Source organism: Modestobacter sp. KNN46-3, from assembly GCF_011039295.1.
The window spans coordinates 1-45883 of the sequence record NZ_JAAKGN010000019.1 but is presented as its reverse complement, the minus strand read 5'-3'; the positions used below and the strand labels follow the sequence as shown (position 1 = coordinate 45883).

Annotated in this window: 41 protein-coding genes and 1 pseudogene; 23 read left to right on the top strand and 19 right to left on the bottom strand. The window is 75.3% G+C overall.

What is annotated here, in order from left to right; all coding sequences use genetic code 11:
- Together G5C62_RS06990 and G5C62_RS06985 are read left to right on the top strand one after the other, a co-directional pair.
- On the top strand, nt 1-1158 hold a 1158-nt coding region (locus G5C62_RS06990; RefSeq protein ID WP_277424760.1), incomplete at its 5' end, for a transglutaminase family protein.
- A 76-nt stretch (nt 1159-1234) separates the two neighbouring features.
- Nucleotides 1235-2191 carry a ribose-phosphate pyrophosphokinase gene (locus G5C62_RS06985; protein WP_164700439.1) on the top strand — a complete coding sequence of 319 codons (957 nt, stop codon included), beginning with the start codon at nt 1235-1237 and terminating at the stop codon, nt 2189-2191.
- A gap of 75 nt (nt 2192-2266) precedes the next feature.
- On the opposite strand, the gene G5C62_RS06980 is transcribed toward G5C62_RS06985, so the two are convergent.
- From G5C62_RS06980 to G5C62_RS06970, 3 genes are all read right to left on the bottom strand, one after another.
- Nucleotides 2267-2701, bottom strand: a complete 435-nt coding sequence (locus tag G5C62_RS06980; protein ID WP_241175752.1) for a DUF3040 domain-containing protein — start codon at nt 2699-2701, stop codon at nt 2267-2269.
- 140 nt (nt 2702-2841) lie between these two features.
- The gene (locus G5C62_RS06975) at nt 2842-4080 is read right to left on the bottom strand and encodes a DNA polymerase IV (protein ID WP_164700438.1); all 1239 of its coding nucleotides are present in this window, start codon (nt 4078-4080) and stop codon (nt 2842-2844) included.
- Between the two features lie 104 nt (nt 4081-4184).
- Nucleotides 4185-4901: a permease gene (locus tag G5C62_RS06970; protein WP_164700437.1), complete on the bottom strand. Its 717-nt coding sequence runs from the start codon at nt 4899-4901 to the stop codon at nt 4185-4187.
- 194 nt (nt 4902-5095) lie between these two features.
- On the opposite strand from G5C62_RS06970, the gene G5C62_RS06965 reads away from it, so the two are divergent.
- From G5C62_RS06965 to G5C62_RS06955, 3 genes are read left to right on the top strand one after another with little or no spacing between them, the layout of a single operon-like run.
- Nucleotides 5096-5410 carry a BatC protein gene (locus tag G5C62_RS06965; RefSeq protein WP_241175751.1) on the top strand — a complete coding sequence of 105 codons (315 nt, stop codon included), beginning with the start codon at nt 5096-5098 and terminating at the stop codon, nt 5408-5410.
- 2 nt (nt 5411-5412) lie between these two features.
- Complete coding sequence (locus G5C62_RS06960) at nt 5413-6777, top strand: cupin domain-containing protein (protein ID WP_164700436.1); 1365 nt, start codon at nt 5413-5415, stop codon at nt 6775-6777.
- Entirely contained in the window at nt 6755-7735 is a 981-nt protein-coding gene (locus tag G5C62_RS06955) for a sucrase ferredoxin (RefSeq protein ID WP_241175750.1), read from the top strand. The genes G5C62_RS06960 and G5C62_RS06955 overlap by 23 nt, the downstream gene beginning before the upstream one ends.
- A 31-nt stretch (nt 7736-7766) precedes the next feature.
- Here the strand turns inward: G5C62_RS06955 and G5C62_RS06950 are convergent, their stop codons facing one another.
- The 6 genes from G5C62_RS06950 to G5C62_RS06925 all read right to left on the bottom strand — a co-directional run bounded on the left by G5C62_RS06950 (nt 7767) and on the right by G5C62_RS06925 (nt 14915).
- Nucleotides 7767-8936 carry an alkaline phosphatase family protein gene (locus G5C62_RS06950; RefSeq protein WP_164700434.1) on the bottom strand — a complete coding sequence of 390 codons (1170 nt, stop codon included), beginning with the start codon at nt 8934-8936 and terminating at the stop codon, nt 7767-7769.
- Between the two features lie 8 nt (nt 8937-8944).
- Nucleotides 8945-9688, bottom strand: coding sequence for a bifunctional 2-polyprenyl-6-hydroxyphenol methylase/3-demethylubiquinol 3-O-methyltransferase UbiG (locus G5C62_RS06945; protein WP_164700433.1), 744 nt, complete (start codon nt 9686-9688; stop codon nt 8945-8947).
- A 169-nt stretch (nt 9689-9857) separates the two neighbouring features.
- Nucleotides 9858-10127 (bottom strand): hypothetical protein, encoded by a 270-nt coding sequence (locus G5C62_RS06940; RefSeq protein ID WP_164700432.1) that lies wholly within the window; start codon nt 10125-10127, stop codon nt 9858-9860.
- A gap of 155 nt (nt 10128-10282) precedes the next feature.
- The gene (locus G5C62_RS06935; RefSeq protein ID WP_164700431.1) at nt 10283-14053 is read right to left on the bottom strand and encodes a DNA polymerase III subunit alpha; all 3771 of its coding nucleotides are present in this window, start codon (nt 14051-14053) and stop codon (nt 10283-10285) included.
- Complete coding sequence (locus G5C62_RS06930; RefSeq protein ID WP_164700430.1) at nt 14050-14589, bottom strand: SAV_6107 family HEPN domain-containing protein; 540 nt, start codon at nt 14587-14589, stop codon at nt 14050-14052. Before G5C62_RS06930 ends, G5C62_RS06935 begins: the two co-directional genes overlap by 4 nt.
- Complete coding sequence (locus tag G5C62_RS06925) at nt 14589-14915, bottom strand: DUF6504 family protein (RefSeq protein WP_164700429.1); 327 nt, start codon at nt 14913-14915, stop codon at nt 14589-14591. Before G5C62_RS06925 ends, G5C62_RS06930 begins: the two co-directional genes overlap by 1 nt.
- A gap of 342 nt (nt 14916-15257) precedes the next feature.
- Here G5C62_RS06925 and G5C62_RS06920 point away from each other — a divergent pair, with 342 nt between their 5' ends.
- The 7 genes and pseudogenes from G5C62_RS06920 (at nt 15258) to G5C62_RS06890 (ending at nt 21406) form a co-directional block, all read left to right on the top strand.
- Nucleotides 15258-15782 carry a YbaK/EbsC family protein gene (locus tag G5C62_RS06920; RefSeq protein ID WP_036336937.1) on the top strand — a complete coding sequence of 175 codons (525 nt, stop codon included), beginning with the start codon at nt 15258-15260 and terminating at the stop codon, nt 15780-15782.
- Nucleotides 15782-16375, top strand: a complete 594-nt coding sequence (locus G5C62_RS06915) for a GNAT family N-acetyltransferase (RefSeq protein ID WP_206330506.1) — start codon at nt 15782-15784, stop codon at nt 16373-16375. The genes G5C62_RS06920 and G5C62_RS06915 overlap by 1 nt, the downstream gene beginning before the upstream one ends.
- Nucleotides 16372-18075, top strand: coding sequence for an NAD(P)/FAD-dependent oxidoreductase (locus G5C62_RS06910; protein ID WP_346774114.1), 1704 nt, complete (start codon nt 16372-16374; stop codon nt 18073-18075). Before G5C62_RS06915 ends, G5C62_RS06910 begins: the two co-directional genes overlap by 4 nt.
- Nucleotides 18072-18890: a carotenoid biosynthesis protein gene (locus G5C62_RS06905; protein WP_241175748.1), complete on the top strand. Its 819-nt coding sequence runs from the start codon at nt 18072-18074 to the stop codon at nt 18888-18890. Before G5C62_RS06910 ends, G5C62_RS06905 begins: the two co-directional genes overlap by 4 nt.
- The gene (locus tag G5C62_RS06900) at nt 18887-20050 is read left to right on the top strand and encodes a glycosyltransferase family 2 protein (RefSeq protein WP_164700428.1); all 1164 of its coding nucleotides are present in this window, start codon (nt 18887-18889) and stop codon (nt 20048-20050) included. The genes G5C62_RS06905 and G5C62_RS06900 overlap by 4 nt, the downstream gene beginning before the upstream one ends.
- A gap of 92 nt (nt 20051-20142) precedes the next feature.
- Nucleotides 20143-20718 (top strand): annotated as a pseudogene (locus tag G5C62_RS06895) (hypothetical protein); the annotation flags it as partial.
- Between the two features lie 31 nt (nt 20719-20749).
- A complete protein-coding gene (locus G5C62_RS06890) occupies nt 20750-21406 on the top strand; it encodes a flavin reductase family protein (protein ID WP_241175747.1) in 657 nt (218 codons plus the stop codon).
- 67 nt (nt 21407-21473) lie between these two features.
- On the opposite strand, the gene G5C62_RS06885 is transcribed toward G5C62_RS06890, so the two are convergent.
- Together G5C62_RS06885 and G5C62_RS06880 are read right to left on the bottom strand one after the other, a co-directional pair.
- Nucleotides 21474-22451: a carbohydrate kinase family protein gene (locus G5C62_RS06885; protein ID WP_036336934.1), complete on the bottom strand. Its 978-nt coding sequence runs from the start codon at nt 22449-22451 to the stop codon at nt 21474-21476.
- A 136-nt stretch (nt 22452-22587) separates the two neighbouring features.
- Nucleotides 22588-23265, bottom strand: a complete 678-nt coding sequence (locus G5C62_RS06880; protein ID WP_164700427.1) for a CDP-alcohol phosphatidyltransferase family protein — start codon at nt 23263-23265, stop codon at nt 22588-22590.
- Nucleotides 23266-23311: 46 nt separating this feature from the next.
- On the opposite strand from G5C62_RS06880, the gene G5C62_RS06875 reads away from it, so the two are divergent.
- Entirely contained in the window at nt 23312-24145 is an 834-nt protein-coding gene (locus G5C62_RS06875) for a lipase (RefSeq protein WP_241175746.1), read from the top strand.
- A gap of 9 nt (nt 24146-24154) precedes the next feature.
- On the opposite strand, the gene G5C62_RS06870 is transcribed toward G5C62_RS06875, so the two are convergent.
- Nucleotides 24155-25258 (bottom strand): LacI family DNA-binding transcriptional regulator, encoded by a 1104-nt coding sequence (locus G5C62_RS06870; RefSeq protein WP_036336932.1) that lies wholly within the window; start codon nt 25256-25258, stop codon nt 24155-24157.
- Between the two features lie 24 nt (nt 25259-25282).
- Between G5C62_RS06870 and G5C62_RS06865 the strand changes: the two genes are divergently transcribed.
- Together G5C62_RS06865 and G5C62_RS06860 are read left to right on the top strand one after the other, a co-directional pair.
- The gene (locus tag G5C62_RS06865; protein ID WP_164700426.1) at nt 25283-26686 is read left to right on the top strand and encodes an MFS transporter; all 1404 of its coding nucleotides are present in this window, start codon (nt 25283-25285) and stop codon (nt 26684-26686) included.
- A gap of 78 nt (nt 26687-26764) precedes the next feature.
- Nucleotides 26765-27379, top strand: a complete 615-nt coding sequence (locus G5C62_RS06860) for a hypothetical protein (RefSeq protein WP_164700425.1) — start codon at nt 26765-26767, stop codon at nt 27377-27379.
- Here the strand turns inward: G5C62_RS06860 and metF are convergent.
- The gene (gene metF / locus G5C62_RS06855) at nt 27372-28274 is read right to left on the bottom strand and encodes a methylenetetrahydrofolate reductase [NAD(P)H] (protein WP_036336927.1); all 903 of its coding nucleotides are present in this window, start codon (nt 28272-28274) and stop codon (nt 27372-27374) included. The two genes, G5C62_RS06860 and metF, sit on opposite strands and share 8 nt — an antisense overlap.
- A 238-nt stretch (nt 28275-28512) precedes the next feature.
- Here metF and G5C62_RS06850 point away from each other — a divergent pair, with 238 nt between their 5' ends.
- Genes G5C62_RS06850 through G5C62_RS06840 form a run of 3 tightly spaced genes read left to right on the top strand, consistent with a single transcriptional unit; the run spans nt 28513 to nt 32157 of the window.
- Complete coding sequence (locus G5C62_RS06850) at nt 28513-29643, top strand: polyprenyl synthetase family protein (RefSeq protein WP_206330505.1); 1131 nt, start codon at nt 28513-28515, stop codon at nt 29641-29643.
- 46 nt (nt 29644-29689) lie between these two features.
- Nucleotides 29690-31210, top strand: a complete 1521-nt coding sequence (gene crtI / locus G5C62_RS06845) for a phytoene desaturase family protein (RefSeq protein WP_164700423.1) — start codon at nt 29690-29692, stop codon at nt 31208-31210.
- Complete coding sequence (locus tag G5C62_RS06840; RefSeq protein WP_164700422.1) at nt 31207-32157, top strand: phytoene/squalene synthase family protein; 951 nt, start codon at nt 31207-31209, stop codon at nt 32155-32157. Before crtI ends, G5C62_RS06840 begins: the two co-directional genes overlap by 4 nt.
- 38 nt (nt 32158-32195) lie before the next feature.
- On the opposite strand, the gene G5C62_RS06835 is transcribed toward G5C62_RS06840, so the two are convergent.
- A complete protein-coding gene (locus G5C62_RS06835; RefSeq protein WP_036336920.1) occupies nt 32196-32519 on the bottom strand; it encodes an Rv2175c family DNA-binding protein in 324 nt (107 codons plus the stop codon).
- A 13-nt stretch (nt 32520-32532) separates the two neighbouring features.
- Here G5C62_RS06835 and G5C62_RS06830 point away from each other — a divergent pair, with 13 nt between their 5' ends.
- The 4 genes from G5C62_RS06830 (at nt 32533) to G5C62_RS06815 (ending at nt 38100) form a co-directional block, all read left to right on the top strand.
- On the top strand, nt 32533-33687 hold the full coding sequence (locus tag G5C62_RS06830; protein ID WP_164700421.1) for an alpha-hydroxy acid oxidase: 1155 nt from the start codon (nt 32533-32535) through the stop codon (nt 33685-33687).
- A 181-nt stretch (nt 33688-33868) separates the two neighbouring features.
- The gene (locus G5C62_RS06825) at nt 33869-35887 is read left to right on the top strand and encodes a Stk1 family PASTA domain-containing Ser/Thr kinase (RefSeq protein ID WP_164700420.1); all 2019 of its coding nucleotides are present in this window, start codon (nt 33869-33871) and stop codon (nt 35885-35887) included.
- A 25-nt stretch (nt 35888-35912) separates the two neighbouring features.
- Nucleotides 35913-36797 carry a deoxyribonuclease IV gene (locus G5C62_RS06820; RefSeq protein ID WP_241175745.1) on the top strand — a complete coding sequence of 295 codons (885 nt, stop codon included), beginning with the start codon at nt 35913-35915 and terminating at the stop codon, nt 36795-36797.
- A 142-nt stretch (nt 36798-36939) separates the two neighbouring features.
- The gene (locus tag G5C62_RS06815) at nt 36940-38100 is read left to right on the top strand and encodes a S8 family peptidase (protein ID WP_164700419.1); all 1161 of its coding nucleotides are present in this window, start codon (nt 36940-36942) and stop codon (nt 38098-38100) included.
- A gap of 70 nt (nt 38101-38170) precedes the next feature.
- Here the strand turns inward: G5C62_RS06815 and G5C62_RS06810 are convergent, their stop codons facing one another.
- The 3 genes from G5C62_RS06810 to G5C62_RS06800 form a co-directional block, all read right to left on the bottom strand.
- The gene (locus G5C62_RS06810) at nt 38171-39670 is read right to left on the bottom strand and encodes a GntP family permease (protein WP_164700418.1); all 1500 of its coding nucleotides are present in this window, start codon (nt 39668-39670) and stop codon (nt 38171-38173) included.
- A gap of 134 nt (nt 39671-39804) precedes the next feature.
- Nucleotides 39805-40860: a low specificity L-threonine aldolase gene (locus G5C62_RS06805; protein ID WP_164700417.1), complete on the bottom strand. Its 1056-nt coding sequence runs from the start codon at nt 40858-40860 to the stop codon at nt 39805-39807.
- Nucleotides 40860-42197 carry a class II 3-deoxy-7-phosphoheptulonate synthase gene (locus G5C62_RS06800; protein WP_164700416.1) on the bottom strand — a complete coding sequence of 446 codons (1338 nt, stop codon included), beginning with the start codon at nt 42195-42197 and terminating at the stop codon, nt 40860-40862. The genes G5C62_RS06805 and G5C62_RS06800 overlap by 1 nt, the downstream gene beginning before the upstream one ends.
- Before the next feature lie 183 nt (nt 42198-42380).
- Here G5C62_RS06800 and G5C62_RS06795 point away from each other — a divergent pair, with 183 nt between their 5' ends.
- Entirely contained in the window at nt 42381-44474 is a 2094-nt protein-coding gene (locus tag G5C62_RS06795) for a methyl-accepting chemotaxis protein (protein ID WP_241175744.1), read from the top strand.
- 39 nt (nt 44475-44513) lie between these two features.
- Here the strand turns inward: G5C62_RS06795 and G5C62_RS06790 are convergent, their stop codons facing one another.
- Both G5C62_RS06790 and G5C62_RS06785 read right to left on the bottom strand, forming a co-directional pair.
- A complete protein-coding gene (locus tag G5C62_RS06790) occupies nt 44514-45161 on the bottom strand; it encodes a hypothetical protein (RefSeq protein WP_036334886.1) in 648 nt (215 codons plus the stop codon).
- A 167-nt stretch (nt 45162-45328) separates the two neighbouring features.
- Nucleotides 45329-45883 (bottom strand): transposase (locus tag G5C62_RS06785; RefSeq protein ID WP_164700414.1); only part of this gene is annotated, 555 nt, incomplete at its 5' end.

The window sequence follows — 45883 nt, the reverse complement described above, 5'->3', positions numbered from 1 at the left end:
ACCACCGGGGGGCTGGCCTACCGGTTCACCGCCCAGCAGCCGCGGCCGAGCACGGCGGAGCTGGCCGCCGCGCCGCTGGCCCCGGGCGACCCCCTCGTGGAGCGCTACACGGCGCTGCCCGAGCTCGACCCCGCCGTCACCGCCCTGGCCGACCAGCTCACCGACCCGGCACAGTCGCCCTACGAGCGGGTCCGGGCCGTGCTCGGGCTGTTCACCGACCCGGCCAACGGCTTCGCCTACAGCCTCTCCACCAGCCAGGGCACCACCGGTGACGACCTCGCCGACTTCCTCCGGCTCAAGCGCGGCTACTGCGAGCAGTACGCCGGGGCGATGGCCGTGCTGGTCCGGGCAGCGGGGGTGCCGGCCCGGGTGGTGCTGGGCTACACGCCCGGCCAGGTCGGCGAGGACGGCGACCGGGTGGTCACCACCGACGACGCGCACGCCTGGGTCGAGGCCTGGTTCGCCGGCATCGGCTGGATCCCCTTCGACCCCACCCCGATCGCCGCCGACCGCGCCGTGGAGCTCCCCTGGGCGCCCCGCACCGACACGGTCGACGACGACAGCCCGGACACGGCCACACCGGACGTCGGCGCACCGCTGCCGGCAGCGCCGAGCGCCGAGCTGGACCGCGACGACCAGTACGTGCCGCCGCTGGCGCCCCAGGCCGCACCGCAGCAGCAGCTCAGGCCGTGGCTGCTCGGGGCAGCGGGCACGCTGGTCGTGCTCGCCCTGACCGCGGTGCCGTTCGCCGTCCGCCGCAGTCAGCGCACCGCCCGACTGGCCGACGGACGGCCGGGCGCCCTGTGGGACGAGCTGCTGGCGACCACCACCGACCTGGGCGTCGAGCTGCCCGGCACGTCGACGGCACGCCAGCTGGCCCTCGAGTTGGCCCAGCGGCTCGCCGCCACCGACCCCGCCGCGGTCCCGGCGGTGCGGACCCTGGCGCTGGCTCAGGAGCGTTCGGTGTACGGCCCGCCGGCGGCCCGGCCCGGCCCGGACCCGACGCTGACCGAGGCGCTGACGACGGTGCGGCGGGCGTTGCTCCGGTCCTCCTCCCGCGGTCAGCGGATCCGGGCGGCGGTGTGGCCGGCCTCCACGCTCGCGACGGCCGCACGGTGGACGGCCGCCCGGGCCCCCCGCCGACCTCGCCCGGCCTGACCGCGGCGCCGGAGCTGGTTACGGTGGCCGGAGTCGGTGACGTCGTCACCGGCTCCCCCCAGCTGCGGAGTGCCCCTTGCGTGAGATCGCCGTCTTCGCCGGCAGTGCCCACCCCGAACTCGCCGCGGAGATGTGCGCCCAGCTGGGTGTGCCGCTGCAGCCGGTCCGGATGACCCGGTTCGCCAACGACTGCCTCGAGGTCCAGCTGCAGGCCAACTGTCGCGAACGCGACGTCTTCCTCGTGCAGCCGCTGGTGACCCCGGTGCAGGAGAACCTGGTCGAGCTGCTGCTGATGATCGACGCGGCCCGCGGCGCCTCGGCGGCCCGGATCACCGTGGTGATGCCGCACTACGCCTACGCGCGGTCGGACAAGAAGGACGCGCCCCGGATCTCCATCGGCGGCCGGCTGATCGCCGACCTCATGGTGGCCGCCGGGGCCAGCCGGGTGCTGGCCATGACGCTGCACTCCCCGCAGGTGCACGGCTTCTTCAGCGTGCCGGTCGATCACCTGCACGCCCTGCGGGAGCTGGCCGACCACTTCCGGGCCCTGGACCTCTCCCGCACCACCGTCGTCTCCCCCGACCTGGGCAACGCCAAGGAGGCCGCGGCCTTCGCCCGCCGGCTCGGGGTGCCGGTGGCGGCGGGCGCCAAGCAGCGGTACGCCGACGACCGGGTCAGCATCAGCGCCATCATCGGGGACGTCGCCGATCGCGACGTCATCGTGCTGGACGACGAGATCGCCAAGGGCAGCACCGTGCTGGAGCTCATCGACCGGCTGCGGGACGCCGGCGCCCGCACGATCCGGGTGGCCTGCACGCACGGTCTGTTCACCGCCGGTGCACTGGAGCGGATCGGCGCCCAGTCCGACGTCGTGGAGATCGTCTGCACCAACACCGTGCCGGTGCCGGCCGGGGCCTCGGAGAAGCTGACCGTGCTGTCGGTGGCCCCCGCCCTCGCCCAGGCCGTGCAGCGGATCCACGACGGGGAGTCGGTCAGCGCACTGTTCGACACGGCGGCGACCACCGAGGCCTGAACCGCCCGGAGAGGCCAGCAGCCGCCGTCCCGGACGGGACGGCGGCTGCTGGCTCAGCGGGTGGGCCGGCGCGCGCTACTGGTCGTAGCGGCGGCGGAAACGCTCCTCGAGGCGGCCCTTCAGCGGCTGGCGGCGCGGCTTGGCGCTGCTGCTGCCACCGCGGCCGCCGCCCGCCGGACGCCCGGGGCCCGAGCCGGAGTCGGTCGGCACGACGCCGGTCGCGGCCTTGTAGTTCAGGACCCCGAGGACGGCACCTCCGAAGGCCACCAGGAAGCCCAGCACGCCGACGATGACGTTGGGCAGGGCCACCCCGCCGACCACGACGGCCAGGCCGACGACCACCAGGACGGCGCCCAGTTGGAGCTTGCGGCGGGCCTTCTGCCGCCGGTCGCCGGTACGGACGGTCGAGGCGAACTTCGGATCGTCATCGACGAGGGCGCGCTCGATCTGCTCCAGCAGACGCTGCTCGTGCTCGGAGAGCGGCACGTCGACCTCCAGGTACAAGTGCAAGAAACCACCGGCGGCAGTCCGCCCGCGGTGACACCGAGGATACGAGCCGTTTGCGGCCTGCGAAAGGCGAGTCGCCGTCGACACTCCCGGCGATGCCCCGGCCGGCACCCCGCAGCGTCCCCGTCGGGCAGACGGCCAGCTCAGCGGGGCGTTCCCGGAGACGGGTCGCGCGCAACCGGACCGGTGCCCGGGACCTGCCGGCGACCGAGCAGGGTGGCCGGCCGGACGGCACCGGCCCCGAAGCGGCGGGCGGCCCGGTCGGCGGCCAGTTCGGCGTCCCGCCGGCCGTGCTCGCGAGCCCCCAGCTCGAGCTGCCGGGCGGTCGCCTCGGCCTCCACCAGCCCCTCGGCCCGCACCCCGACCAGCCGGATGCGCGCCCGGTCCAGCCCCAGGGCGTCGAAGAGCGTGCGGGCGGTGTCGTACAGCTCCTGGCCCACGTCGGTGGGGACCTTCAGCGTGCGGGAGCGGGTGATCGTGGTGAAGTCGGCGAAGCGGATCTTCACGGTCACCGTGCGGGCCAGGTGACCGGTCGAGCGCAGGCGCCCCGCCGTCCGCTCGGCCAGGTGCAGCAGCTCCCGGTGGATCACCTGCGGGTCGTCGACGTCGGTGCCGAAGGTCTCCTCGGCGCCGGTGGACCGGTCGGGCTCGTCGGGGACCACCCGCCGGGGGTCCCGCCCCCAGGCGAGCTCGTGCAGGTGGCTGCCGGCCGCCTGGCCCACCGCCCGCTGCAGGGTCCGTGCCGGCACGTGCGCCAGGTCGCCGACGGTCCGCAGACCCAGCCGGAGCAGCACCTCCTCGGTCTTGGGACCGACGCCCCACAGGGCGCCCACCGGCAGCGGGTGCAGGAAGTCCATGACCTCGGCCGGTGGCACGACCAGCAGCCCGTCGGGCTTGGCCCGGGTGGAGGCCAGCTTGGCCACGAACTTGCTGCCGGCCACCCCGACCGAGCAGGTGATCCCCTGCTCGTCGTAGACCCGGGCGCGGATGTACTCCCCGATCGCGACCGGGTCGCCCAGCCGGCGGCCGCTGCCGGAGACGTCGAGGAAGGCCTCGTCCAGGCTCAGCGGCTCGACCAGCGGGGTGAGGGAGCGGAACAGCGCCATCACCGACCGGGACACCTCGGCGTAGAGGTCGAGGTCGCCGGGGAGCACGGTCGCGGTCGGGCACAGGCGCAGAGCCCGGGAGGTCGGCATGGCGCTGTGCACCCCGTACCGGCGGGCCTCGTAGGTGGCCGAGGTGACGACCCCGCGGTTGCCCACCCCGCCGACGATGACCGGCGTGCCGGCCAGCTCGGGGTGCCGGCGCACCTCGACGCTGGCGAAGAAGGCGTCCATGTCGACGTGCAGCACCGTGCAGCCGGCAGCCCGGTCCCTGGTCACTGCACCCCCTGCGTCCCCGTGGGTCGAACAGGTGTTCGACCCACGGGGACGATAGCGGGTCAGGCGCGGGGACCGTGGTCGGTCCCGGTGCCTGTCGCGACGGATCAGCGGGTGGTGGTCACCCGGTCGTCCTCGGCGTCCTTCTTGGCCGGCCACATCTTGGCCCCGAGGACGCCACCGAGCGCCGACAGGATGATGCCCACGCCCATCACCAGGACGGCCCAGCTGGCGACCGACTGGGCGTTGTCCACGACCGGGGCGAGCTGCGCCGCGGGTGCGTTGCTGTTCTGCTGCAGCACACCGAGCTGGCCGATGGCGTCACCGACCGCGCCCAGGACCGCACCGCCGCCGAGCAGGCTGAGCACGAGGAACGTCGCCATGCCCAGCGCCCACACCAGGATGCCGTGCAGGATGCCGTCGCTGACCCCGCGCCAGATCGCCGAGGCCGCCGCGGTCAGCCCACCGAGGAAGAAGGCGCCCCACAGGATCGCCGTGCTGATCCAGTCGGCGTTGGAGCCGCCGGCGCCCTCGATGTCCCACCAGCCGAGGGCGAAGGTGATCAGGTTGAACAGGACGAAGGACGAGATGGCCACGAGCAGGCCCGCCCACACCGGCCCCCAGCGGACCCGGTCACGCCGCGGCGGGGCCACCGACACGTGCGTCGGCTCCTCGCGCCGGTCGACCTCGCGGACCATCGGCTCGGCCCGCACCTCCCGGGTCGCGCCGACGGTCGGCTCCGCCGTCACCTCCCGCGTCGCGTCGCTGCCCGGGGTGGTGGCACCCGAGGTGGTGGCATCTGTACGTGCACGACTCTCTGTCATGACCTGTCTCCTCTCGTGCGTCGTCTGAGGTGTTGCAGGCAGTGACATGCCCACTCACGATCACTCGCACCGGACACCCCGGATCGTGACCGGATCGTCATCTGGTGGCGCGGGAGCCGGGACGGGACGCCCGGTCCGGGCAGGTGTGGGCAGTCGATCATCGCGGTAGAACTGGTCCAGGTGGTCCCCGACCGGTGACCACGACCTCGACGATCGGAGGAGCCATGGCGCTCGACGACGACGACATGACCAGCACAGAGGGACCGGCCGACGGCGGTGCCGAGGGCACGCCGGGCCAGCACGACGGCGGTGCTGACGGTGGCGCCGACGGCGGCGCTGACGGTGGCGCCGACGGCGGCGCTGACGGTGGCGCCGACGGCGGCGCGGATGGCGGCGCGGACGGTGGCGCTGATGGCGGCGCCGACGGTGGCGCCGAGGGCCCGGCCGACTCGGGTGCCGGCGGCGGCACGCCCGGGCAGCACGACGGCGGCGCGGACGGCTCGGCCTGACGGTGTCCGACCCTGAACTGCCGGGCCGGGCGCCGTCCTCCACCGAGGACGGCGCCCGGTCCTGGGCCGGGGGCACCACCCGCCCCGCACTGCGCCGCTGCATCCGGGTGGAGCCGGAGGTGTTCGCCGCCGAGCACTGGTCCCGCTGGCCCCTGCTCTCCACCGCCGCAGAGCTCGGCGGCACGTTCACCGACCTGCTCGACCTGCCCGCGGTCGACGAGCTGCTGAGCACCCGCGGCCTGCGCACGCCGTTCCTGCGCATCGCCAAGGACGGTGCCGTCGTCGACACCAAGCGCTTCACCAGCCCCCAGGGCGCCGGCGCCGAGGTGGCCGACCAGGTCTCCTCCGACGCGGTGCTGCGGCTGTTCGCCGACGGGAGCACCGTCGTCCTGCAGGGCCTGCACCGGTTGTGGCCGCCGCTGATCGAGTTCGCCGGCCAGCTCGCCGCCGACCTCGGGCACCCCACGCAGGTCAACGCGTACATCACCCCGCCGTCCTCGCGCGGGTTCTCCCCGCACTACGACGTGCACGACGTGTTCGTGCTGCAGGTCGCCGGCGAGAAGCACTGGACGATCCACGAGCCGGTGCTCACCGACCCGCTGCGCACCCACCCGTGGACCGACCGCGCCGCCGAGGTCGCCGCCGCCGCGCAGCGCCCCCCGGTGATCGACGCGGTGCTGCGTCCCGGCGATGCCCTCTACCTCCCCCGCGGCTACCTGCACTCAGCGGTCGCGCTCGGGGAGATCAGCGCGCACCTGACCGTCGGCGTGCACTCGGTGACCCGCTGGGGCGCCGTGGAGTCCGCCCTGGACCTGGTGCGCACCCTGGCCGCCGAGGACCCCGCGCTGCGCGGCTCCCTGCCGCTCGGCGTCGACCTGGCCGACCCGTCGGCCACGACCGAGGACGTCGCCGCGGTGCTCTCCGGGCTGCAGCGCTGGCTCGGCGAGGTCGACCCGGCGGCCGTGGCCGACGCGCTGCGGGCCCGCACCTGGGCGCAGGTGCGGCCGGCCCCGGTGTCCCCGCTGGCCCAGTCCGGTGCGGTCGCGGCGCTGTCGGCCGACACCGTGCTGCAGGTGCGACCGCTGTTGCGCCTGCAGCTGCGCGACCCGGACGGCGGACGGGTGGCGCTGGTCGCCGGCCGCCGCACCCACGACCTGCCGGCCGACACCCACCCGGCCCTGGCCGCGCTGCTCGCCGCGGGCGAGCTGAAGGTCGGTGACCTGCCCGGGCTGGACGCCGCCGACCAGCTCACCCTGGCCCGCCGGCTGGTCACCGAGGCGATCGCGATCGTCCCGGACGCCCGCGCCGGGGCACCGGCAGCCGGCGCCGGGCACGATGGGGGCCGTGGCGACACCGGTGGGGCCTGAGCCGACCGGCCCGGTCCACCCCGACCCGGGGTCCCCCGCGCCCCGGTCGACCCCGGCCGGCCGGCTGGACCCGGCCCGCTGCTCGGTGCAGGCGCTGCTGCGCGGGGACTCCCCCGTCGCCACCGCACCACCGGCCCGTCGCTGGCTGCTGGTCGAGCAGCCCGGCCCGTGGGGGCGGGACGCCCTGCTGGAGTCCCGGTTCGACCGGCGGGTCGCCTCCCGGCTGGCGGCCCGGGCCCGCGAGCTGGGCATGCGGATCCAGCTGGTGCGCCGGCCCGGTGAGCGGCTGTCGGACGCCGGTCGCCGCTGGGCGGTCGCCGACACCACCCCGGGTCGGGAGACCGTCCGGTGGTCGACCCGGGCCGATGACGCCGAGCTGCTCCAGCTCCCCTGGGACGGCTCGATCGGCGAGCCGACGCAGGTGCCGACCTACCTGGTCTGCACGCACGGCGCGCACGACGTCTGCTGCGCCGTCCGCGGCCGGCCGCTGGCCCGGGCGCTGCCCGCCGCCGGGGCGGCCGCCGACGTCTGGGAGACCAGCCACCTCGGCGGTGACCGGTTCGCCGCCAACGTCGTCGTCCTGCCCTGGGGGCTGGTCTACGGGCAGGTGCCCGGGGACGGCCAGGTGCTGCTCGATGCGCATTCCGCCGGCCAGGTGGCCTGGGCGTTCCTGCGCGGGCGGGCCGGGCTCGCGCCGGCCGCCCAGGCGGCGCAGCACCACGCCCGCGGGGAGCTCGGCCTGTTCGGGGTGGGCGACCTGCCGCCGCGGCGGGTGCGCGGGTTGCCGTCGCCGGCGCCCGGGATCGAGCGGTTCGAGGTGACCCTGGCCGGGCCGGACGGCGACGTCGTGGTCAGCGTGGAGAGCCGGCTGTCCGCGGAGTCGCACCGGCTGACCTGCGCCGCCCCGCAGCCGGGCCACTGGCGCACCTGGCACCCGCTGGCCCTGCACCCGGCCTGAGGTCCACGGCGCTCAGCCCAGCCCACGGCGCTCAGCCCAGCGCGCGACCGCGGGCGGCCAGCAGCGGGATCGCCAGCTCCGCCGGGGTGAGCGAGCCGTGGTAAGCGGCCAGCATCGACCCGAACGGGTCCTGCTGGACGTCGGTGAACGCCCAACTGCCCCGGGCCAGCGCGACGACGTCGCCGATCCGGTCGGCCAGCTGCTCCTGGACCTCCCCGAAGACGCCGCTGTCGACCGCCTCCGCCCGGCTGACCACCCAGGCGCGGTCCCCGAGCACCGCCCGCCAGGCGGCGAGCACGTCGTCGACAGCCCCGGGCTCGGCGTGCACGTAGCGGGCTCGCGGTTCGCCGGCGAGCAGCCGGACGCCGTCGGTGAGCGCGGGCTCCGCCCCGATGTCGAGCCGGGTGCAGTCGGGGACGTCGACCATGCCGTGGTCGGCGGTCACCAGCAGCACGGCGTCCTCGGGCAGCCCCTCGACCAGCTGCTCGACCAACCGGTCGACGATGCCGAGCTGGGCGCGCCAGTGGGGCGAGTCGACGCCGCGGACGTGCCCGGTCAGGTCGAGCTCGGCGGTGTAGCCGTAGACCAGGCTGCGCTCCCCGGTGCGCAGCGCGGCGTGCATCCCGGCGACGAGGTCACCGTGGCTGACGGCGCTGGCGTAGTCGGCTCCGCGGTAGGCGGCGCGGGTGAGGCCGGAGCCGGCGAAGGCGTGCGGGGCGACGACGGTGCAGGAGACGCCGGCGGCGGTGGCCTGCTCGAAGACGGTCGGCTGGGCCTGCCACTGCAGTGGGTCGGGGTCGTCGGCCCAGTGGACGTGGTTGAGGGTGCGGCCCTCGCCGGGCACCTCGGTGACGAAGCCGAGCACCCCGTGGCTGCCCGGCGGCAGGCCGGTGCCCAGGCTGACGAGGCTGACCGGGGTGGTGCTCGGGCAGGGCGCGGACAGCGTGCCGGCGGGGCTGCCGAGCGCGTTGAGCACCGGCGCCTGGCGCGGGTGGGCGGCGACCAGCTCGGCGCCCAGGCCGTCGACCAGCAGGACGGCGACCCGGCGGGCGCCGGCCACGGCGGGGGTCAGGTCGAGCGGGTCGGCGGGGAGGCCGCCGCGGCGCACCGGGACGCCGAGGGCGGTGGCGGCGCCGGGCAGCACGTCGGCGAGGGTGGCGCTGCCGTAGGGCGGGAGCCGGAGGCCCTCGGGCAGGCTCATCCCGCGGGTCAGCCGGCGGTCGGGCGGGTGGCGAGGACGTGCAGGCCGGTGGCGACGTCCCGGTAGGGGGAGACGCCGGCCAGCGCCAGCTCCAGGGCGCGCAGCGCGTCGGGGTCGGCCCCGGAGGAGGCGCCCAGCAGGTCGGCGACGACGGCGACACCGTGCCACTCCCCGGGCTCCAGCCCGGCGCCGGTGAGCAGCGCGAGCAGCTCCGCAGGGTCGAACCGCCGGTGGGCGGGGGCGCTGCGGGCGGGGGCCGGGTCGCGGTCGGCGAGCAGGGCGCGCGCCTCGACGGGGTGACCGCTGATCGCCCGCCCGAGGACGGCGCCGGCCCGGTTGGCCACGGCGAGGGAGAGCTGGCCGCCGGGGCGGAGGGCGCTGGCGAGCTGCTGGAGGGTGCTGGCCGGCTCGTCGACGACCTCGAGCACGAAGTGGCACAGCACCAGGTCGAAGAGGGCTCCGGACGGGAGGGCGGTGAGCATCCGGTCGCCGTCGCCCTGGACGCCCCGGACCCGGTCGCCCGCACCGGCGGTGGCGGCCCGGCGGTGCAGGGTGGCCAGTGCGTCCGCGCTGGGGTCGACGACGGTGACCTGGTGGCCGAGGGCGGCGAGCGGGACGGCGAACATCCCGCTGCCGCCGCCGAGGTCGAGCACCTGCAGCGGGGCGCCGGCCGCGACCAGCGGGTCGAGCGCTGCCCAGATCGCCGCGGTTCGGGCCGGGGCCTGCGCGGCGGTGGCCGGGGAGGTCGTCACCCAGCCGAGCCTAGTGGCGGACCACCCGGCCCGGACCGGTGCCGCCGCGGCGCACACGGTGCGCCATCTTCTGCCGTGCGCCCGCACAGATCAGCGCAGCCGCTGGACGCGACCTGGCTCCGGGGGAGGGCGCCCACCCGGCTGGATCGCGGGTGGGCGCCCTCGGAGATCAGCTGCCGGTCTCGGTGACCCCGAACAGGAGCACGCGCCGTTCGACGTCGTAGTGGACCGTCTCGGTGTTGGTCAGCAGGTCCTGCAGGTTGTCCGCGTCGTCCGGGTCGAGGGTGAGGACCTCTTCCCAGGCGCCCTGGTCGAGCACGAGCTGCAACGTGTACGTGCCGGGCTTCCCCGGCTCCCCGGCCGTCCAGCTGAACTGGTAGTGGCTCAGCTGGCGGACCTTGATGGTGTTGTCGGTGACGGGCTGCGGGACCTCGGGCATGGGACTGCCTCTCGTTGACGGAGCCTGCCGGGCACTGCACCCGACGTGGGGCTGTGCTACCCGGCCGGGCAGCCGCCACGCGCCGCCCCGAGGTCCATCGGGCGAACGGCCGGGGACCACGGCGTTGCACGCCGGCGAGTCCGACCGTGCCCCGCTCAGTGGCCCGAGCTGCCGGGGCTGGAGTGCCAGAGCTTGCGCGGCGGTGCTGCTGCCGCGCGGCGGGCTGCGGTCGCGGCGTCCTCGCCGGCCGGCTTGATGTCGGCGTAGGGCGACATCCGGAACCCGGTCGGGTGCACCAGCACCGGCCGCACCACCACCGGCCGGGACGCCCGGGACGCCGCTGCCCCGGCGATCGCCTGCTCGGTGTACTCCCCCGGCGCGGCCATCAACTCGGCGACCGCCGCCAGCCCGCCGGTCTCCCAGGCCTCGTGCAGCGCGGGCAGCTCCCAGGCCCCGGTGGCCCGCATCGAGACCCCGCGCGGCCCGGTGCGCCGCATCACCCCGCGGACCACCAGCAGCCAGGAGTGGAAGACCGTGGCGGCGTAGGGACCCTGCACGTCCTCGAAGAAGGTCGCGTCCGCGCAGCCAGTGCCGTCGTCCAGGGTCACGAACACCACCCGGCGGCCGGACCGGATCGGTGGGGTCTGGGTGGCCACCTTCACCCCGGCCACCAGCACCTCCGCCCCGCTGCGGCACTGCAGCAGCTCCGCCGCCGGCACCGCACCGAGGGCGGCCAGGAACGGCCGGTAGAACTCGACGACGTGCCGGCTGGCGTCCAGCCCCAGCACCTCCAGCTCGGCCCGCACCCGCTCGGCGTCGGTGAACTCCGGCAGCCCGGAGGCGACGAACTCCGGCTGACCGCCGGCGTCCTCCGCGGGGGTCTCGACGTCGAACAGCCCGGGCTCGGTCTCGCCGGACGCCTCGGCGCCGAACAGGTCCAGCCCCAGCTGGCCGGTGCCGGCGGCCTTCGCGCCGCTGCGGCTCCAGCGGTCCAGCTCCCCGATCTGCAGCAACAGGTCACGGCGGGTCAGCTGCTGGCGCCGCCGCGCCGGCCGGCCGCCCTCGCTGTCGCGCACCCCGAACCCGTAGACGGAGTCGAAGCCGCCGGCCAGCACCAGCCGCTCCACCACCGGCCGGGACACCCGGGCCCGGTTCCAGAAGTCGGTCAGCGACCGGTAGGGCTGCCCGGCCTGGATTCGGGTGACCTCCTCGGCGTCGATCCCCTTGACGTCGGCCAGCGACAGCCGGATGCCGTACCGCCCCGGGTCGGGCATCGCCGCCGGCATCCACGCCGGCCGGGGACGCAGCTGGGCACCGTCGTCCGCCCCGCCATCCGCTCCACCGTCGACCCGCTCGACCCGGTAAGTGCCGGCCGAGGCGTTGACGTCCAGGCCGAGCACCTGCACCCCGAAGTTGCGGGCGTCGTCGAGGATCAGCCGCTTGGGGTACATCCCGGGGTCGTGGGTGAGCACCCCGGCCAGGAAGGCCGCGGTGTGGTGGGTCTTCAGCCAGGCCGACTGGTAGGTCGGCAGCGCGAACGCCGCGGCGTGGGCCTTGCAGAAGCCGAAGGAGCCGAAGGCGACCAGCACCTCCCACACCTGCTCGACCACCGCGACGTCGAAGCCCTCCGCCAGCGCCCGCGGCGCGAACCAGGCCTTGACCTCCGGGTGGGCGTCCTTCTCCCCCAGTGCGCGGCGCACCTCGTCGGCCTCGGCCAGGTCGCAGCCGGTCATCACCGACACGATCTGCAGCACCTGCTCGTGGAAGACCACCACCCCGGCGGTCTGCTCCAGCGCCGGGACCAGCGCCGGGTGCGGGTAGACCGGGTCGCGCCAGCCGTTCCGGGCCATCAGGAACGGGGTGACCATGTCGCTCTTCACCGGCCCCGGGCGGAACAGCGAGATGTCGACGATGAGGTCCTCGAAGGTCTGCGGACCGAACTTGCCGACCAGCTCGCGCTGACCCGGTGACTCGATCTGGAACATGCCCAGGGTGCGGGTGCTGCGGATCAGCTCGAACGTCGTCGGGTCGTCGCGCGGGACGGCGTCGATCTCGACCTGCTGCCCGTCGACCCGGGCCACCTCGTCCATCGCGTGCGCGATCGCCGACTGCATCCGGATGCCGAGCAGGTCCAGCTTGAGCAGCCCCAGCTCCTCGACGTCGTCCTTGTCGAACTGGCTCATCGGGTAGCCCAGGTAGCTGCTCTCCACCGGTGTGCGGTCGAGCAGGGTGGCGTCGGAGAGCAGCACACCGCACGGGTGCAGGGCGATGTGCCGGGGCAGCCCGTCGAGCCGGGCGACCAGGTCGAAGAGCAGGTCCAGGTCGCCCGAGCCACCGCTCCGTCGCGACCCCAGCCGGCTGGCCCGCAGCTCCGGGAGGTCGCGCAGCGCCGCGTGCACCTGGTTGGCCCGGATGTGCGGGAACGCCTTGGCCACCGCGTCGACCTCCGCCGGCGGCAGCCCGAGGGCGGCGCCGACGTCACGGACCGCGTGCCGCACCCGGTAGGTGTCCATCATCGAGATGCAGCTGACCCGGGAGGAGCCGAAGCGCTCGATCACCGCGTCGTAGACCTCCATCCGGCGGGCGGACTCCACGTCGATGTCGATGTCGGGCAGCTGGTGCCGCAACGGGTAGAGGAAGCGCTCCATCAGCAGCCCGTACCGGATCGGGTCGACGTCGGAGATGCCCAGCAGGTAGGTGACCAGGCTGCCGGCGCCCGAGCCGCGGGCCGCAGCGCGGACCCGCAGCTCCTTGATCAGGGTGACCACGTCGGCGACGGTGAGGAAGTAGGAGGGGTAGCCGAGGGAGTCGATGACCGCCAGCTCCTCCTCCAGCCGCTCGCGCACCACGGCCGACGGCGTCATCCCGCGCCGGCCGAACCCGGCCTCGCAGCGGGCCCGCAGCACCGCCGACGGGCCCATCCCGCGCTCGGCCGCGCTGGTGACCACGTCGAGCTCGGGGTAGCGCACGGTGCCGATGCCGAGGTCGGCCCGGACGTCGACCGCACACTGCTCGGCGACCCGGGCGGTGGTCTCCAGCAGGTGCAGTGCGGCGTCCCGGTCGGGCCCGGCCAGCTCCTCGGCGAGCAGTGCCATCTCCTTGCCCGACTTCAGGTGCCCCTCGGCGGTGCGCCGGTCGACGTGCCGCTGGCCCAGCGGCACCAGCCGGCGGGCGGCGTCCAGCACGTCGGCGGTCGGGGCGTCGAGGGCGTCGACGTAACGGACCGCGTTGGTCAGCACCGCCGGCACCCCGGCCTCGGCGGCCAGCCGCAGCATCGCCTGGGCGCGGGACCGGTCGCCTTGGCCGCGGTGGTGCACGACCTCGAGCACGAGCTGGCCGGGCCCGAACACCGATCGCCAGGTGGCCAGCCGGGCGTGCGCCAGGTCGGCCCGGCCGGCGGCCAGCGCGCGGCCGACCGAGGACCCCGGCCCCAGCACCGCCAGCAGCCCGGCTGAGTGCGCACCGGCCAGCGTCAGCGAGCTGACCGGCTCGCCGCGGGTGCCGCCGAGGTGGGTGGCGCTGGTCAGCCGGCACAGCGAGCGCCAGCCCGCGCCGTCGCGGGCGAGGAAGGTGACCCGGGGCAGCCGCGGGTCGACACTGGCCCCGCCGCGGGCCGGGGCGCGCCGGCCGGCGGGGTGGGCGGCCCGGTGCCGGGCCGCGGCGGTGATCCGCCCGGGGGTCTGGTCACCCGGCTCGCCGCCGGCGACGGGGTCGATGGCGAGGTCGACGCCGAACAGCGGCCGGATGCCCGTCGACCGGCAGGCCAGGGCGAACTTGACCGCGCCGTACAGGCCGTCGCGGTCGGTCAGGGCCAGGGCCCCCATGCCGTGCTCGGCCGCGCGGGCGACCAGGTCGGCCGGGTGGTTGGCGCCGTGCCGCATCGAGTACCCCGACGCGACGTGCAGGTGGACGAAGGGGTCGCTCACGAGGCAGTGTCGGAGGCGCGGTCGGGACCAGCGCCGGAGCCGGGGTGGCCCGGACCGCGCCGGCGCGAGCCGGGGTCGACCGCCCGCAGGCGCGCGGGCGGCGGTGGCACCGGGCGGCTGATCGTGGTCTCGACGACGCCGAGGAACGTGCCGACGTCCCGGACCAGGTCGTCGGCCTCCCGTGCGGTGACGGCGTGCGAGAGCCCTGCCTCGGCGGCGGCGCGCTTGGCCGCCCCGGCGGCGAAGAACGCCGCCCACTCCGACAGCTCGGGGGCGACCTGACCGATCAGCACCCAGGCGCTGCGCGGCCGGCGCCGCCCGGCCTCGGGCTGGGTGCGGGCGGCCAGCACGGCCGCCGCGGCGCGCAGCGCGGCCAGGTGTGCGGTCGCGTACCGCCAGGCCGGGTCGGGGCTGCTGGCGGCCTCGGCCAGCCCTCGATGGGCCTGACCGAGCAGCTGGGCGGCGGCCGCGGGCAGCGGCGGGAGCAACGGGAGCTGCCCGTCGGCGGCGGCCGGGAGGGCCCGGGCGGCGCCCATCAGTCGTGCACCCGGACGAGCAGCCACTGGTTGCCCGTCGGCTCCCAGGACAGGTCGAAGACCCCGGCGAAGCTCATCCGGGACCGGCCTGCGCGGACCGCCTCGACCCGCCAGACCTGCCGGGTGGCGACCAGCTCGGCCGACGCCCCACCCCGGCCGGCGACATCGGTCTGCCACCACGGTGCGGTCTCCACCCACGAGTCGAGCAGCTCCCCCACCACGTACCGGGTCTGCCCTCGCCAGAACTCGGCCGGCCCCGACGGCCCCTGCTCGACCTGCACCTCTTCACCGACCCGGCCACCGGCCCCGGCGAGCACTCGGCTCATGTCAGACTCCGCAACTCTTCGCCCCTCCCGGCTGCCCCGCCCTCCGGCCCGGCGGGGAAGCGCACGTCGGGGAGGACGTGACGGCCCGGGCCGGCGAACGGGTCGCCGGTGTTCGAACAGGTGTTCGAACACCGATGAGTAGACCGGACCCGGTCGGGGCGGTCAAGCCGAACAGGCGTGTCGTCATCCGTGTCGTTACAGCGACTGCACTCAGGGCAGCGACACACCCTCGAGCCCGACTCGTGGGTCGCCGCGACCCCGGGCGACGGCCGTCTGCGGCCGGCGCCCGACCGCACGTCCCGGGTGGCGCAGGGCCCCGGGGCCGGTGGGAGGATCGCTGGCATGACCGCTGCGGAGACCCCGCACCACCCCCGGGTCGCCGAGGTCGAGCAGGTGCTGCGCACCGCCGGCGTCACCGGTGAGGTGCGCGTGCTGCCCGACAGCGCCCGCACGGCCGCCGCCGCGGCCGCCCAGCTCGGCGTCGAGGTCGGTGCGATCGCCAACAGCCTGGTGTTCGATGCCGGCGACCTCCCGCTGCTCGTCCTCACCAGCGGCGCCCACCGGGTCGACGAGGCGCTGGTCGCCGACCTGCTCGGCCTCCCGCGGATCACCCGGGCCACCCCCGAGTTCGTCCGCCGGCACACCGGCCAGGCCATCGGCGGGGTGGCCCCGGTCGGCCACCCGGAGCCGATCGGCACCCTGGTCGACGTGGAGCTCGCCCGGTACGCCCGGGTGTGGGCGGCCGCCGGGCACCCGCACACCGTCTTCCCCACCAGTTACGACGAGCTGTTGCAGCTCACCGCCGGTACCCCCGCGGAGGTCGGCCCAGGGCCCTCCCCGGCCGCCGCCGACGAGGAGACCCCCTGATGACCGGCACCACTCCCGCCACCCGGATCACCGAGCTGCCCGCCGGCTGGATGCGCGAGCACCTGCACGAGGCGCTGGCGATCTACGGAGCGGCGATGGGCTACGGCGACTCCGTCGTCGCCGGGCGTTACGGCTACGCCGTCCAGCACACCGAGCGAGAGGGCTTCCGTGCGGTGGGCGCCTTCGTCGAGGCCCCCCGGGGCGACGGCACGGTCGGTGAGCAGCTGGTCGGCTTCGGCTACGGCTACGTCGTCGCTCCCGGCCAGTGGTGGCACGACCAGGTCCGCAACGCCCTGGACCGGCGGACGGCGAAGCAGTGGCTGCCCGGCGCATTCGAGGTCTGCGAGCTGCACGTGCACCCCGACCGGCAGAGCCAGGGCCTGGGCCGGCAGCTGCTGCACGCGCTGCTGGCCGACCTCCCCCAGCCGGCCGCCCTGCTGAGCACCCCGGACACCGACACCAAGGCCTTCCGGCTTTACCACGCCGACGGGTTCGTCGACCTGGCCCGCGGCTACCACTTCCCCGGCGACGCCCGCCCCTTCGCCATCCTGGGCGCGCGCCTGCCGCTGGCCCCCCCGGCCGAGAAGAGCTGATCCCCGTCGCCAGCGCCCCCGACACCCGCAGCTCAGACACCCGCACGGCCGACACGACTGCCGATGTCGTCGTCATCGGCTCCGGGCACAACGGCCTGGTGGCCGCCTGCCACCTGGCCCGGGAGGGGCTGCGGGTGGAGGTGGTGGAGTCCGACGAGGTCCTCGGCGGGGCGGTCTCCACCGTGGAGCGCTGGCCCGGTGTCCGGGTCGACCGGGGGTCCAGCGCGCACGTGATCATCCGGCACAGCGGGGTGGTCGAGGAGCTGGAGCTCGAGCGCTTCGGCCTGCGCTACGTCGACTGCGACCCGTGGGGCTTCGCGCCCGCACCGGTGCCTGGCGACCCCGGTCCCGACGGTCGGCCGCTGGTCTTCTCCGTCGACCTCGACGCCACCTGCGCCTCCATCGCCGCCGCTTGCGGAGACGCTGACGCCGCGGCCTACCGCCGGTTCGTCGAGGTGTGGTGCCCGCGCAGCGCCGCCGTCGTCAAGGCGTTCGGCGACCGGCCGGCGATGACCCGGCTGGTCCGGCACCTGTGGCCGGTCGGCGCCCCGCGGCGGGGTCAGCCCCGGACCCCGGGCGGCGAGATCGCCACCGACTTCCTCGGCTCCGGCGACGCCCTGCTCGACCGCTGGTTCACCAGCGAACGGCTCAAGGCGGCGCTGGCCTGGTTCGGCGCCCAGTCCGGCCCGCCCATGTCCGAGCCCGGCACGGCGGCGATGGTCGGCTGGGTGGCGCTGCTGCACGACGTCCCGCCCGGTCACCCGGTCGGCGGGTCGGGCGGGCTCACCCAGGCACTGGCGGCCCGGCTGGCCAGCGACGGCGGCCGGGTCACCCTCGGGGACGGCGCGGCCCGACTGCTCGTCGACGGGCCGCCCGAGGACCGGCGGGTCACCGGGGTGCAGACGGTCTCCGGACGGCGGATCACCGCACCGGTGGTCGTCGCCGCCTGCCACGTGCTGGCCACCAAGGCGCTGGCCGGCGACGACGCCCCGCCCGCGCTGGCCGAGGCCGACCCGCCGCTGGGCAACGGCTTCGGCCTGGTGCTGCGCGCGCAGACCGACGCCCTGCCGAGCTACCCCGGCGCGGGCGAGGAGGCGCTGCAGGGGCTGCAGCTGCTCTGCACCGACCGCGCCCAGCTGGCCCGGGCGCACGGCGACTGGCTGGCCGGGGAGCTGCCCCGGGAGCCGGTGCCGCTGGCCATGTCGTTCTCCGCGAGCGACCCGACGCTGGCTCCGGCCGGCCAGCACGTGGTCACCATCTGGGGGCAGTGGTACCCCTACGAGCTCGCCGACGGGTCGGACTGGGACGACATCGCCGACCGGGCCGCTCAGCAGCTGATCGCCGCGGTCGACCGCTACGCACCCGGCTTCGCCGACTCGGTACAGCGGCTGTACGTCCAGACCCCGCTGAAGCTGGAGCAGGAACTGTCCCTGCTCCGTGGCAACGTCATGCACGTGGAGATGAGCCTGGCCAGCATGTTCGCTTTCCGGCCGACCCCGGCGCTGTCCGGCCACCGGGTGCCGGGCCTGGGCGGGCTGTACCTCACCGGCGCCTCCACGCACCCCGGTGGCGGGGTCTCGGGCAACTCCGGGCGCACTGCGGCCCGGGTGGTGCTCGCCGACCGCCGGCCGGCGGCCCGGCTGCGGGCGGAGTTGACCGGGCGGGCCGGCCGCCTGCTGTCCCGCAGGACGTCGCGGTGACCGGCACGCTGGCCACCCGCCGCCCGGGCACCGAGCCGGCGCCGCTGCCGTGGCTGCCACTCGCGCTCACCGTCGCGTTGCTGGGCGCCGCGATCGCCTACCCGCTGAGCAGCGGGGCCGGCCGGGACACGGTCAGCTGGGCGATCGTGCTGCTGGGCTCGGCGGTCTCGGTCAGCCACGCCGCGGTCAGCCGCGGCGTGCGCACCGGGGCCGCGGTGCTGGTCGTCGTGGGCGTCGTCGCGGTGCTGTTCGAGGCGCTCGGGCTGCGCACCGGGTTCCCGTACGGCGAGTACCGCTACAGCGACCTGCTCGGCCCGACCCTGCTCGGGGTGCCCTTCCTGGTGCCGCTGGCCTGGCTGATGATGGCGTGGCCGAGCTGGGTGCTCGCCGCCCGGCTGACCGCGCGGGTGCGCCCCGCCCGGCGCCGGGCCGCCCGGGTGGCGGTGGCGGCCTACGTCTTCGCCGCCTGGGACGTCGTGCTCGACCCGCAACTGGTGCAGGCCGGTTACTGGCGCTGGGCGCACCCCGAATCTGGCCTGCCGGGCATCCCCACCGTGCCGCTCACCAACCTCGCCGGCTGGCTGCTGGCCGGCCTGGTGCTGATGGCCCTGCTCGACGTGCTCGTCGAGCGCACCAGCCGGCTGCCCCGGATCGGGGACACCGCGCCGCTGCTGACGCTGGGCTGGATGGTGCTGGGCGGTGCGCTTGCGCACGCCGTCTGGCTCGACCTCCCGGGGTCCGCGGTCTGGGGCGTCGTCCTGACACTGCCGGTGCTGACCGTCCTCGTCGTCCAGGCGCGGCGGGGGCGCCGGTGACCACGGCCTGGCGCCGGCTCCTGCGGGTGTGCGCCGGGCTCTCGGTGGTCGCCGCACTCCACGCGGCGCTGAACAGCCGGCTCCTCCGCCGGCCGCCGGCCGTGCCCGGGCCGGTTCCCCGCCGGGTGACCGTGGTGGTCCCGGCCCGGGACGAGGCCGACCAGATCGAGGGCTGTCTGGCCGCGGTGCTCGACCAGCGCGGGGTGCCCGACCTGCGGGTCGTGGTCGTCGACGACGGCTCCACCGACGGCACCGCCGAGCGGGTGATGGGGGTGCCCGACGCCCGGGTCGCGTTGCTGCCCGCAACGCCGCCCGGCCCGGGCTGGCTCGGCAAGCCGAACGCCTGCGCCCAGGGCGCCGCCGCCATCGACCAGGCCAGCCCCGACGACGTGTTGGTGTTCCTGGACGCCGACGTCCGGCTGATGCCCGACGCGATCGCCTCGGCGGTCGCCGTGCTCGACGAGTCCGCACTCGACCTGGTCTCCCCCTGGCCGCGGCAGCTCACCGGCAGCGCGGCCGAGCGCCTGGTCCAGCCGCTGCAGCAGTGGCTGTGGGCCACCCTGCTGCCGCTGCGGCTGGCCGAGCGGTCACCGCGGCCGTCGCTGGCGGCGGCCAACGGCCAGTTCCTGGTGGTCCGCCGGGCCGCCTACGACCGGGCCGGCGGGCACGCGGCCGTGCGCGGTGAGGTGATCGAGGACGTCGCGCTGCTGCGTGCGGTCAAGGCCGCCGGGGGCCGTGGCGTCGTCGTCGACGGTTCGACGCTGGCCGCCTGCCGGATGTACGACGGCTGGCCCGGCGTCCGGGACGGCTACACGAAGTCGCTGTGGTCGGCGGTCGGCGGTCACCCGGCCGCGGCCGCCGGGGTGGCGGCCGGGCTCAGCGCCGTCTGGCTGCTCCCGCCGCTGGCCGCCCTGACCGGCTCCCGGGCCGGCCTGGTCGGCTACGCCGCAGGAGTGGCGAACCGGGCCGTGGTCGCGACGCGCACGGGGGGCCGGATCTGGCCGGACTCGCTGGCGCACCCGGTGTCGATCGTGCTGCTCGACGTGCTGGTCGCCCGCTCGGTGGCCGGTCACCGGCGGGGCTCGCTGCGGTGGCGCGGGCGCACCCTGCCCCGCGCCGTCGACCGGCGGGCCGCCTCCGGCGCACCTAGCGTGGGGTGATGACCACCAGCGACCTCCTCGCCCTGCGCACCGACGAGCGCGCCGCGCTCCTCCTCGTCGGCCTGCGCGGCGACTGGTAGCCCTACTGCTGCGCCCAGGCGGTCCGTCTGGCCCAGTCCCTGCCCCGTATCTCCGCAGCCGGCGCCGAGGTGGTGCTCGCCTCGGTCGACCCGCCCGAGGTCCAGCTCGCCATGGACCACACCTGGCACCTGCCCTTCCGGTGGGCCAGCGACCCCGACGGCACCCGGCTCGCCCAGCCGCTGGACGCCTGGGACACCGAGGCGTCGATCTTCCGGCCGGTCGTCGTCGCCGTGGCCCCGGACGGCCGAGAGGTGTTCCGGGAGCTGTCCCGGGACTTCACCGACCGCACCGACGACGAGCCGGTGCTCACCGCCATCGAGGCGCTCGGGCTGCCCGCGCTCCCCGAACCGGCGCCCTGGGCCCCGGAGGGCGTGGCCGCGCAGCCGTCCAAGCGCGCGTTCAAGGCCAGCTCCTTCATCCCCTACTTCCGCGCCATCCGGTTCAACACCATGGCGCTGAGCCAGCGGATGGTCGACGACCGGGACCGCGACCTGCTGGTCACCGAGCAGCGGATGGCCGAGTCCTTCCTCAGCACCTTCGACACCTGGCGCGCCGAGCACCCGCCGGACGGTCAGGCCCGGGGCTGAGCCCGGCGACGCGGTCGGCGACGATGGGCCGGTGACCGAGCAGAGCAGTCCGCCGCGCGTCTCCTTCGACCCGGCGGAGATGGAGACGGGCGCCTTCTACCGGGTGCTGAACTCGGTGGTGGTGCCCCGGCCGATCGCCTGGGTCTGCAGCCGCTCGGCGGAGGGGGTGCACAACCTGGCACCGCACTCCTTCTACACGGTGGCCTGCGTCGACCCACCGGTCGTCCAGTTCACCTCGGTGGGCCGCAAGGACTCGCTGCGCAACGTGGAGGACAGCGGCGAGTTCACCATCAGCCTCGCGCCAGAGGCGCTGTTCGAGCAGGTCAACGCCACCGCGACCGACTTCCCGCCGGACCAGAGCGAGGCCGAGCACACCGGGGTCACCCTGGAGCCCAGCGACCGGGTCGCCACGATGCGGGTCGCCCAGTCGCCGGTCACCCTGGAGTGCACCCTGCACGCGACGCTGCGGCTGGGCGACAGCACGGTGGTGTTCGGCCGGGTCGTGCACGTCTCGGCGTGGGAGAGCGCCGTCCGGGACGGCCGACCACGGATCGAGGAGCTCCAGCCGCTGGCCCGGCTCGGCGGCAACGAGTGGTCGACGATCGGCGAGGTCAAGGAGATCCGCCGGATCCCCTACCGCAGCTGGACCGAGGACCCCGACATCGGCGACCGCCTCCGCGGGGGGTGACGTCCGCCCAGCACGGTGGCCCCGCTGCCGGGTCCCAGCGTGAGCGCTGGGGCAGCGGGGTCCTACCTCAGCCCGGCAGGTGCGGGGCGACCTCGTCGGCGGCGTCGGCGCCGAACGCCTCGGCGAACCGCTCCAGGAACGGCGCCCGCGGCAGCGTGTACTCCTGCGTGCCGATGACCTCGACCGCGGCGGTGGCGACCGCGGACCCGACCTGGGTGGCGCGTTCGATGCCGAGCCCCCACTGGCGGGCCGCCACGAACCCGGCGCGCAGCGCGTCCCCACCGCCGGTCGGCTCCACCGGCTTGGTCTCCGGGACGGCGATCACCTCGATCGTCGGCTCCCCGGCCCGCTCGACCCGCACCCCCTTGGCGGCCTGGGTGGTGACCCAGGTGCCCACCCGGGCGAGCACCTCGGCGTCGTCCCAGCCGGTCTTCTGCAGCAGGAGCGCGTGCTCGTACTCGTTGGTGAACAGCAGGTCGGCGCCGTCGACGAGGTCACGGATCATCTCGCCGTCGGCCCAGGCCAGCTGCTGGGAGGGGTCGGCGAGGAACGGGTAGCCCCGCTGCCGGCACTCCTGCGTGTGCTGCACCATCGCCGTCGGGTCGTTCGGCCCGACGATCACCAGGTCGAGGTCGCCGACGCGCGCGGCCACCGGGGCCAGCTCGATCAGCGAGGCCTCGGACATGGCGCCGGAGTAGAAGGACGCGATCTGGTTGTTCGCCGCGTCGGTGGTGCAGACGAAGCGGGCCGTGTGCTTGAGCTCGGACCAGCGCACGCTGCCGGTGTCCACGCCGTGCCGGCTCAGCCAGGCGTCGTAGTCGGCGAAGTCGTTGCCCACCGCGCCCACCAGGACCGGTCCCTGTCCCAGCAGCCCGAGCCCGTAGGCCATGTTGGCGCCGGCGCCACCGCGGTGCTGCACCAGGTCGTCGACCAGGAAGGAGAGGGAGACGTTCTCCATCTTCCCCTCGACGAACTGGTCGGTGAACTTGCCGGGGAAGGTCATCAGGTGGTCGGTGGCGATCGAACCGGTCACGACGACGGGCATGGGGGCGACTCTCTCCGGAGGATGCGGCCGTCATCGGCCAGCGGACCCCGACCGGGAACGGTCACCGGGGCGGGGACAAGCGTAGGAGCCGCGGCACGTCCCTGCCCGCGGTGGCCCCCGTGGGGGTGAGCCGCCGTCAGTCGCCGAGCGCCCGGCGCAGCTGGACGCCGAGCTGCGCCGTCCCGACCACCCCCAGCAGGCAGCCCACCGCCGCCGCGCAGGTCACGGCCAGCACGACGGCGTCGACACCGCCCAGCTGCACGTCGAGCAGCGAGACGACCCCGGCACCGACCAGCCCGAGCGCCGCCATGGCCACCCGGGTGGGCCGCTCCCACACCGACACGGCCCCGGTCTCGTGCACGCCGGCCTGCCCGGCGCGCGCCCGCAGGTAGTCCGGCAGCCAGCACAGCGCACCGAAGGCCGCGGCCAGCCAGCCCGGGGCGCCGGCGACCCAGAAGGCGACGGCGTAGCCGACCTCGGTCAGCCGGTCGACGGCGGAGTCCAGCACGAACCCGCGCCGGGAGGCGCGCCCGCCGGCGATGGCCAGGGCGCCGTCCAGGGAGTCCAGCAGCCCGGAGAGCCCGATGAGCAGCCCGGCCACGATCAGCCAGGCCCCGCCGGCAGCGGCCGGGGCGATCGCGGCGGCGGCGACCAGCAGGCCCAGCGCGGTGGCCACCAGCGGGGAGAGCCGGGCCAGCGGCACCGCGAGGGCGTAGGCCAGCGACAGCCAGCCGCGCACCAGCCGGCTGTCGGCCGGGTCGGTGCCCCCGTGCCACCGCGACCAGGCCTCCAGGTACTCGTCGCGGCTCAGCACGGTGTGCAGTCCACCACGATGCGCTGCAGCCGGTGGCGCCGTCGGCGTGAGCAGGGACAGTGGGCTGGTGCTCGCCGGCCTCTCCCCCGCCCGCCGCCGCCTCGCCCTCCTGCTGCTGGCCCTGGTCGCGGTGGTGGCCGTCGCGACCCTCGCCGTCCTCCGGCTGACCGGCCCGGACGACGCAGCGCGGCCGGCCGCCGTCGCGGAGCTGACCCCCGGCCCGGTCCTGCTGGTGCCCGGCTACGGCGGCTCGGTCAGCTCCCTGCAGCCCCTCGCCGACCGGCTCACCGCCAGCGGGCGGGACGCCACCGTCGTCCCGGTGCCGGACGACGGCACCGGCGACCTGGCCGCCTCCGCAGCGGTGCTGGGCACCGCGGTCGACGAGGCGCTCGCGCGCACCGGCGCCGAGAGCGTGGACGTCGTCGGCTACTCCGCCGGCGGGGTGGTCGCCCGGCTGTGGGCGGCGGACGGCGGCGCCGACCAGGCCCGGCGGGTGCTCACCCTGGGCTCCCCGCACCACGGCACCACCGTCGCCGACCTGGCCGCGCGCTTCCTGGCGGCGGAGTGTCCGGACGCCTGCCAGCAGATGACCACCGGCAGCCCGCTGCTCGCCGACCTGAACGCGGGTGACGAGACGCCCGCCGGGCCGACCTGGGTGTCGGTGTGGACGACGCTCGACGGGACCGTCACGCCGCCGGAGTCGGCCGAGCTGGACGGGGCGCTGAACCTGCCCGTGCAGTCGGTCTGCGCCGACGCCGAGGTCTCGCACGGCCAGCTGCCCTCCGACGGGCTGGTGCAGGCGATCGTGCTCGCCCAGCTGGCCGCCGGGCCGCCGGTGGAGCTGGACCAGGCCGACTGCGCCCGCCTCCGCCAGGGCTGACGGTCCCGCTCAGACCCGACCCACCCGGCCGGAGGACCCGCGGACGACGAGGCGGGTGTCCAGCCACCGCGGTCCCGCGGCCCGCCGCCCACCTGCGGCGAGCAACTGGTCCGCAGCGATCTCGCCCTTCCGGCGGGCATCCTGCGCGACGGTCGTCAACCCCAGTCCGGGGGCGGTGGTCGCGTCGTCGAAACCGACGACGGAGACGTCCGCCGGCACGGCGAGCCCCAGGCCCGCGCACACCCGCAGTGCGCCTTCGGCCAGCCGGTCGCTCAGGCAGATCACTGCGGTCGGGCGCGGCTCGACGGCGAGGACCGCAGCCGCCCCGGCGGCGCCCTCCGCGGGGGTGCTGTCGGGGCCGTGGAAGACCGGGACGGTCGACCAGTCGATGCCGGCCCGCTGCGCAGCCGCCCGGTATCCGGCCAGGCGGTCGCGGGTGACCGCGTAGGTGGCCGAACGCTGCGCGGCCTCGTCGACCAGGCCTCGCTCGATAGGCTCCCGGTGCATGCCGAACGAGACGACGGCCAACCGTCGGTGCCCCAGGTCCAGCAGGTGCGCACAGATCGCCTCAGCGGCCGCGCGGTCGTCGATGCCGACCCAGGACGTGCCGGGCGCACCGAGCTCAGCCAACCGCGCCGGCGACGGCTGGTCGATGACCACGACGGGCAACCGCCGGGTGATCGCCGCGGCCAGCAGTGGGTCGTCATCGGACAGGGACGACACGATGAGTGCGTCGACGAGCGCACCGGTCACCGCCGCGACCCGGCGACGCGGATCGGCCGAGCCCGGGATGAGCAGCAGCCCGGCACCGGCAGGCTCCGCGACGGAGGAGATGCCGGTCAGCAGCTCGAGGGACACGGGGTCGGCGAAGGCGTAGGACAGCCCGTTGTCGTAGGCCACCCCGATCGCGCCCACCTGACCGCGCCGGAGCCCGGCCGCCACCGGGTCGGGGCCGGGATAGCCCAGCCGCTCCGCAGCAGCGAGCACCCGCTCCCGGAGGTCCGCGGAGAGTTGGTCGGGTCGGTTGTAGGCGTTGGACACCGTCTTGGCCGACACCCCCAGCTCCGCGGCGACCTGGTGCATGGTCACCCGTTGCGCTGGCCGACCGGACATGCGTTGAATGGTCGCACTTCAACGATGAAGAAGGCGGTGACGGCGGTGTCGGCTGACGACCGCACAGCTCCCATGCACGTGCACCGCTCGCCGCACGTCGCGGTGATCACGCTCTGCGCCGTGCAGTTCGTCGACGTCCTGGGCACCACGATCGTCATCTCCGCCGCGCCGGCGATGCTGGCCGACCTCGGCGCATCGGCATCGGCGGTGTCGCTGGTGGTGCCGGTGTACGCCGTCTTCTTCGGTGCGCTGCTGATGCTCGGGGCCAGACTGGGCGACCGGTTCGGCCACCGTCGGGTCCTGCAGTCCGGCCTGCTGCTCTTCGCCGCCGCGTCCCTGGCGGCCGCCGCAGCGCCCGGTCTGGCCGTGCTGGTGACCGGCCGCTGCGCGCTCGGGGCGGCGGCCGCGCTGTCGGTGCCGACCGCTCTCCGGCTGCTGTCCGCCGTCACCGAGGAGGAGGACGCCCGTCGCGGCGCGCTGGCGGCCTGGAGCGCATCCGGAGCTGCGGCCGGCGCCAGCGGCCTCCTGCTGGGCGGTGTGCTGACCGACGCCGTCGGCTGGCGCAGCCTGTTCTGGATCAACCTCCCGTTGGCAGCCGCGCTTCTGGTCGCCGTCCGGCGGCACGTCCCCACCACCGCACCTCGACGTGCGGGTCCGCTGGACGTGCCGGGAGGCCTGCTCCTCGCCGTCGCCGTCGCCGCCCTCGTGCTGGGGGCCTCGATGCTCGAACGGCCCGACCGGGCCCTCGCCGGTGGGGCGGTGCTGATGGTCGCGGTCCTCTGCGCGGGGTGGTTCACCTCGGTCGAGAGGAGGGCGGCGGACCCACTCGTACCCGCTGCCGCGATCGGCGATCGGGCGCTCACCACCGGCGCGGCCGCCTCGCTGGCCAACACCGCAGCCACCAGTTCGGCCGTGACGGTCGCGACCGTGTGGCTGCAGGACGCCCAGGGCCGCAGCCCGACCGTCGCGGGCCTGACCCTGCTGCCGTTCAGCGTCCTGGTCGTGCTCGGCGCCTCCCGGGCGAAGGCCGTGATGCGCCGCCACACCCCTCGCACCACGGCCGGGGTCGGCCTCGCCGTCGTCGCGGTCGGGAACGGGCTCCTGCTGGGCGCACCGACCTGGCCGTGGCTGGTCCCCGTCGCCGTGGGTGTCTCCGGCCTGGGACTCGGCCTCTCCTCCGTCGCCGCCACCACCGAGGGGACCGCCGTCCCCGAGCCGCTCCAGGGCACCGCCGCGGGGATGCTGAACACCGCGGCTCAACTGGGCACCGCGGTCGGGGTGGCGGCCGTGCTGCTGCTGGTCACCGCGACCGAGGACACCGACGTGCCGCTGGCCGGACCCCCGCTCGGCTGGGTCGCCTCCACGGCCATCGCCCTGACCGCCGCTTGGTGGCTGCTGCGGCGGGGCAAGGCCTGGGGGAGGGACTGACTGGTGACGTCCTCGGTGGTGGTGCTGTCTGCGCCGACGCAGCGCGCCGGTCCACCAGCGGCCCCCTACGGTCTCCCCATGGCCGCTCCGATCAGCGACGCCGTCGTCGTCGACGTGCTCCGCCGCGTCGACCGTGGGCTCAGCCCCCTGGCCCGGCGACTGGGGCGCCCTCCGCAGCTGCCGCCCGCCGAGCGGGCCGCCTGGTGGGCCGACCAGGTCAGCCGGGTGGCCGCCGGCGTCTCGGCCGCACCGCGCTTCGCCGGCAAGCTCGTCGACCTGCTGCCGCTGCAGAACACCGTCGGCTCCGCCGTCCAGGCCCTGGTCGTCCTCGGGGTGGCCGGCGAGCACGGCCTGGCCGAGCCGGCGGCCCGGGTGTCGCTGCTGGCCCGGGTGCTGCTGGACCGGGACCTGCCCGCCGACCGGGTCCAGCCGCTGCTGGACCGGACCCGTGGGGTCTACGTCGACGAGGCGCTGGGCGAGGATCGGTCCGGGGCACGCGGCGCGGCCCGGAGCCTGTGGCGGGCCGCCCGGCTGCTCAGCCGGATCGACGACGCCCTGGACGCCCGGCCGAAGGGGAAGCTGCGGCACCGGGCGCTGGCCCAGTTCCCGGTCGTCGGGGTCGCCGGTGGCTACGCCGCCGAGCGAGAGGGGCTGCGGCGGGCCGCGCTGGAGGCCGAGGAGCTGCTCAGCTGACCAGGTCCGCGCCGGCCAGGTTGGTGTAGACCTCCCGCGTCGCCGTCGACCGGTTCATCGTGATGAAGTGGATGCCGGGGACGCCCTCGTCCAGCAGCTGCCGGCACATCTGGGTGGCCACCTCGACGCCGAGCGCCCGCACCGCGCGCTTGTCCTCGGGGCGGTCGCCGTCCAGGGCGGCGAACCGCTCGGCCAGCTCGACCGGGAACGCCTGCCCGGACAGCTGCACGATCCGGCTGATCTGCCGGGCGTTGGTCACCGGCATCACCCCGGCGATGACCGGCACGTCGCAGCCGCGGGCCGTGACCCGGTCCCGCAGCCGCAGGTAGTCCTCGACCCGGAAGAACATCTGGGTGATCGCGAAGTCGGCACCGGCCCGGCACTTGGCAACGAACATGTCGGTGTCGGAGTCGAAGTCCGCCGAGCGCGGGTGCCGCTCGGGGAAGGCGGCCACGCCGACGGAGAAGTCGCCGATGCCCTTGATCAGCTCCACCAGCTCCGCGGCGTAGCGCAGGCCCTGCGGGTGGGCCACCCACTCCGCCTGCGGGTCGGCACCCGGCGGGTCGCCGCGCAGCGCCAGCAGGTTCCGCACCCCCGCCGCCGCGAGCCGGCTCACCACGTGCCGGAGCTCGGTGACGCTGTGGTCGACCGCGGTCAGGTGGGCCATCGGCAGCATCGTGGTGTCGGTGGCGATGCGCTCGGTCACCGACACGGTGCCCTCGCGGGTCGACCCGCCGGCGCCGTAGGTGACCGAGACGAACGAGGGCCGCAGCTGCTCCAGCTGGCGCAGCGCCGTCCACAGCTGCGTCTCGGCCGCGGCGTCCCGCGGGGGGAAGAACTCGAAGGACCAGGTGGGCCGCTCGGTCTGGAGCAGCTCGCGCACGGTGCCGGTCATGACTGGCGAGCCTACGGGCGGGCGGCTCCCCGGCCGTGCAGCGACCGCCGCACACGCCCACCGGCAGCGGTGCATCCACCCGCGGGGTCGCGGACGAAGGAACCCGGACGGCCGGCGGACGGCCCGCGAGACGGCGGACCGGCGCGGCGGTGGAGGAGGAGGAGGCCCGATGGAGACCACGGCCGCACCAGCCAGGGTGAACGGGCGGCGTCCGATCACCGCGGGCGATACTTGCCCGGTGACCGCCGGGACGCAGCACCGCCAGCCACCCGCCCGGGTCCCGGCTCCGCCGGGGGCCGCGGACGTCGAGCGGGTCCGCGCGGCGGTCGCCGCCGCGCTGGCCGGGTTCCTGGCCGAGCAGCGGCAGACGCTGGCTGCGATGGACGACTCCCTGGTCCCGGTCGTCGACGAGGTCTGTGCCCTGGCCGAGGGCGGGAAGCGGCTGCGGCCGCTGTTCGCCTACTGGGGCTGGCGCGGGGCCGCGGCCGGCGCGGCCGGTGTCGCCGAGGCCGACGCCGACGTGCTGCGCGCCGTCGCCGCCCTGGAGTTCGTGCACGCCAGCGCGCTCGTCCACGACGACGTGATGGACGGCGCGCTGACCCGCCGCAACCGCCCGGCGACCCACATCGGCTTCGCGACCCGGCACGGCGACGCGGGCCTGCACGGCGACGCCGCCGGCTTCGGTGTCGGCGCTGCGATCCTCGTCGGCGACCTGGCGCTGGTCTGGTCCGACGAGCTGCTCCGCCGGTCGGGCATCTCCGCACCCGTCCTGGCCCGCGCCCGCGGGGTCTGGGACACCATGCGCACCGAGGTGACCGCCGGGCAGTACCTGGACCTGCTGCGCGCCGACGGCGGGCTGCCCGGGCCCGGTGGCGCACTGACCGTGGCCCGGTACAAGAGCGCCGGCTACACCGTGCAGCGGCCGCTGCAGCTCGGTGCCGCGATCGCCGGCGCCGGCCCGGACGTCGGCGACGCCTACACCGCCATCGGCCTGCCGCTCGGCGAGGCGTTCCAGCTCCGCGACGACGTGCTGGGCGTCTTCGGCGATCCGGCCGTCACCGGCAAGTCCGTCGACGACGACCTCCGCGAGGGCAAGCAGACGCTGCTCATCGCGCTGGCCGAGGAGCGCGCCGACGAGGCCGGCCGACGACTGCTGACCGGGGCCCTGGGCCACCCGGACGCCGGCGCTGAGCAGTTCGCCGCCCTGCGCACCCTGCTCGAGGACACCGGCGCCCGCGCCCGGGTCGAGGACCGGATCGCCGACCGCACCGCGGTGGCCCGGGCGGCCATCGCCGCGGCGCCGATCAGCGACGAGGCCCGCACCGCGCTCGACTCGCTCGCCGTCGCCGCGACCACCCGCACCGCGTGACCGCCCGCACGAGCCACCAAGATGGCCATTTCGGTGGGGGCGAACGATGACGAGGGCCCTGCTGAACCGTCAGTTGCGCACCGTGCCGGGGCGTACCGACCGGGTCGTGGTGATCGGCGCGGGCCTGGCCGGGTTGTCCGCGGCGCTGCGGCTGCGCGGCGCCGGGCGGGAGGTCACCGTCGTCGACCGCTGCCCCGGCCCCGGCGGGCGGGCCGGCCGCGTCGAGCGGGCCGGGTACGCGCTGGACACCGGGCCCTCGGTGTTCACCGCCCCCGACCTGGTCGCCGACGCCTTCGCCGCGGTCGGCGAGACGATGGCCGACCGGCTGACCCTCACCCCCCTGGACACCACCTACCGGGCCCAGTTCGCCGACGGGTCGCACCTGGACGTGCACGCCGACCGCACCGCCTTCGCCGCCGAGGTGGAACGGCTGTGCGGCGCCGGCGAGGCCGCCGCCCTGCTCCGCTACCTCGACGACCTCGCCGAGCTCTACGAGCTGCAGCTGCGCACCTTCATCGACCGCAACCTGGACTCCCCGCTGGACCTGCTGGGCCCCGAGCTGTTGGCCCTGGCCCGCCGCGGCGGGTTCCGCCGGCTGTCGAAGCACGTCGGGGCCGCCTTCACCGACGACCGGCTGCGCCGGCTGTTCAGCTTCCAGGCGCTCTACGCCGGCGTCTCCCCGTTCCGGGCGATCGCCGCCTACGCGGTCATCGCCCAGCTCGACATCGGGGCCGGCGTCTGGCACCCGCAGGGCGGGATCGGCGCCGTCCCCCGGGCGATGGCCGCGGCCGCCGCCGACGCCGGGGTGGAGTTCCGCTACGGCACGGAGGTCGCCCAGCTGGAGCTGGCCGGCGGCCGGGTCACCGGGGTGGCACTCGAGGACGGCGACCTGCTGCCCGCCGACGCCGTCGTGGTCACCGCCGACGCCCCGCACCGGCTGGTGCCCGGCCTGCGTGGGCCGCGGCGCCCGGTCTACTCGCCGTCCTGCGTGGCGCTGCACCTGGGCGTGCGGGCCGAGCTGCCCGGCCAGGCGCACCACACGATCAGCTTCGGCGCGGCCTGGGAGCAGGTGTTCGCCGAGCTCACCCGCGACGGCCGGCCGATGAGCGACCCCAGCCTCCTGATCAGCATGCCGTCGGTGACCGACCGCTCACTGGCCCCCGAGGGAGGCCAGGTGATCAGCGTGGTCGCGCCCACCCCCAACCTCGACCCGCGCAGTGGCGGGAACCCCGACCTGGACTGGCCGGCGCTGGCCCCCCGCTACCGCGAGGAGCTGCTGGCCACCCTGGAGGCACGGGGCTGGACCGGGGTCAGCGAGGCGATCGAGGTCGAGGAGCTGCTCACCCCGGTCGACTGGGCCGCCCAGGGGATGGCCGCGGGCACCCCGTTCGCGCTCGCGCACACCTTCGGGCAGACCGGGCCGTTCCGCCCCTCGACCCTGCCGCGCGGGGGTCCGGAGAACGTCGTCCTGGCCGGTTCGTCGGTCCAGCCGGGCGTCGGCGTCCCCATGGTGGTGATCAGCGGCCGGCTCGCCGCCGAGCGGATCACCGGTCCGGTGCCGGCATGACCGCCGTCCCACCGACCAGCCGCGAGGAGCAGCAGGCCACGCTGGACGCGGCGTACGCGGTGTGTCGCGGGATCGCCGCCGAGCACGGCAAGTCCTACTTCCTGGCCACCCGGCTGCTCACCCCGGACCGCCGGGCGGCTGTCCACGCGCTCTACGCCGCCGCCCGGGTCGCCGACGACATCGTCGACGTCGGCGCCGACCAGCCCGGCCGGGACCCCGAGGGCGAGTTGCTGGCCTGGTCGACGGCGGCGCTGGAGGAAGTCCGGACCGGCTGGTCCGACGACCCGGTCCGGCTCGCCCTGGTGCACACCTACCGCCGCTACGGCATCCCGATGGAACACCTGGTCGACTTCCTCGCCGCCATGACCAGCGACCTGGACGTCACCGGCTACGCCGACCTCGCGGCCCTGGACCGGTACATGTGGGGCTCGGCCTCGGTGATCGGGTTGCAGGTGCTGCCGGTGCTCGGCACCGCGCCGGGCGTGACCCGGGAGGAGGCCGCGCCGCACGCCATCGCCCTGGGCGAGGCCTTCCAGCTGACCAACTTCCTGCGGGACGTCGCCGAGGACGTCGACCGCGGCCGGGTCTACCTGCCGGCGGACCTGATGGCCGCACACGGGGTGACCCGCGAGCAGCTGGCCGCCAAGCGGCACTCCCCCGGCTTCGCCGCGCTGATGCGGGAGATGGTCGCGGTCACCCGCCGCCGCTACGACGACGCGGCACCGGGCACCCCGATGCTGGCGCGGGAGTCCCGGGACTGCGTGCGCGCGGCCACCGCCCTCTACGGCGGCATCCTCACCGAGATCGAGCGCGCCGACCACCGGGTGCTGGACCGCCGGGTCCGGGTGTCCCGGCCACGGCGGCTGGCCGTGTTCGCCCGCCGGTTGACCGCCGCCCAGCTGGCCAGGGTCGGCGGCCCCCGGACGGCGACCACCAGCGTCCGGTAGGGCAGGTGCCCGGTCAGCCGGCGGCTACCGCGCCAGGTCTACAGCGCGAGGGCCTGGGCCCGGCGGGTGACCTCGGTGTGCCGGTCGTCGCGCAGCGCCTGCACCGGCGTCCCCGGCAGCGAGTCGTCCTCGCGGAACAGCCACTCGAAGGCCTCCTCGTCGGTGAACCGACCGTCGTAGAGCACGGTGAGCAGACCGGGCAGGTGCTTGAGGATCACCCCGTCCTGGACGAAGTCCACCGGGATCTTGCTGTTGCCGCTGCCGGGCACGGCCATGAGCTTCCGCTCGGCGATCAGCTGACGGACCTTGTTGGTCGAGACGCCGAGCTGCTCGGCGACCTCCGCGGGGGTGAACGTGTCCATAGGCTGCGAGCCTATGGCGCACAGTGGAGCCCCGGCGAACGGTCCCCGGCTGAGTCAGCCCCAGCGGGGCACCGAGGTACCAGCCACACCGGACGCCCCCGGTCGCGAGCCGCCGTACCTGGACCTCGACGCGCTCGCCGCGCAGGCCCGCGACCTGCTGCCGGCCGACGTCGCGGACTACTACGCCGGTGGCGCCGGCACCGAGACCACCCTGGCCGAGGCGCCGGCCGCCTGGCGGTCGTGGCGACTGCGCCCCCGGGTGCTGCGCGGGATCGCGACCGCACAGCTGGGCACCACGCTGCTGGGTGCGGAGGTGGCCACCCCGATCGGGGTCGCGCCGTGGGCGTACCAGGCGATGGCGCACCCGGACGGCGAGCTGGCCACCGCCCGCGGCGCGGCCGCGACCGGCGCACTGATGACCGTGTCGACCAGCGCGACCACCTCGCTGGAGGAGGTCGCCGCAGCCCGGCCGGCCGGGCCACGCTGGTTCCAGCTCTACCGGCTGCACTCCCCCGGTCACACCGACGAGCTGGCCCGCCGCGCCGGTCGGGCCGGGTACGGAGCGCTCGTGCTCACCGTCGACCTGCCGGTCCTCGGTCGCCGGCACCGCGACCTGCGGCACGACTTCGCGCTGCCCGCGGGGCTCCGGCTCGCCAACCACCCGCCGGTGACCGGGCCGCAGCCGCCGCTGGCCGCCGCCGAGACGCCCACCTGGACCTTCGCCGACATCGGCCGGTTCGCCGACGTCTCCGGCTTGCCGGTCGTGGTCAAGGGCGTGCTGCGCGGGGACGACGCGGCCCGCTGCGTGGCCGCCGGCGCGGCCGCGGTGTGGGTCTCCACCCACGGCGGGCGGCAGGCCGACCCGGCGATCGCCAGTGCCGAGGCGCTGCCGGAGGTGGTCGATGCGGTCGGGGACGAGGTCGAGGTCTACGTCGACGGGGGCATCCGCAACGGGTCGGACGTGCTCACCGCCCTCGCACTGGGCGCGCGGGCGGTCTTCCTGGGCCGCCCCACGGTGTGGGGGCTGGCCACCGGCGGTGCCGACGGCGTGGCCCGGGTGATCGACGGGCTGAGCGAGGAACTGGCGCACACCATGGCCCTGTGCGGAGTCGACGACGTCCGGGCGGTGCCGCGCGACACCGTCGTCCGGCCGTGGCCCGGCCGCTGAACAGCGGGCCGGCGCGCCGTCCGGCCCCAGCCGCCCCGCTGGCCACCGGCGCCCCGGACCGACCAGGTCCGGCGACCCCACGCGTCCACCTGGTCACTCCAGGTCCCTGGAGTCCAGACCGTGACCTGGCAGCACGCGTCGTTCGGGCCGCGCACCACGATCCGCTCCTAGACTCGCCGGCGTGGAGACCGTCGTGACCGACCCCGTGGTCGGCCTCGTCCTCGAGGGGCGTTACCGCCTCGAGGAGCGTCTGGCGCGTGGCGGCATGTCCACCGTCTACGCCGCCACCGACCTCCGCCTGCACCGCACCGTGGCGGTCAAGGTGATGGCCGAGCACCTGGCGCACGACCCCGCCTTCGTCGACCGGTTCACCCGGGAGGCCCGGGCCACCGCGATGCTCAGCCACGTCAACGTGGTGTCGGTCAGCGACCAGGGCAGCGACCAGGGCCTGGTCTACCTGGTCATGGAGCTGGTGCGCGGCCGCACGCTGCGCGACCTGCTGCAGGCCCGCGGCCGGCTCACCGTCGCCGAGGCGTTCGCCGTCCTGGAGCCGGTGCTGGCCGGGCTGACCGCCGCGCACCGGGCCGGGATCGTCCACCGCGACATCAAGCCGGAGAACGTGCTCATCTCCACCGACGGCCAGGTGAAGGTCGCCGACTTCGGGCTGGCCCGCGCGGTGGCCGGCACCGGGCAGACCAGCCACACCGGCGGCGTCCTCATCGGCACGGTCGCCTACCTCTCCCCCGAGCAGCTCGAGCGCGGCCGCAGCGATGCCCGCAGCGACGTCTACGCCGCCGGCGTGATGCTCTACGAGCTGCTCACCGGCCACCCGCCCTACGCCGGTGACACCCCGCTGGCGGTCGCCTACCAGCACGTGCACCACGACGTGCCCGTTCCGTCGGCCGAGGTGGCGACGGTGCCCTGGCAGGTCGACGAGCTGGTCACCCGCACCACCCGGCGCGACCCGGCCGCCCGGCCGCTGGACGCCGGCGCCTTCCTGGCCGAGCTGGCCGACCTGCGCGCCGACCTGGGCCTGGCCCGCGTCCCGGTGCCCACCGGTCTGCCGGCCGACAACCCCGCCACGCTTCGCCCGACCAACCGCCCGACCGCACCACGCCCCCGGCAGCCCAGCGCGCCGGGCAGGCGCAGCGGTGAGCCCCACACCGAGGTCCTCGGCGGCCCGGTGGAGCGCGGCCGGGGCACCACGGTGCTGCCGGGCATGGGGGCCGGGCCGACCACCGCCGTGGGCGGCGCGCGCCCGGGCATCGGCCCGCGCCCGCCCGTCGTCCGCCCCGGGGTCCCGCCGCACATCCGCCGTCGCCGCGCCCAGCTGGGCATCGCGGTGGTGCTGCTGCTCGCCGTGACCATCGGTGCGATCGGCTGGTGGCTGGGCGTCGGGCGCTGGACCGAGGTCCCCGACCTGCTCAGCAAGGACCAGGACACCGCGGTCGGGCTGCTCCAGGAGGCCGGGCTGGACCCGGTCCTCGCCGAGGAGCAGTTCAGCGAGACGGTGCCGCTCGGTGCGGTGATCACCGCCGACCCGGCCGCGGGTGAGGCGATCCGCGGCTCGGACGTGGAGCTGGTCGTCTCCAAGGGCCCGGAGCGGTTCGCGGTCGACCCGACGCTGGCCGGCCAGCCCGCCGACGCCGTCCTGGCCCAGCTGCAGACCCAGTTCCCCGACCTGGCCTTCAGCACCGTGGAGGCCTACAGCGACGAGGTGGGCGAGGGCGACGTGATCCGCTTCGACCCCGTGCCGGGGACGGAGCTCAAGCGCGGTGACACCGTCACCGTCGTGGTCTCCTCCGGCCGCGCGCCGGTCGCGGTGCCCAACGTCGTCGGCCAGAGCCCGGACGCCGCCGAGAGCAACCTGGAGCAGCTGGGCTTCACGGTCGAGCGGGCCACCGGCCGCAGCGCCGACGTCGCGACCGGCGCGGTCATGGCGGTCAGCCCCGGCCCCGGTGCGGGCGAGCAGCCCTACGGCAGCCGGGTGACGATCACCGTGTCCGAGGGGCTGCCGCAGGTCGCGGTCCCCGACGTCACCGGCAAGAACCGCGAGGAGGCCATCGCCACCCTCGAGGAGGCCGGCCTGGAGGCCGAGGTCACCCAGTTCTTCGGCAACCAGGTGCTGCGGCAGACCCCCGGGGCCGGCGAGGTCGTCGACCTGGGCTCGTCGGTCACCATCCTGGTGACCTTCGGGTGAGTGACATTCGGGTGACCTGCGCTCCGTGACCTCAGCTCCTGCCGTGCTGCCCGCGATCGGGGCGCACATCCAGATCAAGGGCGGCCTGGCCAAGGGCGGGCTGGCCTACACCGACGCCGTGGGCGCCCGCGCCGTCCAGGTGTTCGTCGGCAACCCACGCGGGTGGCGACCCAGTACGGGCGACCCGGCGCAGGACGCCGCGTTCACCGCCGGGTGCACCGAGCGTGGGGTGCCGTCGTTCATCCACACGCCGTTCCTGGTGAACGTCGGGTCGCCGAACGAGGCCACCGTCGAGCAGTCGGTCGCCACCATCCGGCACAACCTGGCCCGGGGTGCCCAGCTCGGGTGCGCCGGCGTGGTCGTGCACGCCGGTTCGGCGGTGGGCGCCGACCGGTACGACGCGGCGCTGGCCCAGCTGCACGAGCGGCTGCTGCCGGTGCTCGACGAGCTGCCCGAGGGTGCACCCCGACTGCTGATCGAGCCCACCGCCGGCGGCGGCAGGTCGCTGGCGGCCACCGTCGAGGATCTGGGCCCCTACCTGGCCGCCCTGGACCACCATCCCGCCGTCGGAGTCTGCTTCGACACCTGCCACGCCTGGGCCGCCGGGCACGACCTGGCCACCCCGGGCGGCATGGCGGCCACCCTGGACGCGCTGGAGGCCACCGTCGGCCCGGGCCGGCTGGGGCTCGTCCACGCCAACGACTCGCTGGACGGGTGCGGCTCCACCCGCGACCGGCACACCACCATCGGGGCCGGCTCGATCGGCGCAGCACCCTTCGCCGAGCTGCTCACCCACCCGGCGATGGCCGGGGTGCCGGTGGTCGTGGAGACCCCCAGCGCCGACGACGGCCACGCCAAGGACATCGCCCTGCTCTGCGCACTGCGCGACGGCGGCCTCGTCCCCCGCTGACCGCGACTCGCCCGGGTGGCGGGAAACGCCGTCCGCAATCGATCCCACGGCCCGGGAGCTTCCAGAATCGACACCCAGTGGTTTCACTCTCCGTGTCGGATCCGCAGCTGGCTGCGATGTCCCCGGAACGAGGAGAACCACCGTGCAGATCCGCAGGACCCTGGCCACCGCCGCCGTGGCCGCCCTCACCGTCAGCGGCATCGGCCTCACCGCCGGGACCGCCGCCGCAGCGCCGGGCGCACCGGCCACCTACATCGTGAGCCTCACCCCCGGCTCGGTGCCGTCCTCCGTCGCCGCCCTGGCCACCGCCCGGCTGGGTGGCCACGTCGACCACGTCTACACCGCGGCGCTGAACGGGTTCGCCGTCACGCTGCGCCCCGAGGTGGCCGACCGGCTCGCCACGCTGCCCGGTGTCGCGGCCGTCGAGCGGGACGCCCCGGTGCAGCTGCAGGCCACCCAGTCCAGTGCCACCTGGGGCCTGGACCGCACCGACCAGCGGACGCTGCCGCTCAGCGGCTCCTACAGCTGGACCGCCACCGGCGCGGGCGTCACCGCCTACGTCATCGACACCGGCATCCGGCTCGGACACGGTGACCTCGGTGGCCGCGCGGTCTCCGGGTACGACGCGGTGGACGGCGGCCGGGCCGACGACTGCAACGGGCACGGCACGCACGTCGCGGGCACCGTGGGCGGCTCGCGGTACGGGGTGGCCAAGGGGGTGCGGCTGGTCGCCGTCCGGGTGCTGGACTGCGCCGGGAGCGGCACCAACGCCGGGGTCATCGCCGGCATCGACTGGGTCACCGCCCACCACCCGGCCGGCGCCCCCGCGGTGGCCAACATGAGCCTGGGCGGTGGCGCCAGCAGCGCGCTGGACCGGGCCGTGCAGCGCTCGATCGCCGACGGGGTCAGCTACGCCGTCGCAGCCGGGAACGGTGACGCCGCCGGCGTCCCGCAGGACGCGTGCGCCGGCTCGCCGTCCCGGGTGGACGCCGCCCTCACCGTCGGCGCCACCGACCGGACCGACGCGCCGGCGTCGTTCAGCAACCACGGCGCCTGTGTCGACCTGTTCGCACCCGGCGTGGGCATCACCAGCGCCTGGCACACCTCGAACACCGCCACCAGGACGATCAGCGGGACGTCGATGGCCACCCCGCACGTGGCCGGCGTCGCAGCGCTCTACCTGCAGGGCGACCCGGCCGCCTCCCCGGCCACGGTGGCCGACGCGATCACCGCGGCGACCACCAAGGACGCGGTCCCCACGACCCGCACCGAGGACAACGACCTGCTGTTCAGCACCTGGTGAGTCCGCCCGCCACACCCGGGGCCGGGTCGTCCGCTCGCGCGGGCGGCCCGGCCCCGGTCGCGACGGGCCGCTAGAAGACCAGGCTCAGCGCCCAGGCGATGACGAAACCGACCACCCCGATCAGGGTCTCCATCACCGTCCAGGTGCGCAGGGTCGTCTTCACGTCCATCTCCAGGAACCGGCCGACCAGCCAGAACCCGGAGTCGTTGACGTGCGAGAGCACGGTGGCGCCACAGGCGATCGCGATGACCACCAGCGCGGTGTCCATCCGGGACAGGTCGTTCTCCGCCACCGCCGGGGCGATCAGCGCGGCGGTGGTCAGCAGCGCGACCGTCGCCGAGCCCTGGGCCACCCGCAGGCAGGTCGCGATCACGAAGGCCGCGACGATCACCGGCAGGCCGATCGACTCCAGGCTGTCGGCCAGCGCGGTGCCGATGCCGCTGGACCGCAGCACCCCACCGAACATGCCGCCGGCGCCGGTGATCAGGATGATCGCCGCGACCGGACCGATCGAGGAGTTCAGCAGGTCCTCGGTCTCCGCGCGGGAGAACCGCTCACGGCTGAGCACCGTGGCGGCGACCAGCAGCGTGATCAGCAGCGCCACCGGCGTCTGGCCGAGCAGGGTCACCCAGTCCAGCCACCCGGCGTCCCCGTCGACCGCCCCGGCCGTGGCCAGCGTGTTGAAGCCGGTGTTGAGCAGGATGAGCACCAGCGGCAGGAGCAGCAGGGCCAGCACGGTGCTGAACTTCGGCGGCCCGGTCCGGGTGTCCGTCGACGTCGCCGTGCCGGCGGCCACGGTGGCGCCGCCACCTGTGCCTGCCGGGCCACCCGGGCCACGGCCGTCCGGACCGCCCGCGTCGTCGACGTCGGTGTCGACCCGGGGGTCGTCGGCCTCGGACTTGCGACCGGCGAGGGTGGACGGGATCGGCACCATGACCCGCCCGCCGATCCACCGGCTGAACAGGTAGCAGGAGATGAACCAGGTGGGCAGGCCGATGACCAGGCCGACGACGACCAGGAGCCCGATGTCGGCGCCCAGGATGTCGCCGGCGCCGACCGGCCCCGGGTGCGGCGGCACGAAGGCGTGCATGACCGCGAAGGCGCCCGCCGAGGGCAGCGCGTAGAGCAGCACCGAGCCACCGAACCGGCGGGCGACGCTGAAGATGATCGGCAGGAAGACCACGAAGCCGGCGTCGAAGAAGATCGGGAAGCCGAACAGCAGCGACGCGACGCCCAGGGCCAGCGGTGCCCGCTTCTCCCCGAACCGGTTGATCAGCGAGTCCGCCAGCACGGTGGCGCCGCCGGTGACCTCCAGCAGCTTGCCGATCATCGCGCCCAGCCCGACCAGCAGCGCGACCGCGGCCAGGGTCGAGCCGAACCCGGCCAGCATGGTGTCGATGACGTCCCCGATGGCGATCCCGGTCGCCAGCGCGGTCAGCAGGCTGACCAGCACCAGCGCCACGAAGGCGTGGACCTTGAACTTCATGATCAACACGAGCAGCACGGCGACGGCGCCCACGGCGATCAGCAACAGCGGTGTGGTGCCCAGGGCTGGTTCGACTTCTGGCACGGGAGACCTCTTCGAGTCGACGGCGACGTGGTCTCGACCGCGGGCGCGGGCGAGGGCACCACTCTGGCAGTCGTGATCACCTGCGCGCGAGAGGTCCCCAGGTGACGATCAGGTCTCGCCCGGAGGTGGCCGCCTCAGTGGCCCGTGAGGTCGCCGATCACCTGGGTGAGCACCTTGGCCGCCCGCTCCACGCCGTCCCGGTCGACGTCCAGGTGGGTGACCAGCCGGACCCGCCGTGCGCTGACCTGGCCGACCAGCACCCCCTGGGCCTTGGCGGCCTCGGCGACGGCCGGGGCCGGCACGTCGTCGACGACCACCATGTTCGTCTCCACCGTCGTGGGGTCGACGCCGAGGCGCTCGGCGAGCAGCCGCGCGTGCTCGTGGTCGGTGGCCAGCCGGTCGAGGTGGTGGTCCAGCGCATGGTGGGCCGCCGCGGCGAGCACGCCGACCTGGCGCATGCCGCCACCGAGCCGCTTGCGCCACAACCGGGCAGCCGCGATCCGCTCCGCGTTCGCGACCAGCACCGAACCGATCGGCGCGCCCAGCCCCTTGGACAGGCACACCGACGCGGTGTCGGCCAGCCGCCCGTAGGTGGCCAGCGGGACGCCGGAGGCCACGGACGCGTTGAACACGCGGGCGCCGTCCAGGTGCACGTTCACCCCGGCGGTGCGGGACCAGGCGAACAGCCGCTCCAGCTCGGTGAGGGGCTGCACCAGCCCGCCACCCCGGTTGTGGGTGTTCTCCACGGCGATCGCCGCGGTCGCGGTGAGGTGCCAGTCGCCGTGCGGCCGCACCTGGGCGATCAGCTGGTCGGCCGACAGCCGGCCCCCCTCGGAGACCACCGTGCGGGAGGAGAGCCCGAACAGCGCCGCCGCCGCACCCATCTCGTAGGTGAGCACGTGCGCGTCGGCGTCCCCGAGCACCTCCTGGCCGGGCTCGCAGACCAGCCGCAGCCCGATCTGGTTGCCCATCGTCCCGGACGGCACGAACAACGCGGCCTCGTGGCCGAACAGCTCGGCGACCCGCTCCTCCAGCGAGTTGACCGTGGGGTCCTCGCGGTAGACGTCGTCGCCGACCTCCGCCTCGGCCATGGCCCGGCGCATGGCCGGGGTCGGCCGGGTGAGCGTGTCCGAACGCAGGTCGACCGCGTCGCCGCGGGTGGCCGGGCCGTCGGTGTCGATCCCGTACATCAGCCGCGCAGCATCTCGGTGACGAGGAAGGCCAGTTCCAGCGATTGGCCGGTGTTCAGCCGCGGGTCGCACGCGGTCTCGTAGCGGCTGTTCAGGTCGGCGTCGCTGATCTCCATGGCCCCGCCCAGGCACTCGGTGACGTCCTCACCGGTGAGCTCGACGTGGATGCCGCCGGGCCAGGTGCCCAGCCCGCGGTGCACGTCGAAGAAGCCGAGCACCTCGTCGACCACCCGGTCGAAGTGCCGGGTCTTGTAGCCGCTGGGCGACTCGTGGGTGTTGCCGTGCATCGGGTCGCACTGCCACACCACCTGGTGGCCGCTGGCGGTCACCTTCTCCACGATGCCGGGCAGGACGTCGCGGATCTTGCCGTTGCCCATCCGGCTGATCAGCGTGAGCCGGCCGGGGACACCGTCGGGGTCCAGCCGCTCGACCAGCTCGGTGGCCTGCTCCGGCGTGGTTCCCGGACCGATCTTCACGCCGATCGGGTTCGCCAGCCTGGAGACGAACTCGATGTGCGCACCGTCCATCTGCCGGGTGCGCTCCCCCACCCAGACGAAGTGCGCGCTCAGCGCGTACGGGCGGCCCTCGTACATCCGGGTCAGCGCGCGCTCGTAGTCCAGGATCAGCGCCTCGTGGCTGCTGTAGAGCTCCACCCCGCGCAGCGCCGCGTCGTCGATACCGCAGGCCTTCATGAACGCCAGCGCCCGGTCGATCTCCTGGGCGATGACCTCGTAGCGCACCCCGGCCGGCGAGCTGGCGACGAAGTCCTTGTTCCAGTCGTGCACGGCGTGCAGGTCGGCCAGCCCGCCGCGGGCGTAGGCGCGGATCATGTTCATCGCCGCCGCCGAGTTCGCGTAGGCGCGCACCAGCCGGCCCGGGTCGGGGATCCGCTCCTCCAGCACCGGGTTCAGCGAGTTGACCATGTCGCCGCGGTAGGACGGCAGCCCGAGGGCGTCGGTGTTGGACGAACGCGGCTTGGCGTACTGCCCGGCCACCCGGCCGACCTTCACCACCGGCACGCTCGCCCCGTAGGTGAGGACGACGGCCATCTGCAGCAGCGTGCGGGTGGTCGCCTGCAGGTGCGGCTCGGTGTTCAGGTCGAAGGTCTCGGCACAGTCGCCGCCCTGGAGCAGGAACGCCTTGCCCTGGGCGACGTCGGCCAGCTGCTGGCGCAGGGTGTCGACCTCGGCCGGCGCCACGATGGGCGGCACGCTCGACAGGGTCGACAGCACGGCGTCGACGGCGGCCCGGTCGGGCCACTCCGGCTGCTGGGCGGCGGGCAGTCCCCGCCACCGGTCCAGGTCCGGCAGGAGCTCGGCGGGTTCAGGGAGGCTCACCCCCTGAGCGTACGGCGCGCCGCACCCCCTCCGAGAACTCCTGTCCGGCTGGTGGGACGCACCCGGACGCCGGCCGGTACCGAAGATCCACTCGACTGCCGATGACCCCGTTCGAGGCGGGGATCTCTCCCGCCCGGGGAAGCGGGCCAGGGAGCACACGTGCGCAGGGGCATCAGGACGAAGGTGGTGGCACTGGCTGTGGCCAGCGTCACCGTGACCGCGGCGGCCATGCTGGGGGTGAGTGCCTGGCAGAGCGGCGAGTTCGCCGACGCCGCCAAGGCCGACGTCCAGGAGATGGTCCAGCACAGCATCGAGCAGACCGCGGACGGCGTGTACGACGTCGTCTCCAGCCAGGGCGACTCGATCGCCGCGGCCGTCGACAACGACCTGGAGGTGGCCGGCTACGTGCTGCAGCAGGCCGGCGGCTTCGGGCTCGGTTCGGCCACCCGCAACACCGTCGCCTGGGATGCGAAGAACCAGGTGACCGGCGAGGTCGTCCCCGTCGCGCTTCCCCGCGTCGAGGTCGGCGGGACGTGGCTGGGCAAGAACGCCGACGTCGCGGCGCCCACCCCGGTCGTGGACCAGGTGCAGGAGCTGGTCGGCGGCACCGCGACGGTCTTCCAGCGGATGAACCGCGCGGGGGACATGCTCCGCGTCGCGACGAACGTGGTCAGCGCCACCGGCTCCCGGGCGATCGGCACCTACATCCCCGCGGTCGGCGCGGGTGGCGCGCCCAGCCCCGTCGTCTCCGCCGTGCTGAACGGCCAGACCTACCGCGGGACGGCGTTCGTCGTCGACTCCTGGTACGTCACCGCCTACGAGCCGCTGTTCGACGCGGACGGACAGGTCATCGGCATGCTCTACGTGGGTGTGAAGCAGGAGAACCTGCCCGCGCTGCGGGAGAGCCTGCAGACCACCGCTGCCGGCGCGAACGGCACGGTCTGGGCCCTCGGTGGCACCGGCGACCGGGCCGGCACGGTGCTGATCAGCAAGGACGGGCAGGCCGAGGGCACCTCCCTGCTGGAGGCGCAGGACGCCGACGGCAAGCCCTGGATCCAGGAGGTGGTGGCGGCCGCCGTCGGGCTGGAGCCGGGTGAGCAGGCGACCGTCCGCTACCGCGACGCCGCGACCGGCACGCACACGGTGCAGGTCAGCTACTACGCGCCCTGGGACTGGGTGCTGGTGGTCGACGCGCAGGACAGCGACTTCGCGGCCGCCGTCGAGGGCTTGGAGGACGGCCGCTCGTCCATGCTCAGTGCGCTGGTCGTCTCCGCGCTGCTGGTCGGGCTCGCCGGTCTGGCGCTCGCCTGGTGGCTGGGGCGGCGGCTGACCGCACCGCTGGAGGCGCTGCGGCAGCGGATGGCCGAGATCGCCGACGGCGAGGGCGACCTGACCCAGCGGGTCGACGACTCCGCACAGGACGAGGTGGGCGAGCTCGCCGGCGCCTTCAACCGGTTCGTCGACAAGGTGGCCGGCACGATCCGCGACATCGGCTCCGCCGCCGGTTCGCTCGCGGTCTCGGCCTCCGGCGTCGCCCGGGTGGCCGACGGGCTGAGCGAGCGGGCCGCCCGCAGCCGGGACCAGGCACGGCACGCCCACCAGGCGGCCGCCGACATCAGCTCCGGGGTCACCTCCGCAGCGGCCGGCGCCGAGCAGATGGGGTCGGCGATCCGGGAGATCGCCCGCAGCGCCAGCGACGCCAGCAACGTCGGGCAGGGTGCGGTCGAGCTGGCCGCCAGCACCGAGACGGCGATCGCGGCCCTGGGCACCAGCTCGCGCGAGATCAGCGACGTGGTCAAGGTCATCTCGGCGGTCGCCGAGCAGACCAACCTGCTGGCGCTCAACGCCACGATCGAGGCGGCCCGCGCGGGTGAGGCCGGCAAGGGCTTCGCCGTCGTCGCCACCGAGGTCAAGGAGCTGGCCCAGGAGTCCTCGCGGGCCAGCGAGGAGATCCACAAGCGGGTGCAGTCGATCCAGGCCGACACCACCGCCGCGGTCGGCTCGATCAGTCAGATCGTCGCGGTCATCCGGGAGATGAACGACCACCAGACCACCATCGCCAGCGCGGTGGAGGAGCAGACGGCGGTCACCAACGAGCTGTCCCGCAGCGTCAACTCGGTGGCCGACGGGGCCACGTCGGTGACCGACACGATGAACGACGTGACCACCGACGCCGACCGCACCGCGGCCGACGTCGACTCCGCCCGGAGCGCCGCCCGGGAGCTCGACCAGCTCTCCGGGGAGCTGAACCGGTTGATCAACGTCTTCACGGTCTGAGCAGGAGGGCTGCCGGCAGCGACCTGCTGCCGGCGGCCCTCAGCCGGCCGGGCCCCGCTGCCGGCGCACGTCCGTCCCGGGGTCGGCCGGTCCGCCGTCCTCCAGCCACCGGGCCATGGCCTCCGGGTCCCGGCGGACCAGCTCGTCGAGGATGAGCCCACGGACCCGCACCAGCGCTGCCCGCTCCTGCGGGTCGGTCGCCACCTGCAGCGGTGTCCCGGTGGCCCGCCACTCGCGGATCAGCGCCTCGGTGGACAGCACGCTGACGAAGTCACGCAACGCCGCCACCCGCCGCGGGTCCGACAGCGGGAGCGGTGCCGAGTCGCACTCGGCGATCCAGGACCCGACCACGGTCGCCGCCAGCAGGATCATGCCGATCACCAGCCAGGCGCCGGACGGCCCCAGGAGGCCGACACCGCTGGCGAACGGCACGGTCAGCGCCGCACCGGCGAAGGCCCCCAGCACGACCCGCCGCGCGCGCGGCTGCGCCGGGAACCCGGGGTCGACCAGCCCGGCGACGACGGCGGCGAAGGCGCCGACCAGCGGCGCCAGCAGCAGCATCCGCGGCACTGGGGTCACCAGCGCCCCGGGCAGCGCGATCCCCACGTACAGGACGACGAGCAGCAGTCGCAACGCCCGGACGCCCCCGGTCGAGCTGGCGCCGTTGCCTCCGGTGGACGTGGACACGGCCGCCTCCTCGGGCCACGGGCGAGGCCGACCATGGACACTCGCCGTCCGCCGACGGTGGCCCGTCCTCCGGGCGGCCGCACCGCCATGACCGGGCACCGTCCGCCGCCGCCGGTTGCCGGGTCCCGGCAACCGGCGGGGCCTCAGACATCCCATGGTTCGGGAGGTCAAGCCGCGGCCGCGGTGATTGCGGGCCAGGCGGTGTCCTCGTCGTAGCGGGTTCTGGTCTTGAGGCAGCCGTGGAGGATGCCGACGAGTCGGTTGCCGAGTTGTCGGAGGGCAGCGTGGTGTCCGGTGCCGCGGGCGCGGATCGCGTCGTAGTAGGCGCGGGCGCCGGGTGAGGCGGTGAGCGCGCAGAAGGCCCACTGGTGGGTGGCGTCGGCGAGGTGCTTGTTGCGGGCATAGCGGGCCAGCACGACCCGGCGGGTGCCCGAGGCTCGGGTGATCGGTGAGGTGCCGGCGTAGTTCTTGCGGGCCTTGGCGTCGGTGTAGCGGGTGTGGTCGTCGCCGAACTCGGCGAGCACCCGGGCGCCGAGGATCGGTCCCAGCCCGGGCTGGCTGGTCACGATGTCAGCGTCCGGGTGTCGGCCAAAACCCTCGGCCACCACCGCCTGCAGTGAGGCGATCTCGCTGTTGAGCCCGGTGATGAGCCGGACGTGGCTGGCCACGATGGCTGCGTAGGCGGCCTCGATCTCCGGTGCCAGGCGCAGCGCCGGCGCCCG

Bases quoted from the DNA above. Each gene is read 5' to 3' on its own strand.
- G5C62_RS06970 (WP_164700437.1), bottom strand. From the start codon at position 4,901: ATGACAGAGAGTCGTGCACGTACAGATGCCACCACCTCGGGTGCCACC.
- G5C62_RS06950 (WP_164700434.1), bottom strand. From the start codon at position 8,936: ATGAGCCTGCCCGAGGGCCTCCGGCTCCCGCCCTACGGCAGCGCCACC.
- G5C62_RS06940 (WP_164700432.1), bottom strand. From the start codon at position 10,127: ATGCCCGAGGTCCCGCAGCCCGTCACCGACAACACCATCAAGGTCCGC.
- G5C62_RS06930 (WP_164700430.1), bottom strand. From the start codon at position 14,589: ATGGGCGCCGCCCGGGCCCTCCCGGCCGCCGCCGACGGGCAGCTCCCG.
- G5C62_RS06925 (WP_164700429.1), bottom strand. From the start codon at position 14,915: ATGAGCCGAGTGCTCGCCGGGGCCGGTGGCCGGGTCGGTGAAGAGGTG.
- G5C62_RS06920 (WP_036336937.1), top strand. From the start codon at position 15,258: ATGACCGCTGCGGAGACCCCGCACCACCCCCGGGTCGCCGAGGTCGAG.
- G5C62_RS06915 (WP_206330506.1), top strand. From the start codon at position 15,782: ATGACCGGCACCACTCCCGCCACCCGGATCACCGAGCTGCCCGCCGGC.
- G5C62_RS06885 (WP_036336934.1), bottom strand. From the start codon at position 22,451: ATGCCCGTCGTCGTGACCGGTTCGATCGCCACCGACCACCTGATGACC.
- G5C62_RS06870 (WP_036336932.1), bottom strand. From the start codon at position 25,258: ATGTCCGGTCGGCCAGCGCAACGGGTGACCATGCACCAGGTCGCCGCG.
- G5C62_RS06865 (WP_164700426.1), top strand. From the start codon at position 25,283: ATGAAGAAGGCGGTGACGGCGGTGTCGGCTGACGACCGCACAGCTCCC.
- G5C62_RS06860 (WP_164700425.1), top strand. From the start codon at position 26,765: ATGGCCGCTCCGATCAGCGACGCCGTCGTCGTCGACGTGCTCCGCCGC.
- metF (WP_036336927.1), bottom strand. From the start codon at position 28,274: ATGACCGGCACCGTGCGCGAGCTGCTCCAGACCGAGCGGCCCACCTGG.
- crtI (WP_164700423.1), top strand. From the start codon at position 29,690: ATGACGAGGGCCCTGCTGAACCGTCAGTTGCGCACCGTGCCGGGGCGT.
- G5C62_RS06840 (WP_164700422.1), top strand. From the start codon at position 31,207: ATGACCGCCGTCCCACCGACCAGCCGCGAGGAGCAGCAGGCCACGCTG.
- G5C62_RS06835 (WP_036336920.1), bottom strand. From the start codon at position 32,519: ATGGACACGTTCACCCCCGCGGAGGTCGCCGAGCAGCTCGGCGTCTCG.
- G5C62_RS06830 (WP_164700421.1), top strand. From the start codon at position 32,533: ATGGCGCACAGTGGAGCCCCGGCGAACGGTCCCCGGCTGAGTCAGCCC.
- G5C62_RS06805 (WP_164700417.1), bottom strand. From the start codon at position 40,860: ATGTACGGGATCGACACCGACGGCCCGGCCACCCGCGGCGACGCGGTC.